The following is a 49,148-nucleotide window of genomic DNA, read 5'->3' on the forward strand; positions in this document are numbered from 1 at the left end:
CTATTTACTAAATAAGCATAGGTTTCCCACCATCCTTCTTGGAGTGAGAAGTAATAGTTAAAGATAAAGAGATGTAGTATTAATATTATGCTCAAGCACAGTATTAATACAAATTTATCTCTAACGGAGCTATTCACTACGATCTCCTTGCTTTTCATATACGTTAATTGTGTTGAAAAAGGTTGCTTCAGTCGGAGCTACTCCTAGAGTTGGAAATACCCTGCACAGATCAACGATACTACCATCCATTTGTAATACATCACCATTTTGCAAACGGTCGTCTTCTTGCTTTGTACCATTTTGGTCAGTAGCTATTTTTTTATCACGTCTAATAGTAACTAATGTTATACCGTTTTCCTTTAACCACTCCGTAAATTGTGACCTATCCATACCGAAAAATTTTTCATTTTGCAAAATAATCAACATATTTTTAAGAAGATGGTTTTTTTCTTCCTCGACCGGCACATTATCATATGGAACTACAAATGACTTTATAAATTTATATTTCCCTTCCTGCACCCATTGATTCATGGTTTCATGGAAATCAAGCTGTTTAAAAGAGCTTTTAACTTGAAAATTTCGATGCACAGTAAAGAAAAACGTCTGATATTGATACATAACAACATTTTGTGCAGGAGATTTGACAAATTCATCATATTCTCTAGATATAGCCTTGGATGATGACACATCTAGCCAATGAGTTACTAAATAATACGGTGGAATTTTATTATTCAATAAGTACATTATAGGAAAGTTAAAAAAATAGAAATCTTTTTGGTTTTTAGATTTAGTAGATACATACTTATCAAAATAATCAAAAATATCTGATATTCGTTCATCCATATAAATACCATCTAACTGAGCGTATGAACTTTTAGAATTGGCGCTAAAGATATCTACCTGAGTATTGAAATTCCAATAATACGGCATTCTTATAGTTGCTAAAAACATAAAAAATATTATTATTAAATGTATATATATAGTAATGTATTTTATTTGTCTTAATCTACTTATATTTATAATAAATGCGCTGGCAAAAGCTATACATATCATATTACCACTCGCCGTAAAAGCATCAGCTAAAGTACCCGAATAAGATATGGCGGCCATGGCTACAATCATAAAGGCATATATCTTTGATGAATTACCAACTATATTATTTCTATTGAAGCATATATACAGTAAGAATAAAATAATACCTATTGAAAGAGATATAAAATTCTTTATTTCTATTCCAATTCCACTCATCCTGACAAACATACAGTATATTATAATTATATGTAATATAATAAGCATTAATATACGAAATTCTCTTGTAGTTTTGACTATCATTTTTCTATATAGGTTAGTATAAATTTCTGCTATTTTTAATCTAATAATATACAAGATAAGTGCAACCATTGATACAATAAGCGAATTTTTTAATATAGTTTGGTTTAAAGGATATGTAGCAAATCTCGTGGCCATAGCGAAAAAACTGCCCTTGGAATCATTTTCTGTTATAGAAGATAAATTAAAAGGAATGATAAAATTCATGATAGTAAAAAATATAGCCGAAATAATGAGTAAAAAACAAATTCTTTTTATATAATCTTTAAAGTTTATAGCGATAAATGCATATGCAACAAACAAACCGGCAAAAAGGACCAGGCCCACATTTTGTTTAACAAAAAACAATAAAACACAAAATAAAATTCCAATTATATGATAAAATCTGCCTATGTTGGAATTATAATTTTTTATATATTTTATCAAAAATAGTAATGTTAAAAATTCGGTAATATATACATACGTATGATAATCTTTGGCAATATAAGTACCGCTATTTATATTTAAAAATGTCGCAAAAAGAGCTGCGATAGCACTAGCCGGTTTTGAAAAAAACTCCCTCAAAACAGCATAAAGCAAGATTACCTGTATCATTGCAGCTACTATACCGATGCAGGCAAAAGCAAAGAAATTTATCCCGAATATTTTTTGATAAAAGGCATTTATATAGACAAATAACGGAGTCCATGCTAGATAAAAATCTTTATTTATCACCTCTCCCCTATTTACTAAATAAGCATAGGTTTCCCACCATCCTTCTTGGAGTGAGAAGTAATGGTTAAATATCAGTAAATGTAACGCAAGCGTTATACAAAAGCAAAAAGCAACCATTAAATTTTCTAAAATTTTAGTATTAAACATATCTACCTCAAATCATTTAAAATTATTTTCGCACTCTCGTCGAAAATTTTACCTTTCAAATGTGCTTTGCAAAATTCCACGATGAGCCCATGAAATAATGCATACGCGCCGTTTTCGTTCTCCAGCTTCTCTGCTTTTGCCGCCGCAGCGCCATCAAAAGAGTTAGCGGAATTTACAAGCTCATAGATCCGCTCAAATTCCAGCTCGCCTAGCCACGCGCTAAGCTCGTCGTAGCTTTCAAACTCATAACCTAAAGCCCCAAGTAGCCGCGCCGAGTAGCTGTCCGCAACCATCACCGCGCGCTCGCACGCATAGCACAAGATCGCATCGCAGCTCTCCGCGCCGATCCCCTTGCGCGCTAGCAGCCACTCGCGGCTAACGCCCGCTTTAAAGCTCTCAAAATCCCCAAAATCCGCGATTATCGCTTTGCAAAGCAAGCTTAGGCGCTTAGCCTTTTGATTATAAAATCCACTCACTTTAATGATCTCCGCAAGCTCCGCTTCATCTAGCCCGGCGATCCCATCTAAGCCCAAAAGCCCCTTGCTACGCAGGTTTTGCAGTGCCACGTCAGCATTGCGCCACGCCGTATTTTGGATCAAAATCGCCCCCACGACCACCTCAAAGCTTCCAAACCCTGGCCACCAGCGAAAATCCTTAATTTCCACGGCGCGAAAAAGCGCGATAAAAAGCTCGGTCGCGCTCATCTGCCGTCTCCAAGGACGCTGGGGGCATCAAATTTCGGCTCTATAATCCATACCTCGCCGCATCTTGCGACAAGCGATGCATACGCCGAAATAATTTTTAAATTTCGCTTAAAGAGTGCCGTGCAACGCATAAAAATTTGAAATTTATGCGTTGCAAAAACAGACGCAAACGGGGTTTGTTCTTGCAAGACACCTGCGATGAGAAGGAATTTCGACGTATCGCTAGGCTTAAATTTAACGATCGTCGCGCACGTAACGGCAACTTTAAATTTTAGTGCAGCCGCTGCCCTGTTTCGCTCCAGAAGCCGCTTTACGCCGCAACTAAGCTCGCTTACGACATTTTGAAATTCGTGCGCCGTATTCATCTGCCGTCGCTTTTTAAATTTGCAAAAAATTCCTCGCCAAAGCTCAAGAAAAACTGCTTTGCCGCGCGGCCGCTGCGGCTTGCGCGAAGCATCGCAAACTCCCTCGCCTTTGCGTGCAGCGCGTCTAAATTTGCAGCAAAGTTCAAGCGAAATTCCGCCGCGCTCATGCCTTGCGCAGCCGCAAAATAGGCATCTACGATCCCCAAATACTCCCGCATGCTCCCGCCGTAAAAGCTTAGCTGTAGCCCAAAGCGCTCGCTAAGGCTGATTCGCTCGTTCGCCGCGTCGCTTAGGTGCAGCTCGCCGCGGCTTATCTGCGCGGCGTCGTTATCGCTTGCGCATTCGCCTACGATGTGGCGGCGGTTGGACGTCGCATACATCAGCACGTTGCGCGGCGCGCGCTCTAGTGAGCCTTCGAGTAGCGGTTTTAGGTGCTTGTAACCGCTCTCGCCGAGCTCGAAGCTCAAATCGTCGCAAAAGATGATAAATTTAAAATTTATTTCGCGGATCGCGTCGATTATATCCACGAGACAACTCAGATCGTCCCTACCGATCTCGATGATCTTAAGGCCTTGCGGGATAAATTTAGAAAAAATCGCCTTTGCAAGGCTTGATTTACCGCAGCCGCTCTCGCCCCACAAAAGCGCGTGATTGGCGCTGCAGCCGCGCAGGAAGGCGTCTGTATTTTTTATAAGAGCCGATTTTTGACTCTCTAGCCCCACAAGCGCGTCAATATCCGTGAAATCGATGTCTCGGACGATCTTTAGCGCCTTTTTATTCGCGCGAAAGACGGCGACCTGTACCGTGCGCCAATCAATCGCTCTAAAATCGCTAAAGTAAATTTGCTCGCTGGCGCTGCTCTGGGCGCTTTTTAGGACGGCTTGCGGCGCTAAATTTAAACCGCTCGCCGCATCTAAATTTAACTCTTCGCTTCTACTTTTGCTCGCGCTTTTTTTGATATTCTCATCGCAAGTTCGCATTTTTTAGCTCCCTTCGCAGATAGATCAGAATTTCGCTTATCACGTCGTCATCGTCGCGCGTCTGTGCCTTTAATCGCACCTTATCGCCGTTTGCAAGGGTGATCAAGATATTTTCGTCCATGCTCGAAATCACGCGCAAGCCAAGCTTCGTAGCCAAAACCTTAATCATCATCACGTCGATAAATTGCTTGGTATAGACGTCCGCGCGCCCGAAGCGATCCTCGATCTCGCCGAAAATTTCAAGCACTTCGCCCGCCTCTGCGCACTTGCTAAGCCGCCTGTAAAGATCTAGGCGCAGGCGATCCTCTCTGATAAATTCCGAGTTCAAAAAGGCGTTTACGGAAATTTTAAGCTCCACGCTCGCAGCGGCGCTCTTTCTGCTTAGCAGCTTGCCGATCTCCTCTTCGAGCATCTTTAGATAAAGCGAGTAGCCTATCGCCTCGATATGCCCGCTCTGCGCCTCTCCGAGTAGGTTTCCGCCGCCGCGAATTTCAAGATCGTGATACGCTAGCACCGAGCCGCTGCCCAAAAACGAGTTGCTCTCAAGCGCTACGAGCCTCTTTAGCGCGTCCTGCGTAAGAGCGGTTTTATCCTCGATCAAAAAGTAGCAAAAGCCCTGTTTGTTGCTGCGTCCGACGCGGCCGCGCAGCTGGTGCAGATCGGCGATGCCGAATTTATCGGCGTTTTCGACGATGATCGTATTTACGCGCGGCATGTGGATGCCGCTTTCTACGATGCTGGTGCAAAGTAGCAGATCGTATCCACCCGCCACAAATTTTAAAATTTCATCCTCCGTCGTTTTGGCGTCGATCTTAGAGTGCAAAATTAGAATTTTAAGGCTCGGCAAAATTTCAAGCAGCTTCTTTTTGGCGCTTTGCATCGTCGCGATGTGGTTATGAACGTAAAAAATCTGCCCGCCGCGTCGCAGCTCGCGCGAGATCGCCTCTTTTATGATCTTTTCGTCCCACTGCTTGACGAAGGTGCGCACGTCCAGGCGATCCTGCGGCGGACTAAGCAGCGTGGAGTAGCTTTTAATCGAGCTTAGCGCCATATTTAGACTGCGCGGTATCGGCGTAGCAGACATACTAAGCAGGTGCGAGGCAGCGCTTTTCTCTTTGAGCCGCTCCTTTTGCTTAACTCCGAATTTATGCTCCTCATCGATGATTATGAGCCCTAAATTTGCGGGGTTTAAATTTAAAAGCGAATGCGTGCCGACCACGACGATCGCCTCGCCGCTTTGCAGGCGCTTTAAAATTTCGTTCTTTTGCCTCGCGCTACTGAAGCGATCGAGCTTGAAAACAGGAATTTCAAATTCCCTAAAGCGCTCGCTAAGCGTGGCGTAATGCTGCGAGCTAAGTAGCGTAGTGGGTACGAAAAACAGCACCGAATGGCCGCTGCGAATGCAGGCAAAGATCGCATTCATCGCAACCTCGGTCTTTCCAAAGCCCACGTCGCCGCTAAGCAGGCGGTCCATCACCTTGCCGCTTTGCAGATCCGCTAAAATCGCGCCCACCGCCTTTTGCTGATCGCTCGTGTAGCTAAAGCCGCTTGCGCTTAGAAATTTCGCATAATCCGCGCTTTCGTTTTTAATGACGAGCCCCCGCACCAGCTCGCGCTTGGCCGCCAGCGCGATGATCTTTGAAGCGATCGCAAAGAGCTTTTCGCGCACGCGCTCTTTGATTTTTGAAAAGCTCGCCCTGCCCAGATGATCTAAGCTCACCGCGCCGCCGCTTGCGACGTAGCGATCGATCTTATTTAGATACTCTACCGGCAGCAGCAGTTTGTCGCCGCCCTCGTAGAGCAGGGATACAAACTCCTTGCTGCGCCCCATCACCTCGATAAGCTCAAGCCCGTTAAATTTAGCGATACCGTGATCCTCGTGCACGACAAAATCGCCCACGTTCAGCTCATCCAGAGCTAGGCTCGATCTTCGCACGCGCTTTTTAGGCGCCGCTTTGTTTAGCGAAAGGATGATCCGCTCGGCGCTTATTAAATTTACGACGAAATCCTCGCGTAAGATTTCGATATTGCTAAATCCGCCAAGATCAAACGGCGCGAGCAGCGCGTCGTTTCGCGCGATCAGCGTGATAGTCTCGCTACGGTGGAATTCAAAAAATTCCTGCGACGGCGTCACGGCGAGGTCTTTAAATTTACGCGCCGCTGGCAGTACCTCGATCGCGTCTAAAAAATCCAAATTGCGCTCGGAAAAAATTTCATCCTTTTTGATCTCGTGCAGCAAGACGCAATCAAACGCGCTCGCGTAATCTACGAAGCCGTCAATAAACCAAAACCCGAGCGAGCCCAGATCGCGAGCTAACGCGTCGCTGTCCGCGCGCGATATCTTTTCGCTCACGCTCTCAAACTCGTCTTCGCTTAAATTTGCCAAAAAAGGCGCTATCTCTGCTTGCGAAAGCTCATCTTTTTCGCTTTTTTGCGTCGCGACATCAAATCGCCTGATACTCTCGACCGTCTCGCCGTCGAGCAGAATTCTAACCGCGCTTTCGCTGCCTACCGAAAAAATATCGATGATCTCGCCACGAAAGCTAACCTCGCCCATGCTTTCGACGATGTCGCGCACGTCGTATCCCAGGCGCAAAATTTCATCTTTCAGCTCGCTTAAGTTTAACTCTTCGCCAAATTTTAAATTTAGCGGGCGCAGATGGCTTGCGGCGGGGAGTTTGTTTAGGATCGTGCGGACGGGCGAGATTAAAATTTTTTTGCCGCTTGCTTTGTAAAACGCGCTAAGAGCAGTGCTGATACCTGCTAGCTCACCCATGTAGCTACGCAGATCCTCGCCAAAGCTCGCTCTAAAATCTGGCAGGCAAAAGGCCGCGTAGCCCATAAATTTTAGCACCTGCTCGCACGCCGCGGCTTCCTTTTCATCCTCGCATATCAAAAGCTCTTTTTGGTTTTGCAAAAAGTATTCATAAACCTCGGCTTGCATTATTTAAACCTTTCGATCTGGTGCTGCACGACGTTTGCGATCTCCTGCCACGATACGTTAGGCTCTAAGGTCGAGATATTTTTGAAATTTTGCGCGTTCCAGCTCATAAAATTTGCAGGATCAACGCTTTGAGCCAAAAACCTAACTTCGTAATGCAGGTGCGGACCGGTGCTGTAGCCGGTGTTACCGCTATAGCCGATGAGATCGCCCTTTTTAACCCAAGAACCGGGCGTTACGATCGCGGAGCTAAGGTGGCCGTAGCGGGTTTCAAAGCCATAATTGTGCGATAGAATCACTAAAATTCCATATCCGCTGCCACTGCCGCCTGCAAACTGCACAAAGCCCTCTGCTGTCGCAAACACCGGAGTGCCCTCGCTTGCTCGCAAGTCGATGCCGTGGTGCATCCTCATAACGCCGCTGATTGGATGAGTGCGCATCCCAAAAGGGCTAGTTACGCCGCGATACTGCATCGGAAGTCCATTAGGCACAGCGCTAAGAATCGCGCTCGCCGTTTTTTCGCTAGCTGCGATATGCGCGCCGGAGCCCTTTTTGCGCTCCTTTTTCATCTCATTCATCGCAAGCATTACCTGGATATCACTATCCAGCCCGCCTCCATCGTCTTCGCGTCCGTCCAGCTTGGCAAGCACCTCCTCGTTTTTGCCCTCAAGTGCGATATTTTGCTCTTTAAGCGCGAGATTTTCGGCATATAGGGTTTTGTTTAGCTCCTTTAAATTTGATCGGTCGCTCGCGAGTTTAAATATCGCAAAAAACAAAACAAGCAGAAAAATTACAAAAAACGCGGATAAAATTTTAAGTTGAAATCTAAAATTTTCGCCAAAATACAGCGTCTTGGTGCCGAAGTGATCGCTTAGGGTGAGTTTAGTTTTAGCCACGGCGCGCCTCAAGCCATAAAATGAAATTTTCTACCAAATGAAACGAGCCGAAAACCAAATACTCCTCGTCCGCTCTAAGCTCGCCGCGAAACGGCGAATGTGGAATTTTAAGCGCGTCAAGCGCACGGGTTATCGCCTCTGCTGCCATTTCGCGATCCGCAACCTCGTAGCTAAAGATCTCCACGCGCTTCACCACGGGTGCTAAAGCTCGCAGCACCGCGACTACGTCCTTATCGGCAAAAGCGTTGTAAATCAGCACGATCTTTCTGCCCCCGTAGATTTCGGTAATTTCGCGGGCAACTTGCTGTGCCGCAAGCTCGTTGTGTCCGACATCCACGCGTAAATTTGGCGCCAAAACTTCCATCCTGCCGCGTAAATTTAGAGGCGGCAGCTGCGAAATTTCAAATTTCAAATTTAAAAATTTCATCGCAGCAAGCGCTAGAGCTAAATTTGAAATTTGAAATTTAGGCAGATTATTGCACGCGCAAAACCATGCAATCTGCGCTTGCTCACTCTCGCTTAAAAGCTCTGCTGCAAACCTCAAATGAGTTCCTTTTTGCTCTGCGATCTGCTGCGCGATACGAAGCGGAACCTCGCTCATCTCGTCGCTTAAAATCGCTTCCTTATCCATCGTAATGAGCTTAGTGTGGGCGATCTGCTCTAGATTTTGTCCTAGCATGCCCAAATGATCGGTGCCGATCGGTGTAAAAAGCGACAGCGTGCGCCCGAAGCTCGATGTAGCGTCAAACTCGCCGCCCATCCCAGCCTCGATCACGCAGTAATCGCAATCCCTAAAAAGCACTGCCGCCGCAAGCGTGAGATACTCGAAATACGAGAGGCTATCTTTAAACTCCGCGGGCAAGCTCTCTTGCAAAAACTCATGCGCGAAATCAAGCTCCTCATCCGTAGCATCGCGACCTAGCGAAATGGGAAGCGAGCTTTGAGCGGATTTAAAATTTGATCCTAACGGAGATTTAAAATTTTGCTCTGGCGAGATTTTTAAATTTTGCTCAGACGGAGATTTTAGATCTTGAGAATTCCATAAATTTTGTGTAGAAGCAGAATTTTGCGTATCTATGGAATTTTGCGCGATAGAATTCTGCTCGCTACAAAAATTTTGCGTGGTATAAACGGAGTTTTGCAAAGCATAATTCTGCTCACCGTGCGAATTCTGAGTGGCGATAAAATCCTGCGTGGCGGAATTTTGCAAATTAGAAATAGAAATTTGAGAGGCGGAATTTTCTCCGCTCGCAAAATTTTGCATTTTTTCGGAATTTTGTTTTTCCGTAAAATTTGACGCCAAAGCGGAATTTTGCTCGTTTTTAAAATTTGAAGCGCCTGAATTTAACGCAAAAACGGGGTTTTGCGCGATCCGTCCGCCTAGATAGATGCGCTCGTTGAGCCTAAAAACGTGCGGGCTGGTGTAGTGCCCTACGCTAAAGCCCGCTGCGGCGATCGCGTTAGCCAAAAACCGCCCGGTGCTACCCTTGCCGTTGGTGCCGATGATCTGAATGACATTTCTGAGCGGAATTTTATCTTTAATGGCGGCATATGCCCGCGGGAAGCGCTCGTAGTCGATTTTTTTGTAATAAATCGGGCGATTTTGCAAAAATTCTTTAATGCTGCGCCCGCTCAAGTCTGAATCCCCTAATCGCAAGCGCCGAAATAAACTCGTCAAACGCCTGCGCGGAGGCATTTTCGATCGCCTTGTAGCGGTCCTTATCGCTAATGATCGAGCTCGTATCGTAGCTATTTTTGACTAGGCGGCTAACTTTAAAATCGTAATCGCCCACGCAATCCTTGCTGAAAACCTCGCCGTTTTTAAGCTTGGTGCTAAAATTTACGATGAGATTTGCGCGGTAGCTAGTGACGTAGCCGAACTGATCGTATGAAAGCTCGCTAAAGCTTAGGCTTTTTATGCTTGCTACTACAATCGTCTGCGCCGAGTTTTTATCCGAAAGGCTCATCCCTAGGCGCTGAACTATACCCTGTCTGATCGCATCTTTAATAGCGACGGTGTTTTGCGGATCGGTCTTGCTCATCATCACATCCACAAATACGCTTCCGCTAATCGTCTCTTTTGCAATCCTTGAAACGGGCTTGTAGCCGCAGCCGATTAAAAAAATCAAACAAAAAACGGTTAAAACTTTTCTCATCTTCGCCTACTTTATTACCAAATTTACGAGCTTGTTTTTGACGTAAATTTCTTTTACGATGCTCTTGCCTTCTAGCCATTTGGCGCAGTTTTGTTTCGCAAGGCTTAAAATTTCGCCCTCGCTTAGGCTTGCGCCCGCTTCAAACTCCGCGCGCTTTTTGCCGTTAATCGTGACGGCGAGCTTGATCGTATCGCTCTCGAATACCTCTTCGCAAACTCTCAGCTCACAAAAATTCGCTCGCCCAAACAGCCTCTCGCTAAGCTCGGCGCAGATGTGCGGTACGATAGGCTCGAGCAGACTTAAGATCACAAAGTAGCCCTCGGTAAATACGTCTTTGTTGCTCTGCGCATTTAGCGCATTTAGCGCCTCCATACACGCGGCGATTAGGGTATTGAAAGCAAAACTGCTCTCATAAACCTGCTGTGATTTCTTAAGCGCCTCGTAAACTTTGAGGCGGGCATATTTTTCCTCTTTATTTAGGCTCGCGTGGTCGATCTGCGGAATTTTATCCGTAGCGTAGGCGTTTTCAGCACGATCGTATAGGCGATTTAAAAATTTATACGCGCCCTCTACCGCGCTGTCGTTCCACTCAAGCTCCTTTTGCGGAGGCGCGGCAAAAAGTATAAAAAGCCTCGCCGTATCAGCGCCGTAGGTCTCGATGATGTCGTCGGGATCGACGGTATTTCCCTTGCTTTTACTCATCTTCGCGCCGTCTTTTAGCACCATGCCCTGGGTTAGTAGCCGCTCAAACGGCTCGCTATCGCGCAGATAGCCTATGTCGCGAAGAGCCTTTTGGAAAAATCTCGCATACAAAAGGTGCAAAATCGCATGCTCGATGCCGCCGATATACTGATCGACATTCATCCAGTAGTTCACGCTTTGCTCGTCAAACGCTCGTTGCTGCCACGTCCGCTCGTCGCTTGCGTAGCGCGCGAAATACCACGAGCTTTCAAAAAATGTATCGAGCGTGTCGGTCTCGCGCACCGCGTTGCCGCCGCATTTAGGGCATTTGCAAAACTTCCAGCTAGGATGCGCGTCGAGTGGATTGCCCTTGCCGGTGATCTTAATATCCTGCGGAAGCTCTACGGGCAGATTTGAAATTTCCTCGCTTATCAGCCCGCATTTTGGACAGTGGATCATCGGGATCGGCGCGCCCCAGTAGCGCTGGCGGCTCACTCCCCAATCGCGCAGTTTAAAATTTACCACGCGGCGTCCGAGCCCTAGCTCCTCAAATTTTGAGATAACGGCGCTTTTTGCCTTCTCGCTATCCATGCCGCTAAATTCTTCGGAATTTACCAAAACTCCGCTCTCTACGTAAGCTTTGCTAGCGTCGTAATCGCCGCTTTTTGGAGCGATGCTTTGAATGATCGGCAGGTTAAATCTCTTCGCAAACTCGAAGTCTCTCTCATCGTGCGCAGGTACCGCCATAACCGCACCGCCGCCGTATTCTGCTAGGACGAAATTTGCGGTCCAAACGGGGATTTTTTTGCCGCTTAGCGGATGAAGCACGCTGATTCCGAGGCTCACGCCGTCTTTATCGCTTGCTTGGCGCTCGCGCGGGCTTTGATTTAAAATTTCTCTCACCTTCGCCGCAGCTTCGGCGTCAAGTAAATTATTATCCAAAAGTCTCTTTACGACCTCGTGCTCGGGCGCGACCGCCGCGTAGCTCATGCCATAGATCGTATCGGGGCGCGTCGTAAAGACCTTAAAGCCCTCGATGCCGCTAAGTTTGGCGCTGCTTTGCTCGTCAAATTTAAAGCCAAATTCCAAACCCTCGCTGCGTCCGATCCAGTTTTCCTGCATCGTAAGCACCTGAGCGGGCCACTTGCCCTCAAGCTCCTTTAAGCAATCCAAGAGCTCCTGCGCGTAGGCGGTGATTTTTAGATAATATCCCGGCATCTGCTTTTGCACGACCTCGTTGCCGCAGCGCCAACACCTGCCCTCCTCGACCTGCTCGTTGGCAAGCACCGTCTGATCGTGCTCGCACCAATTTACCACGGCGCTTTTTCTATAGATAAGCCCTTTTTCAAAAAGTTTGATGAAAAATTCCTGCTCCCAGCGCGTATAAAGCGGATCGGAGGTAGCGAGCATGCGACGAGCCGAAAAGCTAAAGCCAAGGCGGTGCAGCTCATTTTTCATATAATCAATATTTTCGTAAGTCCAAGTTTTAGGGTGAATGCCGTGTTTGATCGCCGCATTTTCCGCAGGCATACCGAAGCTGTCAAAGCCGATCGGCTGAAGCACGTTATATCCGCGCAGCCTATAATAGCGACTCAGCGCGTCGCCGATGCTGTAGTTTCGCACGTGCCCCATGTGGATGCGGCCGCTTGGGTAGGGAAACATCGAAAGGATATATTTTTTAGGCAGGCTGTAATCGTCCTTAGGCTCGAAAACTCCCTCTTCATCCCAAATTTTCTGCCATTTAAGCTCAATACTTTTACTATCGTAAGGCATTTTGCGCTCCTAGAATTCGTCTTTAGTTTTTGCCGACTCGATCGCTATTAAAATTAGCGAGAAAAAGTTTGCAAGTAGCGCGCCGATCGCAAGCGAGGTCACGATCGATAGATCTCCCGGCGCTACTACAATCAAAACGAACGCCGGTATGAGATGCAGATCCGCTACGAGCGAGCTTGCAAAAAGCTCGGCTGCTAGCATATTTCGCACGCCTACCTTCAAAAGCGTCGAGACTGCATTCACGCTGGTTGCTATGAAAAGTAAAATTTCATTCTTCTCATACAAAAACCCACCTATCGTAGTCATACTCATCAGCGCAAAAAATATGTAAATTACCCTTCCCCAGTTCATCTTTTATCCTTACACCGTGCCTTTTTCATACATGGCGCGATTCTTTTCTTTCTCTTTGATACGGCGCTGTTTTTCAGCTAAAAACGCGCGGTACTTTTCAACGTTAAATTTAAACAAAATCAGCATCGGAGCAGCTACGAATACGGAGCTGAAAGTTCCTGCTATGACGCCCACTAACATCACGAAGCTAAAGCCGTGGATCATCTCGCCGCCCCAAACGAATAAAATCACAATGACGATGAGAGTCGTAAGCGAAGTAAGCAGCGTGCGCGATAGCGTGTGAGAGATTGATTCGTTTATAACCTCGTCAAGCTTAATCGATTTACTATCTTTTACACCTTCTCGAATTCTATCGAAAACAACGATGGTATCGTTAAGTGAGTAGCCCATTATAGTTAGCAGTGCAGCTAGAATTTCAAGGTTGAAATCCACGCCGGCTAAAATCATCGCGCCTACGGCGACTACGACGTCGTGCAGATCCGATAGTACGGCTGCAATCGCAAATCTCCACTCAAACCGCAGGGTGATATAAACCAAAATGAGCGCAAACGACACACATACCGCTAAAATTCCGTTTGTGCGAAGCTCCTCGCCGACTTTAGGACCTACAATATCGACCTTGCGAATGTCGAAATTTCCGCTGCCTTGCAAAATTTTTTGCGCCGCTAAAGCGGGATTATCACCCAGTTCACTCGCAGCGCCTGAATATCTAATCGTGACCTCTTGATCGCTGCCGAATTCCGTAACGTTGATATTGCCTAAATTTGCCGCTTCGAAGCGCTTTCTGATCTCATCAAGTGGTGCTTTAGCGTCGTATTTAACCTGAATAAGCGTACCGCCGCTAAAATCGATGCCGTAATTAATGCCCTTAATGAAAAATAGCGCAATAGAGCCTATTATCAAAACAGCAGAAAGCGCAAAGGTAAAATATCTAAATTTCATAAAGTCATAAATTTTGCCCTTATCGAACACTTGCATTTGCGCCTCCTCTTACTTTATAACCGAGCCAAAGCGCGGTGTTTTTGCTTTTTTCCATCTTATCCATTACTAACTCAAACATTCCGTGAGTGCCTAAAATAGCCGTTATCATCGACGCTACGATACCGATACTCATCGTGACGGCAAAGCCCTTCACCGGACCCGTGCCGTAAGCATAAAGCGCAGCAGAAGTAATTAACGTAGTGATATTTGAATCCACAATCGCGCTCATCGCGTTTTCATAGCCTTTATTTATACTTTGGCGGATTGAAACTCCCGTCCTTAGCACCTCTCTAACGCGCTCATTAATGATGACATTCGCATCCACAGCCATTCCGATAGTTAGCACGATTCCCGCCATTCCAGGAAGCGTCAAAGTAGCGCCGAATAGCGCCATACAAGCGATCAAAAACAAGATATTTACCGCAAGCGCGATGTCGGCAAAAAGCCCCGCCACGCCGTAGTAGAAAATCATAAAGATCAAAATCGCAACCGCTGCAAGGCTTAGCGCTGCCATACTTTTATCGATGCTATCCTGTCCTAGGCTAGGACCGATACTGCGTGTCTCTGAGACTTTAACAGGAGCCAAAAGCGCGCCGCTTCTAAGCGCAATCGCTACGTCGTGCGCCTCCTCGACGCTAAATCCGCCGCTGATCTGACCGCTGCCGCCGCCGATACGCTCGTTAATGCGCGGCGCGGAGTAAACCTTGCCGTCAAGTACGATCGCAAGGCGCTTACCGACGTTTTTACCGGTAAAATCGCCAAAAATTTGAGCGCCTTGAGAGTTTAGCGTAAAATTTATGATCGGCTGGTTGGTGTGCTGATCGAAAGCTACCTTCGCATCAACTAGCATCGCGCCATCAAGAACAGGAATTTCGTTTATGAGATACTTGTAATTCGGATTTTTAACGTCGGGATAAATCACGTCCCCGTAAGCTCTGGCATCCGCTGCACTGATAGTCTGCGCGCGGTCTTGGCGCACATCGTCCACTGCCATAAGCTGCAAGTGAGCCGCTTTGGCGATCAGATCTTTGGCGCGTTGCTCATCTGCTGCACTTTTGACGCCCGGAAGCTCAACCAAAATATAGCTCTCGCCCTGCTTTGCTACCGTAGGCTCCGCAAGTCCGAATTGATCCAAGCGGTTTCGGATAGTCTCGACGGCCTGTTCGATCGCGTATTTTTTAGTCGCTTCGACCTCCTCAGGTGTTAGTGTGACGCGGTATTTTTCGCCAGATTTTTGAATGTCTAATCCGCTTGCGGCGCTATGCAAAATCGCATCAAATTTGGAAGCCTCGTCCGCGTCTAAAATTTCAAACTCAAACGAATCGCCTTCCAATTTTAGCCCGTCCATTAGTAGATCGTCGCGCTTGGCGGCGTAATTGACACTCGCGGCGATCGATTTGATCTTCGAAACGACCGCCTCGTCGCTTTGAACCTCCAAAAGCATATGCAGACCGCCTTGCAGATCCAAACCCAAGTTTATCTTGCTTCCCTTTTCGGTCTGAAAGATCGAAGGCGCGGCAAAAATCGCCGAAAAAATAACCGCAGCCAAAAAGATCAGCAGGCGGTATGAAATTTTACTGCTCATCTAATTTTCTTGCCACAAATTGTTTATCCAGCTCAACCATGACCTCATCGTTAAGCTTAACTGTGATAAAATCATTGTTTGTTTTCACGACCGTGCATTTTATGCCACCGCTAGTTATGATCTTATCGCCTTTGCCGAGCGCATCGACCATCGCTTTATGATCCTTGGCCTGCTTTTGCTGCGGTCTGATAATCAAAAAATACATAATCGCAAAGATTACGACGATAGGCAGGATTGATGCAAAGAAATTTCCTTGTTCCATGTGTTTCCTTCATTAGAAATTTAAAAAGTAGCTATTTTACATTAAGTTACATAAATAAAGGCTTTGTTCTTGCCCTTGCGCTTTCAAATTTTATTTTCGTAGAAATTTTAAGCTCTAAATTTGACGGCTTGGCTGCTTTGGCGGCGGAATTTTTCTCGCCTCTAATTGCGATAGCGGCACTTTTTTATCTACTAAAAGCGAGCAAGGCGGAGTGGTTTTGGTGCGGATTTTTTATCGGCGCGCTGTGGATGCACTGGATCAGCTTCAGTCTGATCTATTTCGATCTTGCGTTTTTGATCCCGATTGAAATTCTTGGAATTTGCCTTGTTTACGCTTTTATTTTTCGCATCTTTGCGATCTTTGACGCGCCGGTTTTGCGCGCTGCATGCCTTTTAGCGCTGAAATTTATCCATCCTTTCGGCTTTGATTGGCTAAATTTTGAACTGCTGCTAAGCCATGGAATTTTCAGAGCCGATCTTAGCGCGCTGGCTCTGATTTTAGCGGGGCTTTGCGCGATTTTGTATCTACGGGGGCGCGGCGCCCGGGCTAAACTTAATGCCGTGATCTTTGCGGTATTTTTGATCTGCGCGCTGCAATTTAGCCAAAAAGAAGCCGAGCCGCTACCGATTAAAATTTCACTCGCAAACACCGATGTTTCGCAGCATGACATCTGGGCAAAGGATAAAATTTTATCCGCCGCGTTGGCAAATTTAGCCCGCATCGATGATGCGATCGCAGCGGGGCAGGATGCGATAATTTTGCCCGAGAGCGCCTTTGCGATGCCGCTAAATTTAGAAAATGTGCTAGTTAAAGCTCTAAAGGAAAAATCGCGCGCAATTACGATCGTAGCGGGTGCGGAAGCGTATGAGAACGGGAAATTTTACAACAGCGCCTATCTTTTTGCGAACGGGGAAATGAGCCGCTTCGATAAGCACATTTTGGTGCCGTTTGGCGAAATGGTTCCGCTGCCTGAATTCGCGCGAAATTTCATAAACCGCGTGCTGTTAGGCGGCGCGACCGATTTTTCGACGGCTAGCGGTTTTAGCGACTACGAGCTTGGCGGGCGAAGCGTAAGAAGCGCTGTTTGCTACGAGGCTACGCGCGCGGAGCTTTACGAGGGCTCGCCCAAATATGTCGTAGCGATCAGCAATAACGGCTGGTTCGTGCCGAGCTACGAGCCCTATTTGCAGCGCCTCATAATCCGCTACTACGCGAGCTTGCACGGCACGATGATCTATCACGCTGTAAACGGTAGCGCTAGCGAGATAATCGCTCCGAAAAAGATCTGGATAAACCGCCTTAAAGATCATCTAAAATAGCCTAAAAAGTTATTTTTAAACGACTTTTGGATAATATTTTAAAATTTTATTAGGAGCTAAATTTATGGCTAAATACAATCGCATACTCGTAAAATTTTCGGGTGAAGCGCTAGCGGGAGAGAACGGCTTTGGGATCGACAGCGAAATTTTAAAATTTATCGCTAAAGAGATCAAGCAACTCGTAGAGGGTGGCATCGAAGTAGGCATCGTAATCGGCGGCGGCAATATCATAAGAGGCGTAAGCGCCGCAGCTAGCGGTATCATCAGACGCACCAGCGGCGATCATATGGGCATGCTAGCCACCGTCATCAACGCAATCGCGATGAGAGAAGCGCTAGAATACGCAGGCATGGACGTGCGCGTGCAAAGCGCGATAAAGATGGAAGCGATCTGCGAGACCTTCATCATCGGCCGCGCCAAAAGGCACCTCGAAAAAGGTCGCGTCGTGATCTTTGCCGCGGGCACGGGAAATCCTTTCTTTACTACCGATACTGCGGGCACTCTCCGCGCGATCGAGATCGGAGCCGACGCTATCATAAAAGCCACCAAGGTAATGGGGATATACGACAAGGATCCGCAAAAATTTAAAGACGCCAAATTGCTTTCCAAAGTCACTTACGATCAAGCCCTGCACGACAACATCAGGGTGATGGACGATACGGCTATCGCGCTTGCTAAAGACAATGCGCTTCCGATCATCGTATGCAATATGTTTAAGAGCGGAAATTTATACAAAATCGTAGATGGCGGAGATCTAAGCTCCTGCTCGATCGTAAAAAACTGAAATTTTAAATTTAAGGAGAATTGATGAGAACCGAACAAATTGTAGCCAAGGCTTTAAAAGTAACGGGCGGAGACCGATATAAGCTATCTTTGATGATAAGCAAACGCGCCGAGCAGCTAGCTGCAGGCGAACCGCCGTTAATAGATAACGTAGATACTCGCAAGATGAAATTTGCCGATATAGCAATCTTGGAACTAGCCGAAGGTAAGATCACATTAGATGGAATCGTTGACAAGGATTAATGATAACTTCTTAGAAAGTCTCATCGACGATGTCGTCGATACCAAAGACATTCAAAGCGCCAAGCAGCTGCTTTATAATCTAAAAGAGCCCACTCCGTTACTGGTGGATGCTATAAATTTATGCATCGCGCAGCACGACGGGCAGTTTCGCAAAAGCGGCGAGCCGTATGCGATCCATCCGATTTTGGTAGCTTGCTTCGTATCTTTTATGGGCGGAGACGACGCGATGGTAATATCTGCGCTACTACACGACGTAGTAGAGGATACAGATTACAGCATCGAGCAGGTTAGACAAAGATTCGGCGACGAAGTAGCCAAAATCGTAGAAGGGCTTACTAAAATCGTAAACATCAGGGAGGATAAGCTGGCTCCATCCGGCGATAGTAACGCCAAGCTTCGCACCACGGCGCTTACCTTCCGCAGGATGCTGATGATCTCCATTAACGATCAGCGCGTTTTGGTAGTCAAGCTCTGCGATAGGCTGCACAATATGCTAACCCTAGACGCACTTCGCCCCGATAAACAAAAACGTATCGGCGAGGAGACGCTTTTGGTTTACGCGCCGATCGCGCACAGGCTTGGAATTTCATCGATCAAAAACGTGCTTGAAGATCTTAGCTTCAAATACGTTATGCCTAAAGAGTATTCGGCGATCGCCGATTACGTCGAGGAGCATAAGCAGCAGCTCCAGATGAGCTTGAGCAAATTTAGCGAAAAGATCAAGGAGTATATGCTCTCAAACGGCTTTAGCGAGGGTAGCTTTGAGATCCAAAAGCGAATGAAACACTACTACTCGATATTTTTAAAAATGCAGCGCAAAGGAATTTCGATCGAGGAGGTGCTCGATCTTTTGGCTATCCGTATCATCGTGCAAAAGCCGATGGATTGCTACTTGGCTCTTGGCATCATCCATACTAAATTTAATCCGCTGATCTCGCGCTTTAAGGATTATATTGCGCTTCCGAAGCAAAACGGATATCAGACGATCCACACGACCGTTTTTAACGAAAGTATGATCGTAGAGGTGCAGATCCGTACCTTCGATATGCACAACACCGCGGAATTCGGCGTCGCCGCTCACTGGAAATATAAATATAGCGGCTCAATCAATCCGAAGCTTGATTGGCTAAACGACATCGGCATGCAGGAAGAGGACGACGCCAACGCCGAGGATCTTTACGAATACGCCAAAGACAGCCTCTACGTCGAAGATATCGCCGTGTATTCGCCCAAGGGCGGAATTTTTACATTGCCGCGCGGCGCTACGGCGCTTGATTACGCCTACGAGATACACTCTCAAGTGGGCTTAAAAGCGACCGAGGCCTTTATAAACCGCGTCAAGGTGCCGCTTCTTACGGAGCTTAAAAACGGAGATATCGTTCATATTATCACCGGAAGCGAGCCACACTACCGCTGCAGCTGGCTAAGCTCTGTAAAAACGGGCAAGGCACGCGCAACGATAAAGGCGTTTTGCAAGCAAAAGATCAGAGATATAAATTTTGAAGTAGCGATTAAAATTTTATGCGCGATCTTTACGACGAGCAAGGAGAGCATTCTAAGCTGGCTTGAAAAAGAAAATTTAAGCAAAAAGATCGGCAAAGCTGCCTATGACTCGGTATTTTTAAAAGACGTCGTAAATGCGCTGAAAAAATACCCGCTCAAAGAGAAATTTTTCAATATGAAATTTCGCAGCAAGTATGAGATCGAGAAGCAAAAATTTGACAACATCGTGGTGTATTCAAATTTTAAAATCGACGAGGTTGAGTTTGATTACTGCTGCAACCCAAAGCGCGGTGACGACATCATCGGCTTTCGCAACGGACATGGCGTGACGGTGCATCATAAGCTGTGCGAACGTGCAAGCGAGCTAATCAAAACCGATGAGATGATCTTCGTAAAATGGACGCGCAATGCGCCGCACCGCTATAAGATCATATTAAATTTAGAAAACAAGCGCGGCTCGCTGGCGACGTTTTTGAACTATTTAGTCAAGCTCGAGGTCGATCTAGTATCGATAAGCCTCAACGAAAATAGTGAAACGACGTCGGATTATTTTGAGATTATCATCGAGCTAAACGAAAATTTAGACTCCACGGAGATTAAAGACAAACTCAAAAACCGCTTTAAAATCGTGGATTTCGTATCGCTTACGGACGTATATAAAAACTAAATAAGGGAGAGCAAATGGCTGACATTCAAGGCATTATGGAAAATTTCAAGCGTGGTGTCGCGGAGATCATCGGCGAAGAGCAAATAGAGGCACTGATTAGGCGCTATTACGACAGCGGCGAGGTCTTTTACGTCAAAATCGGCATGGACCCCACTGCTGCGGATCTGCACCTAGGTCACGCCGTCGTGCTAAATAAGCTTGCGTTTTTACAAAACCACGGCGCGATCGTGCAGTTTCTAATCGGCGATTTTACTGCTCAAATCGGCGATCCTACGGGTAAGAGCGAGACGCGCAAAAAGCTAGCGCGCGAAGTTGTGCTGCAAAACGCCAAAACCTACGAGCAACAGGTCTTTAAAATTTTAAATCCCGCAAAAACTAAGGTAATGTTTAATTCCGAATGGACCAACCGCCTGGGTGCTAGCGGAATGATCGAGCTATCAAGCACTTTCAATGTTGCCCGGATGCTCGAGCGCGACGACTTCGAGAAGCGCTACAAGGCAGAGCAGCCGATCAGCATCAGCGAGTTTATGTATCCGCTACTGCAAGGATACGACAGCGTTTGCATGAAATGCGATATAGAATTCGGCGGCACCGATCAGAAATTTAATCTTTTAATGGGTCGCCAGCTGCAAAGAATTTATGATGTCGGCAAAGAACAAAGCGTCGTGATGATGCCGCTTTTAGTAGGCACCGACGGCACAAATAAGATGAGCAAAAGCCTTGGTAACTACATCGGCGTAACCGATACGCCGCACGATATGTACGGCAAGGTGATGAGTATCAGCGATGCGTTAATGTGGGATTGGTATAATCTGCTAAGCCAAAAGAGCAGCGAAGATATTGAGCTAATAAAAGGCTTTGTGGCGGATGGCTCGATCCATCCTAAGGCGGTTAAGGAGGAGCTTGCCTCCGAGATCGTCACGCAATTTTATGACGAAAATACCGCCTTTGAAGCTAAGCAGGAATTTGACCGCGTCCACGGTGCTGGCGAGCTTCCTAGCGAGATCAAGGAATATCACGTAAGCTCGCCTGCATGGATCGTAAAGGCGCTCATCAGCTGCAAGCTCGCAGTCTCTAGCTCGGATGCGCGTAGGTTGATAAAATCAAACGCCGTCAGTATCGATCAAAATAAAATTTTAGATGAGCAGCTTCAGCTTAGCTCGGGCGAATACACGCTTCAAGTAGGAAAGAAAAAATTCGCTAAATTAAAGGTGGATTAATGAGTATAAAAATAGGCAAACACGAGATTGCACACCCGATAATTCAAGGCGGCATGGGACTTGGTATCAGCTGGGACAAGCTAGCCGGCAATGTCAGCCTAAACGGCTGTCTAGGCGTCATTAGCTCGGTCGGCACCGGCTACTACGAAAATCTTAAATTTGCCAAAAAATCGCTCGAGGGCAGACCCTATACGAGCGAGAATTTTTATAGCAAAGAGGCGCTTTTTGCCATCGTACAAAACGCCCGTAAAATTTGTGGCAATGCGCCTTTGGGGATGAATGTAATGTGCGCGGCGAACGACTACGAGCGCATCGTGCGCGACACGTGTGAGGCAGGCGTCGACGTTATCATTAGCGGCGCGGGACTTCCTACCAATCTGCCGGAATTTACGGCAGATTTCCCGAACGTCGCGCTCGTACCCATCGTCTCCTCCGCCAAGGCTCTTAAGATCATCGCCAAACGCTGGAAGCAGCGCTATAACCGCATTCCGGATGCCGTAGTGCTCGAAGGCCCTCTTAGCGGCGGGCATCAGGGCTTTACCTACGAGCAGTGCGGCGATCCCGCGTTTGCGCTAGATAATCTAATCCCACAAATAAAAGCGGAAATCTCGCAATGGGGCAGCTTCCCGCTATTTGTCGCAGGCGGAATTTGGGATAAAACTGACATCGATCGCGTGAAATCTTTGGGTGCGGATGGCGTACAGATGGGTACGCGCTTCATCGGCACCTTTGAATGCGACGCCGCGGAGGAATTTAAGCAGGTGCTTCTTAATGCCAAAAAAGAGGACATCCGGCTTCTAAAATCGCCCGTAGGCTATCCCGCGCGCGGCATTCATACCAATCTGCAAGATATGATCGCCGCAGGCACGGCGCCCAAAATCCGCTGTATCAGCAACTGCGTAAGCCCATGCGAGCGCGGCAAAGGCGCTAACGCCGTAGGATACTGCATCGCCGACCGCCTAAGCGACGCATATCTGGGCAAAACGCAAAGCGGCCTGTTTTTCACCGGCGCGAACGGATGGCGATTAAACGAGATAATATCCGTGAAGGAATTGATAGAAAAACTTGTAAATGGCGAAGATAGTTAAAATTTTTCTAATCGCGGCTTTTAGCTGCGTATTGGCGTTTGGAGCTTCCAGCGAGGCGTTTTTTGCGAAATTCGACAAGGATTTCATCGTAGCGACGCCGAATTACAAGCGCTCGCTGCACAAAGAGCTAAAATCGCTCTACCAAGGCACGTCCGATAAAGAGGTCCGCATCAAAGCGCTAAAGAGGTTGATTTATAGCTCGAAAAATTTAGGGCTTGACTCCTCGCCTTATGAATCTGCGCTAGCCAAATTACAGGGCAAAGCAAGCGATAGCAGCACGCATTCTAAAAAGCTCAAAGATGAAAACGCAAAAAATTCCAAAAGCTCGGACGAGAAAAATACTTCAAATTTAGCGCATAGCTCCAAAGCCTCCGCCTCAAAAAACTCTAAGAATTCAAAAAATTCCACTTCCAAAAATCTCAAAAAGACGCGCGCGCCAGAAGAAGCCGATCTAAGCTCGCTATCTAAAGAAGATTTGGAATTTTTACGCTCAACTAGACCGATCGGCGCGAATGAGGCTGTAGACGCCCAAGAGGACGATGGCGGCGAGGACGCAATCGCGCAAAACGAGCATGACGAGGAGTCCGCAGATCAAAGCAGCGAGCTTAGAAAAAGCAGCGTCAAAAAAGCGGACAAAAACGCCCAGCTTGCGTTAAATTCTCTGCGCGGCGATAAAAACGAGATCGTGCTTGAGTTTAACCGCGATCTAAGCCAGAGCGATTACAAGGATTTCACCATTGCAAGCAACGATCATTTCCGCTTCGTGATTGATTTTAGCGCGCGGCAAAAGTCACAAAAAACGCGGCTTAAAGATAGCTTGGTTAGCGATGTACGCGTCTCGCAATACAACGATAAGACCGTACGCATTGTACTTAGCGACCCGAAAGAATTCAACGCAAACGTTGAAATTAGCGGCAATATGATGATTTTAAGTACGGCTGAAGGCTTAAAAGCCGCAAAATCTGCGCGCGCAGAAAAAAACAAGGATCAAAAATCAGGGCGCAAGCGCGAACGCGAGCAAGATAGCGAGCCGCAAATCAGCACAATAGATGATTCGCAAGGTGCCAAAACCGCGTCCGTAGCCGCCGGTAAAATTTACAAATCCACTAAGGGCAAGCTCATCGTAATAGATCCGGGTCACGGCGGCAGCGATTCTGGCGCGGTCGGAAACGGGCTGAAGGAAAAAAACGTCGTGCTAGCCACATCCAAAAAGCTCGGTGCGCTGCTTACCAAGCGCGGCTATAAGGTGCTTTATACGCGCAGCACCGACGTGTTTATAAATTTAAGGTCGCGCACCGCTTTCGCCGCTAAAAGAAATGCTGATATGTTTATTTCGATCCACGCAAATGCCGCTCCTAACGCTAGCTCAGCACTTAAAATGAGCGGCGTGGAGACATTTTTCTTAAGCCCGGCTAGAAGCGAGCGCAGTAAAAATGCCGCCGCGCTCGAAAACAGGGGCGATTTGGAGGATATGAATACCTTCTCGAAGCAGACCTTCCTAAATTTTTTAAACCGCGAGAAGATAATCTCTTCAAACAAGCTTGCCATCGATATTCAAAGCTATATGCTAAGCTCGGTCAAAAAGAGCTTTTCAAGCAGAGACGGAGGCGTGCGCGAGGCGCCATTTTGGGTGTTGGTGGGCGCTACGATGCCCGCGGTGCTCGTGGAGATGGGCTACATCACGCACCCGCAGGAGGGTAAAAATTTAGGCAAAAGCGCCTATCAAGATCGCATCGCCCAAGGCATCGCAAACGGCGTGGACGCGTACTTTCAGAAAAACAAGTGATGAAATTTTACGCGCTGCGCATTTTGCGAGCAAAATAAAATTTTATTTCGGCGCGAGATTTACTCCGCAGATATAGTTTAGCGGGCACAACGGACTTGCATATAAACAGAGCACGGAGGCGGTAAATTTAAAATTTAAAGCCCGCCGCGCTAAATTTAAAGCAAAACGTGCGGGCGCTTGCATGCAAAATTCGCTCGCGTGCAAAATATCTACTGCGGGTAGATAAATTTTTACGAAGCGTCTTGCGGCGCCACGAGCTAGGGATATATGCAGCTTAGGCGCGGAATTTTAACGCGGCTCGGCATAAAATTTTAAAGCACGGACTTGGCGCTGCTCTACGCAGCAGAGTGCGGCTGTCGGTAAATTTACCGACAGAATCGCATTTAAGCCGCGCAAAAATAGCGATTTTATCGCGCTAACGCAAGTCGTGTTTCAAACCGCGTCCGCGCAATTAGGATTGTACTTTAAGTCATGAGTATGTGTATCACTCAAGCCACGCTTAGCGGCGCAGTGGCGTCCTGAAATTTTGCGCGCAGAGCGCACGATATTTGCGTAATGCTGCGAACGCGGCAGTTACAGCGTGCCGATGCCTGCGCTCTATGTGCATTAAAGGTGCAGCTGAATCGCAAATTTAAAGATAAAATTTAAAAGGTCCAAAATGAAAAAAATCGTATTTTTGATCCTGCTTTTCGCAGCCGTTGCGCTCGCACTCTACGTCACTTCGCGCGTCAATCCAAATCTTTTCGCCGAAATCAAAATCCTAGGCGCGCTACTAAACGCCACGATATTCGGCGTCGCGCTCATCGCCTTAGCGATCGGCGAGAAGGAGCTCGTGCGCTTCCCGTTTCTTACCGCCTCGCTGCTGGCGCTGTTTTCGGGGCTAGTGGAGGGCGTGCTGCTCTTTGAAAACCGCTACTACATCGCGATCACGGCGGTAGCGTTCGTCGCCTTCGTCTTTTATCTGCAGATCAGACACAAAAGATTTTCAAATAAAGCTTATGAAAATTCTGCGGACGAGGGCTCTAAAAATTTAGACGAGGGCGCAAATTTAAAAAACGCGGATTCTGATGACGCAAAAGAGGCCCAGGAGCCGCAAAGCAAAGATGCTACGGCAGATGAAATTTTAAACTTTAAAAGCGGCGGCGAAATTTTAAATTCTCAAAGCGAGGATGAAATTTTAAACTCCAATGACGATCTCGGTGAAAATTTCGCAAGCGGCGCCGGTGAAAATTCTACGCATCGCGCCGGTGAAATTTCCGAAGAAAATTTTAAAATTTCAAACGGCGGCGCGGGCGAAGGCGGCGAGAGCAAAAATTCCGCGCAAAATTTCAATCAGGGCGGTGAAAATTCCAAGCTAGGCTCGAACGAAAATTCCGCGGACGACGCAAGGCGCGATAGATGATCAAATCCGCGCTGATCGCGCTTGCGGTGATATTTTTGCTGCTTTTAAATTTAGCCAATCTCTTCGGCATGACACGCATAAGCGGGCCGGTGCCTGCGATGATCTGGTTTGCGATCAGCTTCTGCGGGGTTTTTTACCTATACAAATTTTGCGGCGCAAAGCCCGTCGCAGCGCGGATCGGGATCTTTGCCGTGGCTTTCGTAGGCGGATTTTTCACAAGCGTTTTGTACTACGGATTTTTTAATTCGCAAACTTTGGAATTTGCCTTTACATACGCCCTTTTTGCGGTGGTTTTTACGCTCGGTATAGGCGTGATTTTGTAGCGAGCTTTAAAAATTTAGTGCCCCGCTTAAAATTTCGCCGCCGAAGCTCAAAATAAACTCGCGCGATTTTGTAGAATTTTAAAATTTATCCGTGCGAGCGCTAAATTTACATCCTGATCTTGTAGGTTTTGTAGTTATCCTTCATTCTAAACGTCAGCAAATTTTGTAAAATTCCAAAGAGGATCATAAAGGTGATAAAGCTGCTGCCGCCGTAGCTGAAAAACGGCAGCGGCACGCCCACGACGGGCGCGAAACCCACTACCATCGAGATATTAACGCCCGTGTATATGAAAATGAGCGAGGCAAGCGCGCTCGTAAAGACCCGTATCAGATAATCGCTTTTGAAATCGTAGTTCAGGCTCAGCAGATGCAGTATCAGCAGCGCATACAGCGCGATCAGCGCGGCAGCCCCCACGAAGCCGAAGCGCTCGATCGTATAAGCGAAGATAAAATCGCTCGTCGCAATCGGTAGAAATTTAAAGTGCGTCTGCGTCGCTTCATCCTTATCCTTGCCGTAGATGCCGCCGTTTCCAATAGCGATGATCGCCTGCTTGACCTGGTAATTGGGCTCCTCGCTGATGAAATCGGCGATGCGCTTTTTTTGATAATCGTGCATGTTTTCGTACAAAATCGGCGAGCTGGCCACAAAAACGATGATCAGCGTAAGCCAAATTTTTTTATCGACGCCGATAATAAAAAGGATTGCAAATCCCGTCAAAAAAAGTATCGCGGCGGTGCCTAGATCGGGCTCTTTCGCGATCAGAACAAAAGGCAGAAGTATGTAAAAGCTAAGGCGCAAAAAATCCTTCAGCCCGTAGCCGTTTTTCGGCGGCGGATTTTTGTGTATCAGATACATCAGCATCAGGATAAACGCGGGCTTCATCACCTCGCTCGGTTGCAGCGTAAAATGCACGAAAGGAATCTCCAGCCAGCGCCTAGCTCCTAGCTTGCTAACGCCGAAAAAATCGACGCTGAGCAGCAATATGATATTTGTCCAATAAAATATCGGTATGAGATATAAAAATTTGCGTATCGGAAAGAGAAAAAATAGAGTAAAAACGGCAAATCCTACGCCGAAATAAACGACTTGTTTCGAGGACAGCACGTCGTTTGCCTCGCTTATTAAAACGTATGAAAAAACCACTATCGGCACGATTAAAAAAGGTTGAATGAAATCAAAATATGCTAAAATCTTTTTGTCAATTTTAAACAACGCTTAATCCTAATTAAAATTTTGACGTAAGAATAGCCAAAAAAGGTATAAATTTGGATAATCTAATAGCACAATGCAGCGAAAGGCTCGACGTTTTTTTAAGCTCGCAGCTTGGAATTTCGCGCAATCAAATATCAAGCTTAATCAAATCCGCAGCGGTCAGAGTGAACGGAGCCGTGCAAACTAAGCCCGGCTACAAGCTATCCGCGGGCGAGCTAGTACGTATCGACTACCCCGCGCCCGCGCCGCAGCAAATGAGCGCGGAGAGGCTAAACTTCGATGTTGAAATTTTATACGAGGATGATGATCTGCTCGTGGTGAATAAGCCTGCGGGCCTTACCGTTCACCCCGCCGCAAGCGTCAAAGAGCCCACGCTCGTGGACTGGCTCAAGTCCCGCGGCTATCTGCTTTCCACGCTCGGCGGCGAGCTTCGCGCGGGCATCGTGCACCGCCTGGATAAACTCACCAGCGGCGCCCTACTCGTCGCCAAAAACAACGCCGCGCACGCCGCGCTCTCGGCGCAACTAAGCGACAAGAGCATGGGGCGGATATACCTCGCGCTCATCGACCTGCCGCTGAAAGAGCCCTGCGTGATCGAGCGCCCGATCTCTCGCAACCCTGCAAACCGTCTAAAAATGGGGATCGTGCCCGGCGGACGCAGCGCAAAGAGCGCGTTTTATGAAATTTTAAGCGGAGCGGAACTAACGGAGCTTCAAAACTCCGCCGAGAAATGCGATAAAATTTTAAGTACGAGCGCGGACGATGGTACAGCTGCGGGTAAGAGCACAAGCACGGATAAAATTTCAGCCACCGATAAAATTTTAGCTGCGAACGCAAGCGCAAGTAGAATTTCGGCTAAGGACAAAATTTCTGGTGACGCTACGGATAAAATTTTAGATGTCGATAAAATTTTAGACGCAACCACAGATATGGGCAAAATCTCGGCTATGTATGCGGACGAGGATAAAATTTTAAACGCTAACAGGGACGCAGATACGAGTAAAATTTTAGCGACCGACGTAAGCACGCGCGGGAATAAAATTTTAAATGTAGGCCTAACTGCGGGCGTAGATAAAATTTCGATTACCAACGTAAGCGCGAGCAAGAATGCGGGCATGGATGAAATTTTAAACGACTATGCAGGCGCGAATAACGCGGATGAAATTTCAAATAATTGCATGCGGAGTGCGGATAAAATTTCAATCCAAAGCGCAGATAAAATTCCAAGCAGCCGCGCGGATAGCGCAGATAAAATTTTAACCGCCAAAATGAGCGCGGATCAAACCCGCCCCGCCCGTCTCGCCGAGAATAAATTTTTAAATTTTAAAAATCCCGCTCAAAACCAAAACCTGCCGCCGATAAACCTAAAGAGCTTTAATCTTGTCGCGGCAAAGCTCTTCACGGGTCGCACGCATCAGATCCGCGTGCATTTAAGCTCGATAAATCGGCACATTTTGGGCGATCATTTATACGGATTTAAGAGCGAAAACGCTAAAATTAGCAGGATTTTGCTCCATGCCTATTTGCTCTATTTCATCCATCCGCGAAGCGGCAAAGAGGTGAAAATATGCGCGGGCTTGCCGAGCGAATTTCTAAATTTTACGACAAATCAAAAGGTAAAGGATGAAATTTATGAAAAAATTTTACCGACTAACGTTGAGTGCTACTTTAGCGATACTAGCGGGTGGCTGCGCTATGTCTAGCGCGCCTAGCGCAAGCGACGAAAGCCTGCCGCGCGTAGAGGGCATTAGGACGATCACGAGCGACAATGAGATTGGGCTTGAGTGGCCTAGATACGACAGCAATACCGCCGTACTGGGCTTTGTCGTTTACCGAGCGCCGGCAAGCGGCGGCGAAGCCAAAAAGATCGCCACCATCGCAGATCCATACTCCACTCACTACGTAGATACGAGGCTGCAGCCGGGCACTTCGTATAAATATACGGTGCGCACATACGGCGCCAAGGGCGTTTCGGCTCCTTCTCCGGTCGCTATCGCAAGCACGGCGAAGATGTTAGAGTCCGTGCCGTTTGCGCAGGCGATCTACGGGCTTCCGGGCCGCGTTAAGATCATCTGGCGCCCGCATCCGGATCTTCGAGTAAGCTCTTATCTAATCGAGCGCCGTCCTAAGGGAGGCGAGTCGTGGAGCACGATTAAAGAGGTTCGCGGCAGACTTAGTGCTGAATATATCGATAATATCGATTACGGCGAAGGATATGAATACCGCATCACCGTCAAAACCGAAAACGGAGAGCTGTCCAAGCCTAGTGCAGTCATTGCCGCAGCGCAGGCAGAATAAAGCTTGCCGAATTTCATAACCCAAAGCGTGAGCCTGCCGCCGCTGCCGGCTAGATTCGGCGAAGTCGAATTTTTAGAGACGGCGCGCGGCAGAAATTTAATGCTCGTGCGAACCAAAAGCTTTGATAGCGAGTTTTTTATCATCGTAAAGCCCAGCGGCGACAAGGTGATAGTAAAGGGCGAAAAGATTACCAAACCCGCTAAGATCGGTCATCTGCAACGAGCACTCGAAATTTTTAAAGAGCGCTTCTGCGGGCAGATCATCTCGCAGGCATTTGCTTACAAAGACAGCTCGCTTACCGAAAAAACGCCGCTGATTTTGGGCGAGAATAAAATTTTATCCCTCGTAAAAAGCTCTAAATTTAATAAAATTTTCATCGAGATCGGCTTCGGCTCGGGCAGACACCTGCTTCATCAAGCGCGCTCAAATCAAGACGCGCTGCTAATCGGCATTGAAATTTATAAGCCCGCGATCGAACAGGTCGCAAAGCTAGCGATCCGCGAGGGGCTGCAAAACATTGCCCTGATTGCCACCGACGCACGGGTTTTGCTGAGCCTGCTTCCTGCGGGCTGCCTGCAGCGCGTATTTTTGCACTTCCCCGTGCCGTGGGACGACGCGCCGCACCGCCGCGTCATAAGCGACGAGTTCGCCTCGCAGATCGCACGCACGCTCGGGCGCGGCGGCCGCTTCGAGCTTCGCACCGACAGCGAGGAGTACTTCCTCTACGCGATGCAAAAGCTCTCGCCCTACGTGCAGCGCAAAGCGGGCGAAATTTCACACTTCAAAAACCGCGACGCCGCCGTAGCGAGCAAATACGAGGATAGATGGCGCAAAATGGATAAGGATATCTACGATCTGATCTATGAGAACAAAACCGCGGGCCAGGCCGAGCCGCAGCGGTTTGAGATGGAATTTTTAAAATTTGACGCGGCGGCAATCGCGCGAAATTTTAAAAATTCCACCTTCAAAGGCGAGGATTTTTTCGTGCATTTTGAGGAAATTTTTTACTTCGACGCGCAAAAAAGCTTGGAGGCAGGCGGAACTTGCGCGGCGGACGGCGTGAATTTAAGCAGCGCGGACGAAGCGATGAACGACGAGGCTATAAATTTAGACGCGACGCGCGGCGGAAATTTAACCGAGCGCGCGAGCATGGATGAAATTTCGTTAGGCGGCAGCAAAATTTTAGCTACGACAGCGGGCGATAAAATTTTAGCTTGCGCGAACGCTGCGCAAATTCTAAAAAAAGCAAGCGTCGCGCCAAATACAAACCGCGCGGATAAAACGGGCGCAAAAGACGGCGTAAATTTAAACGATGATCGCTTGAGCGCAAAGGGCGTAAATTTAGCGAGTGACGCTCCCGTCACAGCAAGCGCTAAATTTAGTCGCCCCGCCCCGAGCGAAAAGCGCGCTTTAGCCTGCGAGCAGATCGCAACAAGCAGCGCGCCAAATGCTAGCGACACGGAGGGTGCGCTTGCAGCTATCGATACGACAGGCGCAAGCACTACACCCGCAGCGATCGGCACAATAGATGCAAGCAATATGCCGAATTTGGACGGCTCATTCGCGGCGACCCGTGCAGCAAAAGCAAGCTCCGCATCAAATGTAATCCGCGCAAACGAAGCAAACGTTACGAAAATTCCAAAAAAAGCAAGCGTCTTACTTTGCAAAAATGAGCCGCAAGCCGAACTGAAAAACGAGCTAAACCACGCTGCTGAACCGCAAGCAGAATTACAAAATAAGTCAAATTCTATCAAGTCGCAAGTCGGTCGCCAAAGCGAGCCAAACCATGACGAGTTGCAAGCCGAACACCAAGGCAAATTAAATCGTGCCGAGCCGCAAGACGAACGGCAAAACAAGCCGTGCACCGCCGAGCCGCAGGACGTGCTAATCCTGCTTTCACTCGGGGCATTCGACTTTCCGCAGCAGTGTTTCATCCGCGCAAACGCAAGCGGTACGCGCTACTTCATCCGCCGCCCGCTTCCTACGCGCGAAAACCACGCGGCACATCAAAAAATTTCGGAGATATTTTCACAATGGCAGAGATAACGGACGATTACAACATCATCACCGCAGCGGGCCTCACGCTAGGCTACGAAAAGGCGGGCGCGGTCATCCAAGACGCGAGTTTCGGCATCGGCGCGAAGGACTTCGTCATCATCACGGGCAAGAGCGGCAGCGGCAAATCCACGCTGCTTAAGTCCTTCTACGGCGGCATCGACATCATCGGCGGCGAGTTGAACGTCTGCTTGTGCGATTTAAAGGGCATCACAAACTCCGATCTGCGCACCCTGCGCCAGCGCATCGGCATTATCTTTCAAAACTACCGCCTGATCAACGAATGGACGATCGAGCGCAACATAATGCTTCCGTTAATGATAATGGGCTACAATCAGCAGGTCTGCCAAGACCAAGCTAAAAAGCTACTGCGCCACGTCGAGCTCGGGCACAAAATGGGCAAGTATCCGCTCGAGCTTAGCGGCGGCGAGCAGCAGCGCGTGGCTTTGGCGCGTGCGATGGCGCATAATCCGCGGCTACTGCTGTGCGACGAGCCTACGGGAAATTTGGACGACTACTCCAGCGCCATTATTTGGAATTTGCTACGTTCGGCGTGCGAGTCGTGGAACGCCTGCGTCGTTATCGTGACGCACAAAATGCCCGCCACGCTGCGTTTTAGGCACCGACATTTTGAGATTAAGGACGCTAAAGTAAATGAAATCGATTAAAACCCATTTCGGCGTGATCTTTTCGCTCGTCGCGCTGCTTTTTTCAGTGCAGTTTGGAATTTTTATGAGTAACCTAACCAAAAGCTACGAGCGCTCGATCCAAAACGAATACAACATCGTGCTAGTCTCCAAAACTCCGCTCAGTCTGCAAGACGCGCAAAAAGCGGTGCCTAAAATCAGCTCGATTAGCGAAATTTCCACAGCGGGCATCACCGAGCGTCTGAAGGGTAAAATTTCACAAAATGCCTTTGCCGAGCTTAGTAAAAATTTGCCTAAATTTTATAGCGTCAAGCTCGAAAGCTTCCCCGACGCAGCGCAGCTTGCCAAGATCGAGCAGGATCTAAAATCCATAGGCTCGCTCACGCGGGTTGAAATTTTTAAAAAGACCCACGATGAAATTTTTAAAATTTTACTGCTTATCAAAAGCCTCGTTTACGGCTTTGCGTTTCTCATCGTGCTTTTAGGCGTGATGCTAATCCACCGCCAGATGCGTATTTGGGTTTACGAGCACAAAGAGCGCATCGAGATCATGGAGCTTTTCGGCGCGTCGTTTCTGATAAAAAGCGGCAAGCTCTACCGAATGGCGATAATAGACTCCTTCATCGCCACGCTGATCGTGACCTGCTTTTATATAGCGCTTCCTTCTTGGGAGGTGTTTTCGACCACGCTTAAGGGTATCGGCGATCTACGCACCGCCATAGTGCTGCCTTACGACGCGTTGATCCTTTTAGGCGTGGCTTTAGCGCTATCTATAATCGCGGTAAGTTTTGTGATGCTGCAAATCGGAAATAAACGAGCATGAAAAGGGCTTTTTTAGCGCCGCTTCTTGCGCTGGGGCTTGCCGCGGCTCTTACTTATGCCGCGCCCACAAAGGGTCAAAGCACGAAAGATAAGATCGCCAAAGCGGGTCAAGAGCTCAAAAGCTCGCAAAAGGAGGGGATGCAACTCTCGCAAAAGATCGATGAGATTGCAGGCCAAATCGTAAAGGAGCAGGAGGGCTTTAAAAAGCGCGAGGGCGAGATCAAACAGCTAAGCGATGCGATCGAGGGCTTAAAAGATCAATACGCCGCCGAAGCGCAGGAGCTTGAAAAGCTTAATAGCCAAAACGTCACGCTTCTTAGCGTGCAAAACGATCTAGAAAGCAAGATCGCAAGCGTGATCTCGCAAGAGCTATCATTTGATCTCATCACCGACGTAAATTCCACCACCACGCCCGATTCTATCATGGCTAGCGAAATTTTAGAAGGGCTTGGCGTCGTTATGAACGACGAGCTGAAGGGGCTGATCAAAGACTACGAAAATAATCAAAATTTTATCAACGAGCAGAACAAAAAGATCAAATCGATCCAGGCGAGCATGGCGGGCTACGACAAGAAAAAAACCGAGCTTAACGCTAAACAAACTACCCAAAAAGAAAAGCTCGCGCAGATGAAAAAGGACAAAGAGGACTACATCGCGAAGCTGGAGAAGATAAACGACGAACAAGACGCCATATCTAAGACCTTGCAGGAGCTTAAGATCATCGACGATGCGGAGGAAAAAGCCAAAGCGCAGAAGGAGGAAGCGACGCGCCAAGCAAAGCTTGAAGCGCAGAAGCAAAAGGAGCGCCAGGCGCGCGAAAAAGAGTACGCCAAAGCAAAAGCGGCAGCAAAAAAGGCGGGCAAGCCTGAGCCTGCGCCTCCTAGCGAGCCCGAGCCAGAAGTGAGCGAGCCAGCGGATGAGCGCGTAAGTAAGATCAACCAAAAAGTCAAGCAGTACGGCTCTAGCTATCAGTCCTCGCGCGTCAAAAAATACAGCGGAGCCAAGACCGCAGCGCCTTTAAACGGCGCGTATTTGAAGCGAAAATTCGGCAACTACAACGATCCTGTGTATAACATCAAACTTTTCAACGAAAATATCGTGCTAGGCTCAAACAGCGGCGACACGCAGGTTAAGGCGGTGCTGCCGGGTAAAGTGGTCTTTGCTAAAGAAACCGCCGTGCTCGATAAGGTCGTGATCCTAGAGCACAGCGGCGGCATCCACACGATCTACGCGCATCTAAATCAGATCCCGCCTACCGTGCGCGTCGGCTCCAACGTCAAAAAGGGCTACATCATCGGGCGTATCGGCTCAGATCTGACCTTTGAAGTGACGCAGCAAAACTACCACATCAACCCGCTTGATCTCATCAGCTTGAGGTAAGCGTGAAAAATTCTAAATTTAGCGAATCTTGCGAGGATGCCGAAAGTTTAAATTTAAGCAAGCAAAGCTCGGCCTGCGAGTTAAATTTAGATGAGGAGAATTCTTTAAAAAAGCGGAATTGCGCCGCTTCAAATTTGAGCGATGAAAGCTCTGTGGCGGCGACAAAAAATCCTAGCGGCGAGAATTCAACCTCGGCGTTAAATTTGAATGACGTAAATTCCAAAGTGACGTTAAATTTGAACAATCAAAATTTAAGCAGTCAAAATTTTACTGCTACAAGCGATGTCGCCGCGTCAAATTTAGATAGCGAGAATTCCGCCACGGGCGCTACTGCGTTAAATTTTAAAAATAAAAATTCCGCGACGGCGGACATCATAGCGACATCAAAAACGATGGCGGGCGCCGCAAAAACAGGAAGCTACAACGAGCGCCGTAGAAGCAAAAATGACAAAAGCAGCGCAAAATGATATTGAGATTACAAGGGTAGCGGAGGAAATAATGATAGCAGAGATAGCACCGACAAAAGAAGCGGAAGCGGCGAGGCCGCAAATCCAAGAGCTCACCAATTTTCTTAGTGAATACACCGCCAAGATGCTTAGTATCGGCACTTACACCGTGCGCATCGAGCGCTGCGTGCGCAGGATAGCAGGCGCTTACGGCTATGAGGCGAGCCTGATGATCTTCGTGCGCCACTTCATCATCAGCGTGATGGAACCTGCGGACAACTCCATCCGCCGCACCTACGTCAAAACGGGCGCTGCAGCGCAGATCAGCTTCGATCTGATCTCTGAGCTAAGCGCACTTAGCTGGGAAATTTACGACGAGAAAATCCCCCTTGCGCGCGCCAGAGCCGCATTTGCAGAAATTTTAGCCTCGCAAAAGAAAAGCTTCGCCAAAACTCTCGTTTTGCTAAGCGTCGCAAATGCCGCATTCTGCGAGCTTTTCGGCGGCGATAGCGGCGCGATGGCGCTCGTTTTTGCGGCTACGGCTTTTGGAATTTGCGCCCGCTATCTGCTTAGCAGGCTCAAAATCAATCTAAAAATCCAATACATCGCCGTTTCGTTCGCAGTCTCATTTATCGTCTCGCTAGGCGCTCGCTACGGGCTTAGCGCCACACCCGACGTCGCTGTGGGATCGAGCATATTGTTTTTGATCCCGGGCGTCTGGCTGATCAACTCGGTATTTGACATCCTAAACGAAAATATGCTCGTAGGCATCAGCAGAGGGCTGAACACGGGGCTTTTGATCATCTGCATCGCGATCGGGCTCTTTCTGACGCTTAGCATCTCAAATTTGGGGCTTGTAAATGTTTGATATAGCACTTTCGGTATTTAAGGACGCCTGCTTTGCCGCTGCGGCGGGGCTTGGGTTTGCGTATGCGTGCATGCCGCCAAAAAAGACGCTCGCCTTCTCGGCGCTGCTTGCGGCGGTTGCGCATTCGTGCAGGTTTTTGCTGATTCAAAGCCAAATTTTTTCGATCGCCGCCGCGACGCTTTTTGCGTCGTTTCTGATCGGCGTTTTGGGGATGCTCTGCGCCAAGCGCCTTAAGGTACCCGCAGAGATCATCGCCTTTCCTGCGCTACTTCCGATGATCCCGGGCATCTACGCCTATAAGGCGGTCTTGGCGCTGTTTTCTTATATCAGAGCCGTGGGCGCAGAGCATAAACTCGCTCATCTTATCTCGTTTTTCGATAACGCCCTTGCCACGGTCTCGATCTCGCTGGCGCTCGGCACCGGCGTTTCAATAACGCTGCTAATTTTCTACGAGCAATCCTTGATGATCACTCGCGGCGCAAGGGGCAAATAGCGCTAAATAAGAATTTTAAGTAGGCACGGCGGGTAAATTTTATAAATTCTATTTTATTGCTCTCGTTTTATCTCTTTGGTTTTTTCATCGTAATAATATCCTTGCTCCACACCCAGCAAATTATCTTTTATATCGTATTTATATGTATAATTTTCATCAAAAATACCTAGATAAAAAGCATACCTACTATATTTTCTACCTTCTAACTCAAAAAACGCTTTATACGGTTTTATATCTTTCTTTTTAAAGTTATATAAATTACAAAAGTTATCGTATTTTTTATCTATTAGGCTTACATACATATCAAAAAATAGCATGTCGGTTGGAATAGAAAAAATTTTATCATTAGGATATTTGTGGTCGTATATTTTAGGATTAATTTCATTTAAAAATATTTTTTCCGTAAATAACATATCAAATACATGTTTATCATTTTCTAATCCGCTAAAATATAATTTGTATTTTAAATTTCCATCCGACAAGATTAAACTATTATTATTTTCCCAGGGGTAAACAACTTCGCCTTTGAGCATGGACATATTTACAAAATCTTTGAAATTTGCTACGGCTTGTTTACCATTGCAAGCCCTGTCTCCCAAACTCATAAAATATTCTAAATTTATATTGTCATCTACAATGAAAAATTCGCAAGCTTTATCTGGGCGATTATTTCCACCGCATCTTTCCGCCAACCCGCTATAAAAATTATAAAATTCATCCTCTACTTTACCGTATTGTTTCTTTATTTTTCTTTCCATATCACGGAATTCCTCCGCTGAAATATTTATAGATTTATAGGTCTTTTTAAGCATGCACTTTAGTGCCCTATCCTTAAGCTGTATATCCGTAAGATTGCCATCTAGATCGCATACCCATTCATATGGATCGGTTTCAATTTTTTCGGCTGAATTTGGGTATTTATACTCCGCAATAATCGAAAGTATCGCGCACAAAGCGCATATTATTATGATGAAGACCAAGCACAGATAATATCTCGTTTTCAAATTTCGCTCCTAAAATTTTCCGCAATATACCTCACATATACTTAATCTACGATAATTTTAGTATGCCTCAAATATCGTTAAATCAGGGCTTTTCTTGATCCGCTTCGGCAAATTTCATCTCAATGCTTCGTAGGTATTAGGCTCTCTTGCGCGCTCGTCGCACCTCTTGCCGCGAAGGTAAAATTTAGTTATATCCGCCATTTATCGCTCCTTATCCAATATTTGTTTTATTGTTTTCTCTTTTTCATCGTAGTAGTATTTATACAACAAGTTGTATTCTAGGCTTTTGTTAAATTTCATATTTTTATCTATTACTATAAATAGGAAGCTATAATTAACATGGAGCGGTAGATATTTTATAGGCGTCTCAAAATCATCTATTTTATAACTCGCTTCATCAATTTTTATTCTATTTTTATATTGTTCATACCTATGGCAAAAAATATCATAATTTGGACTACTCGGCTCAATATATGTATAAAGACTCAAAAATATCGAATTTATTGGCATAACAAATACAATATCCGTATGGTTAAAACCAAAATTATTATCAATTTCCAATGAATTGTTGAAAATTTTTTCTGTTAATATAATTTCCCTAGATTCCCTATCCCTATAACTATCCTCATCAATATCATTAAAAAATATTCCGTACTTTAAGGAGCCATCTTCCAAAACCAAATTTTCCTTATCTTCCCAAGGATATACGACTTCGGTTTTAAAAATTTCTTTATCTATATAGGTCTCGGCATCTTGTATCGCTTTGCCGTTTCTGCAAATTTTTGAGCCCAAATCCATAAGATAATCTAAATTTAGCCTTTTATCTATCTTGTAAAATTCGCATTTATCATCGGGGCGTTTATCGCTATGGCATTCTGAATAACGGATCTCTACGCCGCCGCCGATTTCGTTGGCCGTATCGCCATATTCCTTTTTAACTGCTTTAATTCGTCTATCATATTCTCTTTTATTAAAGTTATAAAAAAAGTGCCAATCTTTAAGCATACACTTTAACGCCCTATCTTTAAGCTGTATATCCGTAAGATTGCCATCCATATTACATATCCATTCATATGGATCGGTTTCTTCTTTTTCGACCAAATAAAATATTATGCCGGAAGAACATATTATTATGATGAAGGCTAAGCACAGATAATATCTCGTTTTCAAATTTCGCTCCTAAAATTTTCCGCAATATACCTCACATAGACTTAATCCGCGATAATTTTAGAATGTCTCAAATATCGTTAAATCAGAGCTTTTGCTTGATCTACTCTAGCAAATTTCATCTCAATGCTTTGTAGGTATTCGGCTCTCTTGCGCGCTCGTCGCACCTCTTGCCGAGAGGGTAAAATTTAGCCGGGCTTTCCCAGCTTAAACGCCCTTTTTACTGTCATATAAAAGCCGCTAAAGATAAAAAGCGCCATGCAAAGCGAAACGAGCGACCATAAAATTTTACCCGCTAGCCCGAAAAAATAGCCCGTGTGAAGCTGATAGTTCGCATCTTTAAACTCGCCCACGGTGATACCGTCCGTCTGCTTCTGCTGTGCGACTTTGCCCTCCTTTAGCTTCACGCTCGCGCCTTTTGGACGGGCGGTAGCGGGCGCGTCGGGCTCGTAGTATCTGACGCCGATCTTATCTCCGGCTGCGAGCATTAGGGTAAATTCTTTATACTCTATTCCGCTTGATCTGAATATCTCATAACCCCTCTGCACGTCGCTAAATTTATACGTATCGGGCTTTTTGCCCTCCTCTTTAGCAGGTGCGGCGGCGTGATCTTTAGAAGCGACGGCTTTAGGCGCGCTAGCTTGCGGTAAATTTTGCGAACTTACGAAAAGCTTCATCACGGCATCGTTATACCAGCCGTACGACCAATTAAGCCCAGTCAAACAGATAAGCAGGTAAATCACTGCACTTAGCGAGCCTAGGCTCGTGTGGAGATTATAAAAAAGAGCGTATTTTTTGAGTTTAAAATTTGGCTTTATAGCTTCGATAAATTTACGCTTTAGCCTTGGAAAATGCAGCCAGACGCCACTTATTACGAGCAGTATCATCGCTGTGGCGCTCGCGCCTACGATCTGTTTGCCGACCTCGGCCGCGGTTTTATTGCCGCTTAGCGCTAGGCCCAAATTTCGATGCAGCGCCATCACCGTTAGCACAAAGTCCGTGCCGCGATCCTTGCCGATGATCTGCGCGGTGTATGGATTGACCAGATACGCATCATTTCTGTTTGCGTAAATGACGAAGGCTTCGTCATCGCTTTTGGGCACGACGAGCCTTACGGGCTGCTTAGCGCCCGTTTGCTCGCTAAAGCTTTGCAGGATTTTCTCCACGCTTTGCATTTCGCCCGTTTTTTCGACCTTTTTAGAGCCCGCGTTTATTAGCGCCTCAAACTCGTGCTGATACGACAAAATCGCGCCCGTAACGCCTATGATAAGCAGCGGGATAGAAAAAACGATCGACAAAATCAGATGGACGTTAAACAAAATTTTATTGCGCTTCAAAAGCGAGCTCATTGTAGATCCTTGCGAGATAAATTTAATCTTTATTTGATTGAGGTTCGCAATTATATTGTGCGATTTTAAATATTTAGATAATTATCATTAAGATTTAGGCTGCGATTTAAGGCGCGTTATGGCATCACAAGAGCGCCTAGGCACCTCGCGCAACGTCATAAACCGCGTGCTGCAAGATCTCAAAGCTAAAAATTTAATCCGCCTTTCGCGCGGTAAGATCACGCTAACGAGGTAAAATTCTAATTGCGATTTATAAAAAGCGCACTTAGAATCTCGTAAATTTAGAAATTTTGCGCTAAAATTGCCAAAAACGCGAGCTTGCGTAATCCAAAAACAAGGTCATTATTATGTCGCAAAGTATAGTCGAGTTTGCTACGATAATCCTTTATGTTACGATAGGCTTTTGCCTTCTTGTTTCATTGCTTGATAAAAACAGATCATTCAAAACCGTAGATCACGGAACTCTGTTTATCTCCACCGATCCGCTCTTAAAAATGCAGATGTTTATAATGTGCTTAAGCCTCGGCGTAATCACCCTATCCAGCCCGAACGTAGCAAAACACAACGGCAAGCCGATACCTTGCTTTTACACCCATGATAAAGTTTGCTCGCAAGAGTATAAAGCGGCGGGCATAAATTTAAGATGCTTCGAAGAAGGCGATCCCAGATGCGTGGATGGGTATCTGCAAATAAGCAGGCCCAGACTAATACTTAGTAAAATCGGATCGGTCTGCGTCATAATTTTTTCCTTCATCGTGCTAATTCAAAAAGGAATCAGAATAGATAAAAGCGGCATCTGCAAAGAATGGGAGATTCTGCCGTTTAGGCATACGGAAAAGATATACTTTGACGAGATGAACTACGCCACATGGTTTATAAGAGGCGTAAAAATAATCAGCATACGAGGCAAAATTAGCGGTGTTAAATTCGGAGCGGGATATTTGTATGCACAAAAGGATATAGATTTTTTGCAAAATTTTATATTAGAAAAGCTCGCTGAAATTTCAAAAGTCGAAGCGGTCGAGCGAAACGCCTAAATTTAAATATATCGTCGTAAAATATCCGCAATGAAAGGAGCCGCATGAGGCTTTTATATTTTGTGCTTTTTGCAAATGTAGTGCTATTTGTACTTTGCGGTTTAAAAAACTTTCTGTTTAAAAGCAGCGCTTCTTATAAAACCGTGCAAAATGGCGCCTGGCTCATACCGCCTAGCCCTGTAGCCAAATTTACGCTCGTCATATTCCTTTTATCTTGGGGGTCGATAGTGGCGTTTGACGAGCCCTGGATAAAAAGGATAAAAGGTAAAGGTAAAGTTACATGCTTTGACGCAAACGACCCTTTATGTATAGACGGCTTCTTACACAGAAGTGGCGACGAGACCGCACTCGTGATCGCGATGGGCATTGTTTTGATACTTATATCCCTATGGCTATTAACCGAAAAAGGGGTCATCATAGACAGCCGCACCGTAAGGAAAGAGTGGAGATTTTTGTCGTTTAAATTTAGCACAAAGATCGATATAGAAAACGCCCTTACGGAGAAAGGAATGAGGGGCGAGATGCCGATTTTGATAGTAGAAGACGGGCAAAGCGGAAAAAATTTCACGCTCTCATTCCCATACGCACAGCAAGATATAAAATTTATCGAAGCAGAGATAAGAAAGAGGCGCTATAAGATGATGAAATCAAAAGAGGCAAAGACCCCCCCCCTTAAATCCGCGCTCAAAAAAACTATAAGCTTAAAAGGTGCGAATGAGCGCGCAAACATAGAAATTCTAAAAAATGACAAAGAGGGCGCGGGCGATTAAATTTTAAATTTATCCACGCGCGAGCAATAGCTATGAAAATTTATGACAAGCCGTAGCAAAGCAGCATAATGATCGCGCGAGTAGCAGCCGTAAAATGTACGCGTAGCGAAGCGGCGGCAACGAGTGTGCGAACAAGTGTGGGCAAACACAAAAAAATGAGCCCAACGTAAGCCCAAAAGACGAGCCGGACGCTTAAAATTTAACTCGCGATTTTAAAATCCGAAATTCCAAACCGCTCCGCCAAAATTTAGCCTATTTTTTACCTAAAATTTCGTAAAATTACGACTTTAAATTTTCAAAAAGGACGCAGATGAATAAAAATTTGGAATTTAGAGCCGATATCGGAATGCTCTTCGTAGCGACCGCTTTTGGGCTCGGGTATCTGCCCACCTCGCAGGCGCTTGCGAGCAACAACGTCTTCGTGCTGTTATTTTGGCGCTTTTTCGCCGCGAGCATCATCGCAGGCGCGATATTTTTCCCGAAGCTCAAAGCGCTCACTTCGCGCGAGATCAAGCACGGCGCGGTGCTTAGCCTGTTTTTATTCGCGGGCTTTACGTCGCAGACCTTCGCTTTTAAATTTGCGCAAAGCTCCTCCGTAGCCTTCATCATCGGCCTAAACGTCGCGCTCGTACCCTTCATCGCCGCGGCGCTGTTTAGGCATAGAATTTACTCCTACGCCTACGCGGGCATCGCGCTTGCGATCGCTGGGCTCTATCTCATCGGCGACACGCAGCTAGGCCTCGGCAAGGGCGAAGCGCTGGCGCTAGTTTGCGCGTGCGCGTATTCGTTTCACATCGTGCTGACCAACCGCTTCGTGCAAAGCTGCGACGTAGCGGGCATCGCCTACGTACAGATCCTCTGCTTAAGCGTGCTTTGCTGCTTTGCGGCGATCTTTTTTGAAAGAGTCAGCATCGTGCCGGTGATGGATAGAAGCTTTTTCGTCGCGATGGCGGTAATCTGCCTGCTGGGAACGGTTTTTGGCTTTTTCGCGCAGGCCTTGATGCAAAAATACACGACGCCCGTAAAAACCGCTCTGTTTTTCACACTAGAGCCCGTAACGGCGGGCATTATGGGCGTATTCGTGGGCGGCGAGAGGCTAAGCGCGATGCAAATTTTAGGCGCGGCGCTCATCCTATCTGGCGTCTTAATAAGCGAGATCGGAAGCTACCTCAGCGCAAAACGGAGCAGATCCGCAGACGTTTGATTTTGCGGCGCCGTAAATTCCATAAATTCCACGCCACGTGGAATTTTGCGTCGTAAAATCCCGTGCCGCATAAATTTGCACGCGAATTCCATATCGCATAAAATTCTGCGCCTTAAAATTTCGCGGTGAAATTCTGCGCCATGCAAAATTCTATGTCACGCCGAACTTTGCGGCGTCTCTCGCAAGGATACGTTAAAATTCCGCAATAAATTTCGTATTAAAATTTACCCAGCAAAGGCGTGCAGCGAAGCTTTAGCGATAAAATTTCATTGCTTAAGCGATACAATAGTAAAATAACGGAATTTTAACAAAGGAGCCCCTATGAAAAAAATCATCCTTCTTGTTGCCGCGCTTGCGGGCATATTGTTTGCCAAAAGTGTAGAGCTCGCCACACCGCCCGATCATAAAGACGGCGTAAATCACCTGGAATTGGTGCTGATCTTAGACAAATCAGGCTCGATGAGCGGGCTTGAGAGCGATACGATCGGCGGATTTAACTCGATGATAGAAAAGGAGCGTAAAGAGGGCATCGACGCCAGCGTCACGACCGTGCTTTTTGATACGAAATTTAATGTCATCCATGATCGCACGCCGCTTAAGAAGGTCGAAAACCTAACGTCTAAAGAGTACTACGCCGGCGGCAACACCGCGTTACTGGACGCCGTCGGCAGCACAATAGCGCGTATCGAGCGGGTGCCGGATATCTATGCCAAAAACAATCGCGTGCTTTTCGTCATCATCACCGACGGGATGGAGAACTCAAGCCGCGAATACTCCAAAGCGCAGATCAAAAAGATGATTAGCGACAAGCAGAAGAAATACGACTGGGAATTTATCTTTTTAGGCGCTAATATCGACGCCGCGAGCGAAGCGCAAAGCATCGGCATTAAAAGCGAAAACGCCCTAAAATACGAGAATTCCAAAGAGGGCGTAAGTAAAAATTTCGAAGCGGCAGCCGAGATATCCAAAGACGTAGCGACCGACAATAAAGCAAACTCGAAATGGCGCGACAAGGTGCTACAAGATAAAAAATAGCGAGGCGCGCTAAAATGAAGTGTCACTTCGGAAACGAGCGGCGGCACTAAAATAGACGGCGGTGTAAAAACACAGACGGTAGCGCGAAACGAGCTTTAGCAAAAAAATGCGGGCGGCGGCACGGAAACAGAGACAGCAGCGCAAAACGGCTAGTGCGTCGGATCGCTCGCCGAAAAATTTAACGCGAATATGCGCCGCAAGAAAAACGGAGCGCACGAGGAATAAAACGGCGTGAAGCGGAGCCGAGAACTCCGTGAGCCTAGCGGTACGGCGCGTGTATTGATTTTTTACTCGGCGCATTTTAGAATTTTATTTTGACTTTTTCATGCGGCGCGCGGTATTGCTTTTACCGGCGCTGCTTTGTGCGGCGCGGAAACGCAAATCTACTCGCCAAATTCAAACGTCTCGCGCATGGCGCCGATTTACGGCGAGCAAACCGCTATTTCGCAGACGAAGCTAAATTTGCGGCGCGCAAATTCCATATTTTGCGAGAAGCGCGTAAATTTCGCCCTTTGCAAGCGGCGCTAAATTTTAAAATTTCGCCGCCGCAAAACGGGCTCAGCCACTAAGCGCGGACGCATTAAAATTTCGTAAATTTAACTAGGAGGAAGCCTATGAAGGTATCGGAGATCGACACGCCGGCGCTGCTGATTGATCGCGAAATCGCGCTTCGCAACCTGCAAAAGATGCAAAGCTACGCGGATGCCGCGGGCGTGAGCCTGCGCCCGCACACCAAAACGCACAAAATGCCCTATTTCGCGAAGCTGCAAAAAAGCATCGGCGCTGCTGGCATCACGGTCGCCAAAACGGGCGAAGCCGAGATCATGGCGGCAAACGGGCTGAAAGATATATTTATCGCAAACGAGATCGTGGGCGAGCTGAAATTTCAGCGCATCATCGCGCTTTTGCGCGCGGGGATAAACTTAAGCTTCGGCGCAGATAGCATAGAGCAGGCGCGCCTGATAGAGTGCGCCTTTGAGCGCAGCGGCACGAAGGCCTGCGTGCTTGCCGAGATCGAAGTGGGCGAAAACCGCTCGGGCTTTGTAGAAAAGCAGGATTTCGCGGCGTTTATAAAATTTCTAAAAGGCTGCAAAAATATCGAATTCCGCGGCGTATTCTCTCACGACGGCCACTCCTACAAGGCCGCTGGTAAAAGCGAATGCGAGCGCATCCATCTAGCCGCGCAGCGCCGCACGCTGGAGTTTGCGGATATCGCGCGCGAGCTGGCTCTGCCCGCACGCGTCGTTAGTATCGGCTCGACGCCATCGCTCATAAATGATTTTGAAATTTTAAAGGGCGTCACCGAGATCCGCCCGGGCACCTACATCTTTATGGACGCCTCGCAAGCGCAGGCGTACGGCGATTATTCGATGAATGCGGCGAGTATCCTTACGACCGTCATCAGCAGGCCTACGACGGATCGCATCATCACCGACGTCGGCGCCAAGGGGCTCACGCAGCAAAGGCGCGCCGAGGGCTTCACCGCCACGCCCGGGCTCGGGCGCATAAAGGGCACGGATGTGTGGATAAATGGCGTTTACGACGAGCACGCGATCATCTACGACAGAGTGCTGCGAGACGCCGTGCGCGTGGGCGATCGGCTCGAAATTTATCCGAACCACATCTGCCCCGTCGTAAATTTACACGAGTTCGCCTATCTCGTTAGCGGCGACGAGGTCGTAGAAAAGATCCCCGTGCTATGCAGAGGCAAGCTACAATAAGCGAGAAATTTAAATGTGCGGCGAGGTAAAATTTAGCCTCTAATCTAGGGTGCGGCCAAATTTAAGACGCGAATTTATCGCCGCTCAGGCTGCGGCGCAAAGCGCGCCGAATTTGACGACGAAATTTAACGAAAGGCGAAAATGAGACTTTGGACGATAAGCTTTAAATATCTCGACGCAAAGGGGCTCGTGGCGCTGTGGCGCGAGGCGCTGCTAGCTAAAAACGTGCTGGCTGGGCTTACTAAAGGCTACAAAAATCACCCGCAGCTTGACCGCTTTTACACGCATGAAAACGCGCAGGCGGCAGTAAATGCGTATCTGGCGGAAGTTTATGAGGAGGGCTGCGCTCGCGGGTATAAATTTGACGCCGCGAAGGTGGGCGAATTTGACGCGCGAAATTTGGCTAAAATCAGCGTCTCTCGCGGGCAGATCGAGTATGAATTCGCCTTTTTGCAAGAGAAACTAAAATCGCGCGACATCAAGGCATACGAACGAAATTTGAGCGTAAAAAATATAGAAATCATAGGCGTTTTTGAGGAGGTTGCAGGCGGGATTGAGCCGTGGGAGAAGGTTAAAATTTAGCTCTGTTTCGCGCAGGATTTTTGGCTTGCCTAGGCAAATTTGATCAATAAAAACGCCAAAATACGTTACGTTGATTTTCCCATAAATTTGACGTAAAAATCTCAAATTTACGATTAGTGGGATTTGCCAAAAAGGCAAGCAATTTTATCCGCTTTGGCGAGAGATTATGGGCAATTCGTCAAATTTTAAAAGACAAACCTAACGTCAAATTCTCGTCAAATCAGCCTCTGTTTTTAAAAATCAAAGCCGATCCGCAAAATCCCACGCTTAAAATTTACCCGCAAGCGAGCGAATTCAGCCAAATTTTGCAAATCGGCAACTCCACTCCTCTCTCATCTGAGTACCTGCGAATGCTAAGCTTAAACCCCAAGGCGGGCGCGCAAAAAATAAAATTTCAGATCACGCCAATCCGCTTATAACGCCATCGTCCGTAATCCTCATATTTAGCGCGTTAGGAACCTTCGGCAGCCCCGGCATAAGCATTATCTTGCCGCAAACGGCTACGATGAAGCCCGCTCCCGTGCGGATCTGAAGATCTTTGACGCTGAGCTTAAAGCCGCGTGCACGCCCGAGCGCCTTGGCATCGTCGCTGAAGCTATATTGCGTCTTGGCGATGCAGACGTTTAGCCGCTCAAGCCCCAAGGCCTTGATGTGCTGTAGCGCCTTTTGCGCCTCAGGCTCAAAAATGACCTCGCTCGCGCCATATGGTTTAAATTTTACTTCACGGCGGCGGGCTATCCGCATTCAAAAAGCGGCGCCTATTACATTATAAAATTTCGCCACCTCGCGACAGCTGTCAAACGGCGCATTAAATTTACAAAACGCAAAATTTCAAAATTTCGCGCAGAGCTGTATCTTTACGTGGCGCGCTGCCAAATTTCTACGCAAAAGCAGCCTTCGCAAAAGCGGTATATCAGGCGGTAGCCTGCTTTCCGCGTACTTTGGCATAAGTAATGAGGGCATAGTGCATGAAGTCGGCGAAATAACTTATAGTCGCTCGGGTACGGGAAATACACTTTATATCCTTTAAAACGACTACGAAACCACATTTACCGATATCGATGGATTCTGCATGTACTGCATTATTTGGTAAATCTCAGCGACTTGGTCTTTGATATGACGGAGCGTGGATAATCATCAAAAGCTACGATTATATTGCCGATATGGGGGTAGAAGGGGAAAAGATAGCACGAAAAACCCATCGCAAAATACGGCTGGCATAAAGATATTTTCTAAAGTCATAAAAAGCTTATTAAACTGATAAATTTTTACTCAATGAGTTTAATAGTTAATTAAGCTAAAAGTATTTACAATTTCAAAGATGTGTGGCTAGATTTTGTGTTTGTGTTTCGCAAACGTTGACTAAAATGTTGGCAAACTTTGCTACATGCTTACAATAATGCAATTATTTTGTATAATGAGTTGCCACACATTCTGATTTTTCCTTTGGATAGTTATGCTTAGTTTAAAAGATGTAAAAACAAGAAAAGATTTTGCTGTTTTTTTGGGAATTGAACTTAAATTATTAACCTACATACTTTATCACATTAAAGTGGAGAATTTATATACTACATTTGAAATACCAAAGAAGAATGGTGGCACTAGAATCATTAATGCGCCTGATAAGAAGATTTTAAAAAAAATACAAAATAGACTAATGAATAAGCTGTATAACTATCAAAATAAGATCAAAAAAGATGAAAATATAAAAATTAATATCTCTCACGGTTTTGAAAAAGGCAAAAGCATAATAACTAATGCTAGAATCCACAGAAATAAGCGGTTTGTTTTAAATATAGATTTAAAGGACTTTTTCGCTAGCTTTCATTTCGGTAGAGTTGTTGGGTTTTTTGAAAAAAATATAAATTTCAGAATCCCAAAAGATATAGCAATTATTATAGCTCAATTATGTTGTTACAAGGGTTCTCTTCCGCAAGGAGCCCCGACTTCTCCAATTATATCAAACATAATATGTAATATATTTGATATGCGAATATTAAAACTTGCTAAAAAATATAAGCTTGATTATACAAGATACGCAGATGATTTAACATTTTCTACCAATAATAAAGATTTTTTGAATATATATAATGAGTTTTTATTGTGTATTTCGAAAGAAGTAGAAAAGGCGGGCTTTTGCATTAACCAGAAGAAGACTAGGCTTTTCTATAAAGATTCAAGACAAGAAGTTACTGGATTGGTTGTTAATAAAAAATTAAACGTCAGCCATGCATATTATAAAACAACTAGAGCAATGGCGCATTCATTTTATAAGAATAAATCCTTTAATATTGATGGCAAAGATGCCACCATGAATCAACTTGAAGGAAGATTTGCTTTTATTAATCAAATTGATCGGTATAACAATATAATCAATATTAATGATAATAAACATAACGATGGTAAGAAAAGTAATGATAAAAAGTTAAATTGCAGAGAAAAAGAATATCAAAAATTTATTTTTTATAAGTATTTCTTTGCTAATCAAAAACCACTCATTATTACAGAAGGAAAAACGGATATATTGTATTTGAAATCCGCAATAAAAAGTCTATATGCATATTTTCCAGATTTGATTAAAAAAAATAGTAATGACGAATTTGAATTTAAAGTATCATTTTTAAGAAAAACAAAGAGGCTTGAATATTTTTTAAATTTTGTAAAAGATGGAGCGGATTCAATTCAAAATATCTATAGGTTTTTTGTAGGACGAGAAGTTGTAAATTATTCTGAGTATTTTAAAAAAATAACAAAAGATATAGCTGCAAATCCAGTCATTCTTATTTTTGACAATGAAATACCTAATAATAAGAAGCCTGTAAGGAAATTTATAAATTTTACCAATAAGAAAGAATTTG

At 46.4% G+C, this 49,148-nt stretch carries 42 protein-coding genes and 3 pseudogenes; 27 read left to right on the forward strand and 18 right to left on the reverse strand.

The features are described from left to right. Positions 1–129: 129 nt before the first annotated feature. From Q0393_RS10215 to yajC, 13 genes are read right to left on the reverse strand one after another with little or no spacing between them, the layout of a single operon-like run. Positions 130–2,190 (reverse strand): glycosyltransferase family 39 protein, encoded by a 2,061-nt coding sequence (locus Q0393_RS10215; RefSeq protein ID WP_298979959.1) that lies wholly within the window; start codon positions 2,188–2,190, stop codon positions 130–132. A gap of 2 nt (positions 2,191–2,192) precedes the next feature. Beyond that, positions 2,193–2,894 carry a 3-methyladenine DNA glycosylase gene (locus tag Q0393_RS10220; RefSeq protein ID WP_298979961.1) on the reverse strand — a complete coding sequence of 234 codons (702 nt, stop codon included), beginning with the start codon at positions 2,892–2,894 and terminating at the stop codon, positions 2,193–2,195. Next, the gene (locus Q0393_RS10225; protein WP_298979964.1) at positions 2,891–3,259 is read right to left on the reverse strand and encodes a hypothetical protein; all 369 of its coding nucleotides are present in this window, start codon (positions 3,257–3,259) and stop codon (positions 2,891–2,893) included. Before Q0393_RS10225 ends, Q0393_RS10220 begins: the two co-directional genes overlap by 4 nt. Beyond that, complete coding sequence (locus Q0393_RS10230) at positions 3,256–4,239, reverse strand: ATP-binding protein (protein ID WP_298979966.1); 984 nt, start codon at positions 4,237–4,239, stop codon at positions 3,256–3,258. The genes Q0393_RS10225 and Q0393_RS10230 overlap by 4 nt, the downstream gene beginning before the upstream one ends. Beyond that, on the reverse strand, positions 4,223–7,183 hold the full coding sequence (locus Q0393_RS10235) for a DEAD/DEAH box helicase (RefSeq protein ID WP_298979968.1): 2,961 nt from the start codon (positions 7,181–7,183) through the stop codon (positions 4,223–4,225). Before Q0393_RS10235 ends, Q0393_RS10230 begins: the two co-directional genes overlap by 17 nt. Continuing rightward, positions 7,183–8,076, reverse strand: coding sequence for a M23 family metallopeptidase (locus Q0393_RS10240; protein WP_298783637.1), 894 nt, complete (start codon positions 8,074–8,076; stop codon positions 7,183–7,185). Before Q0393_RS10240 ends, Q0393_RS10235 begins: the two co-directional genes overlap by 1 nt. Next, the gene (locus Q0393_RS10245) at positions 8,069–9,685 is read right to left on the reverse strand and encodes a bifunctional folylpolyglutamate synthase/dihydrofolate synthase (protein WP_298979970.1); all 1,617 of its coding nucleotides are present in this window, start codon (positions 9,683–9,685) and stop codon (positions 8,069–8,071) included. The genes Q0393_RS10240 and Q0393_RS10245 overlap by 8 nt, the downstream gene beginning before the upstream one ends. 7 nt (positions 9,686–9,692) lie before the next feature. Beyond that, complete coding sequence (lptE, locus tag Q0393_RS10250; protein ID WP_298979972.1) at positions 9,693–10,232, reverse strand: LPS assembly lipoprotein LptE; 540 nt, start codon at positions 10,230–10,232, stop codon at positions 9,693–9,695. 6 nt (positions 10,233–10,238) lie between these two features. Beyond that, complete coding sequence (leuS, locus tag Q0393_RS10255; RefSeq protein WP_298979974.1) at positions 10,239–12,686, reverse strand: leucine--tRNA ligase; 2,448 nt, start codon at positions 12,684–12,686, stop codon at positions 10,239–10,241. 9 nt (positions 12,687–12,695) lie between these two features. Next, entirely contained in the window at positions 12,696–13,037 is a 342-nt protein-coding gene (locus tag Q0393_RS10260) for a DUF6394 family protein (protein WP_005872279.1), read from the reverse strand. 9 nt (positions 13,038–13,046) lie between these two features. Continuing rightward, the gene (gene secF / locus Q0393_RS10265; RefSeq protein ID WP_298979976.1) at positions 13,047–14,015 is read right to left on the reverse strand and encodes a protein translocase subunit SecF; all 969 of its coding nucleotides are present in this window, start codon (positions 14,013–14,015) and stop codon (positions 13,047–13,049) included. Further along, positions 13,999–15,603, reverse strand: coding sequence for a protein translocase subunit SecD (secD, locus tag Q0393_RS10270; protein WP_298979978.1), 1,605 nt, complete (start codon positions 15,601–15,603; stop codon positions 13,999–14,001). Before secD ends, secF begins: the two co-directional genes overlap by 17 nt. After that, entirely contained in the window at positions 15,593–15,865 is a 273-nt protein-coding gene (gene yajC / locus Q0393_RS10275) for a preprotein translocase subunit YajC (RefSeq protein ID WP_005872282.1), read from the reverse strand. Before yajC ends, secD begins: the two co-directional genes overlap by 11 nt. Here yajC and Q0393_RS10280 point away from each other — a divergent pair. From Q0393_RS10280 to Q0393_RS10320, 9 genes are all read left to right on the forward strand, one after another. Next, positions 15,841–17,184 (forward strand): apolipoprotein N-acyltransferase, encoded by a 1,344-nt coding sequence (locus tag Q0393_RS10280; protein WP_298979980.1) that lies wholly within the window; start codon positions 15,841–15,843, stop codon positions 17,182–17,184. The two genes, yajC and Q0393_RS10280, sit on opposite strands and share 25 nt — an antisense overlap. A 64-nt stretch (positions 17,185–17,248) precedes the next feature. Then, positions 17,249–17,968, forward strand: coding sequence for a UMP kinase (gene pyrH, locus Q0393_RS10285; protein ID WP_298979982.1), 720 nt, complete (start codon positions 17,249–17,251; stop codon positions 17,966–17,968). A gap of 23 nt (positions 17,969–17,991) precedes the next feature. Further along, positions 17,992–18,210, forward strand: a complete 219-nt coding sequence (locus Q0393_RS10290; RefSeq protein WP_298979984.1) for a DNA-directed RNA polymerase subunit omega — start codon at positions 17,992–17,994, stop codon at positions 18,208–18,210. Then, positions 18,188–20,380: a RelA/SpoT family protein gene (locus Q0393_RS10295; protein WP_297961523.1), complete on the forward strand. Its 2,193-nt coding sequence runs from the start codon at positions 18,188–18,190 to the stop codon at positions 20,378–20,380. Before Q0393_RS10290 ends, Q0393_RS10295 begins: the two co-directional genes overlap by 23 nt. Before the next feature lie 14 nt (positions 20,381–20,394). After that, positions 20,395–21,600, forward strand: a complete 1,206-nt coding sequence (tyrS, locus tag Q0393_RS10300) for a tyrosine--tRNA ligase (RefSeq protein WP_177389336.1) — start codon at positions 20,395–20,397, stop codon at positions 21,598–21,600. Further along, positions 21,600–22,688, forward strand: a complete 1,089-nt coding sequence (locus Q0393_RS10305) for a nitronate monooxygenase (protein WP_298979985.1) — start codon at positions 21,600–21,602, stop codon at positions 22,686–22,688. The genes tyrS and Q0393_RS10305 overlap by 1 nt, the downstream gene beginning before the upstream one ends. Further along, a complete protein-coding gene (locus Q0393_RS10310) occupies positions 22,672–24,474 on the forward strand; it encodes an N-acetylmuramoyl-L-alanine amidase (RefSeq protein ID WP_298979986.1) in 1,803 nt (600 codons plus the stop codon). Before Q0393_RS10305 ends, Q0393_RS10310 begins: the two co-directional genes overlap by 17 nt. Before the next feature lie 658 nt (positions 24,475–25,132). Beyond that, complete coding sequence (locus Q0393_RS10315; RefSeq protein WP_298979987.1) at positions 25,133–25,876, forward strand: hypothetical protein; 744 nt, start codon at positions 25,133–25,135, stop codon at positions 25,874–25,876. Next, positions 25,873–26,199: a hypothetical protein gene (locus Q0393_RS10320; protein WP_297961077.1), complete on the forward strand. Its 327-nt coding sequence runs from the start codon at positions 25,873–25,875 to the stop codon at positions 26,197–26,199. The genes Q0393_RS10315 and Q0393_RS10320 overlap by 4 nt, the downstream gene beginning before the upstream one ends. A gap of 106 nt (positions 26,200–26,305) precedes the next feature. On the opposite strand, the gene Q0393_RS10325 is transcribed toward Q0393_RS10320, so the two are convergent. Continuing rightward, the gene (locus Q0393_RS10325; protein ID WP_005872296.1) at positions 26,306–27,412 is read right to left on the reverse strand and encodes an FtsW/RodA/SpoVE family cell cycle protein; all 1,107 of its coding nucleotides are present in this window, start codon (positions 27,410–27,412) and stop codon (positions 26,306–26,308) included. Between the two features lie 53 nt (positions 27,413–27,465). Between Q0393_RS10325 and Q0393_RS10330 the strand changes: the two are divergent. From Q0393_RS10330 to Q0393_RS10375, 10 genes and pseudogenes are all read left to right on the forward strand, one after another. Beyond that, a pseudogene (locus Q0393_RS10330) lies at positions 27,466–28,095 on the forward strand (pseudouridine synthase); the annotation flags it as partial. A gap of 693 nt (positions 28,096–28,788) precedes the next feature. After that, a pseudogene (locus tag Q0393_RS10335) lies at positions 28,789–29,115 on the forward strand (RluA family pseudouridine synthase); the annotation flags it as partial. After that, positions 29,045–29,710, forward strand: coding sequence for a fibronectin type III domain-containing protein (locus Q0393_RS10340; protein WP_297903939.1), 666 nt, complete (start codon positions 29,045–29,047; stop codon positions 29,708–29,710). The pseudogene Q0393_RS10335 and the gene Q0393_RS10340, both read left to right, overlap by 71 nt. Positions 29,711–29,713: 3 nt before the next feature. Continuing rightward, a complete protein-coding gene (trmB, locus tag Q0393_RS10345) occupies positions 29,714–31,756 on the forward strand; it encodes a tRNA (guanosine(46)-N7)-methyltransferase TrmB (protein WP_298979990.1) in 2,043 nt (680 codons plus the stop codon). Next, positions 31,744–32,433, forward strand: a complete 690-nt coding sequence (locus Q0393_RS10350; protein ID WP_295152369.1) for a cell division ATP-binding protein FtsE — start codon at positions 31,744–31,746, stop codon at positions 32,431–32,433. The genes trmB and Q0393_RS10350 overlap by 13 nt, the downstream gene beginning before the upstream one ends. Then, on the forward strand, positions 32,420–33,235 hold the full coding sequence (locus Q0393_RS10355; RefSeq protein WP_297903943.1) for a hypothetical protein: 816 nt from the start codon (positions 32,420–32,422) through the stop codon (positions 33,233–33,235). The genes Q0393_RS10350 and Q0393_RS10355 overlap by 14 nt, the downstream gene beginning before the upstream one ends. Beyond that, positions 33,232–34,614 (forward strand): peptidoglycan DD-metalloendopeptidase family protein, encoded by a 1,383-nt coding sequence (locus Q0393_RS10360; protein ID WP_298979992.1) that lies wholly within the window; start codon positions 33,232–33,234, stop codon positions 34,612–34,614. Before Q0393_RS10355 ends, Q0393_RS10360 begins: the two co-directional genes overlap by 4 nt. A gap of 2 nt (positions 34,615–34,616) precedes the next feature. Next, a complete protein-coding gene (locus Q0393_RS10365; RefSeq protein WP_298979993.1) occupies positions 34,617–35,081 on the forward strand; it encodes a hypothetical protein in 465 nt (154 codons plus the stop codon). Between the two features lie 31 nt (positions 35,082–35,112). Then, on the forward strand, positions 35,113–35,928 hold the full coding sequence (locus Q0393_RS10370; protein ID WP_298979994.1) for a threonine/serine exporter family protein: 816 nt from the start codon (positions 35,113–35,115) through the stop codon (positions 35,926–35,928). A gap of 1 nt (position 35,929) precedes the next feature. Further along, entirely contained in the window at positions 35,930–36,421 is a 492-nt protein-coding gene (locus Q0393_RS10375; RefSeq protein ID WP_298980005.1) for a threonine/serine exporter family protein, read from the forward strand. A 53-nt stretch (positions 36,422–36,474) separates the two neighbouring features. On the opposite strand, the gene Q0393_RS10380 is transcribed toward Q0393_RS10375, so the two are convergent. The 3 genes from Q0393_RS10380 to Q0393_RS10390 form a co-directional block, all read right to left on the reverse strand. Next, positions 36,475–37,425, reverse strand: a complete 951-nt coding sequence (locus tag Q0393_RS10380; RefSeq protein ID WP_297902755.1) for a hypothetical protein — start codon at positions 37,423–37,425, stop codon at positions 36,475–36,477. Positions 37,426–37,626: 201 nt separating this feature from the next. Next, positions 37,627–38,595 (reverse strand): hypothetical protein, encoded by a 969-nt coding sequence (locus tag Q0393_RS10385; RefSeq protein ID WP_298979995.1) that lies wholly within the window; start codon positions 38,593–38,595, stop codon positions 37,627–37,629. Positions 38,596–38,780: 185 nt separating this feature from the next. Next, the gene (locus Q0393_RS10390; protein WP_298979996.1) at positions 38,781–39,941 is read right to left on the reverse strand and encodes a PepSY domain-containing protein; all 1,161 of its coding nucleotides are present in this window, start codon (positions 39,939–39,941) and stop codon (positions 38,781–38,783) included. A 118-nt stretch (positions 39,942–40,059) separates the two neighbouring features. Between Q0393_RS10390 and Q0393_RS10805 the strand changes: the two genes are divergently transcribed. The 7 genes from Q0393_RS10805 (at position 40,060) to Q0393_RS10420 (ending at position 46,290) form a co-directional block, all read left to right on the forward strand. Next, on the forward strand, positions 40,060–40,176 hold the full coding sequence (locus Q0393_RS10805) for a helix-turn-helix domain-containing protein (protein WP_367179185.1): 117 nt from the start codon (positions 40,060–40,062) through the stop codon (positions 40,174–40,176). A 112-nt stretch (positions 40,177–40,288) separates the two neighbouring features. Continuing rightward, positions 40,289–40,978, forward strand: coding sequence for a hypothetical protein (locus tag Q0393_RS10395; RefSeq protein ID WP_298979997.1), 690 nt, complete (start codon positions 40,289–40,291; stop codon positions 40,976–40,978). 44 nt (positions 40,979–41,022) lie between these two features. Beyond that, positions 41,023–41,748, forward strand: coding sequence for a hypothetical protein (locus Q0393_RS10400; protein WP_298979998.1), 726 nt, complete (start codon positions 41,023–41,025; stop codon positions 41,746–41,748). A 310-nt stretch (positions 41,749–42,058) separates the two neighbouring features. Continuing rightward, positions 42,059–42,952 (forward strand): DMT family transporter, encoded by an 894-nt coding sequence (locus tag Q0393_RS10405; protein WP_298979999.1) that lies wholly within the window; start codon positions 42,059–42,061, stop codon positions 42,950–42,952. 321 nt (positions 42,953–43,273) lie between these two features. Beyond that, the gene (locus Q0393_RS10410; protein WP_298980000.1) at positions 43,274–43,987 is read left to right on the forward strand and encodes a vWA domain-containing protein; all 714 of its coding nucleotides are present in this window, start codon (positions 43,274–43,276) and stop codon (positions 43,985–43,987) included. 614 nt (positions 43,988–44,601) lie between these two features. Beyond that, positions 44,602–45,708: an alanine racemase gene (locus Q0393_RS10415; RefSeq protein WP_298980001.1), complete on the forward strand. Its 1,107-nt coding sequence runs from the start codon at positions 44,602–44,604 to the stop codon at positions 45,706–45,708. Positions 45,709–45,849: 141 nt separating this feature from the next. Then, complete coding sequence (locus tag Q0393_RS10420) at positions 45,850–46,290, forward strand: pyrimidine dimer DNA glycosylase/endonuclease V (protein ID WP_298980003.1); 441 nt, start codon at positions 45,850–45,852, stop codon at positions 46,288–46,290. Positions 46,291–46,689: 399 nt separating this feature from the next. Here the strand turns inward: Q0393_RS10420 and Q0393_RS10425 are convergent. After that, positions 46,690–47,001: pseudogene (locus Q0393_RS10425) on the reverse strand (formate--tetrahydrofolate ligase); the annotation flags it as partial. Between the two features lie 745 nt (positions 47,002–47,746). On the opposite strand from Q0393_RS10425, the gene Q0393_RS10430 reads away from it, so the two are divergent. Further along, positions 47,747–49,148, forward strand: a 1,402-nt coding sequence (locus Q0393_RS10430; RefSeq protein WP_298980004.1) for a retron Ec67 family RNA-directed DNA polymerase/endonuclease, incomplete at its 3' end; no start/stop codon positions are given.

Origin of the sequence: uncultured Campylobacter sp. (genome assembly GCF_938015785.1) — a bacterium.
Classification (GTDB): Bacteria; Campylobacterota; Campylobacteria; order Campylobacterales; family Campylobacteraceae; genus Campylobacter_B.

Bases quoted from the DNA above. Each gene is read 5' to 3' on its own strand.
- Q0393_RS10215 (WP_298979959.1), bottom strand. From the start codon at position 2,190: ATGTTTAATACTAAAATTTTAGAAAATTTAATGGTTGCTTTTTGCTTT.
- Q0393_RS10220 (WP_298979961.1), bottom strand. From the start codon at position 2,894: ATGAGCGCGACCGAGCTTTTTATCGCGCTTTTTCGCGCCGTGGAAATT.
- Q0393_RS10225 (WP_298979964.1), bottom strand. From the start codon at position 3,259: ATGAATACGGCGCACGAATTTCAAAATGTCGTAAGCGAGCTTAGTTGC.
- Q0393_RS10230 (WP_298979966.1), bottom strand. From the start codon at position 4,239: ATGCGAACTTGCGATGAGAATATCAAAAAAAGCGCGAGCAAAAGTAGA.
- Q0393_RS10235 (WP_298979968.1), bottom strand. From the start codon at position 7,183: ATGCAAGCCGAGGTTTATGAATACTTTTTGCAAAACCAAAAAGAGCTT.
- lptE (WP_298979972.1), bottom strand. From the start codon at position 10,232: ATGAGAAAAGTTTTAACCGTTTTTTGTTTGATTTTTTTAATCGGCTGC.
- leuS (WP_298979974.1), bottom strand. From the start codon at position 12,686: ATGCCTTACGATAGTAAAAGTATTGAGCTTAAATGGCAGAAAATTTGG.
- Q0393_RS10260 (WP_005872279.1), bottom strand. From the start codon at position 13,037: ATGAACTGGGGAAGGGTAATTTACATATTTTTTGCGCTGATGAGTATG.
- secF (WP_298979976.1), bottom strand. From the start codon at position 14,015: ATGCAAGTGTTCGATAAGGGCAAAATTTATGACTTTATGAAATTTAGA.
- secD (WP_298979978.1), bottom strand. From the start codon at position 15,603: ATGAGCAGTAAAATTTCATACCGCCTGCTGATCTTTTTGGCTGCGGTT.
- Q0393_RS10280 (WP_298979980.1), top strand. From the start codon at position 15,841: ATGCAAAGAAATTTCCTTGTTCCATGTGTTTCCTTCATTAGAAATTTA.
- yajC (WP_005872282.1), bottom strand. From the start codon at position 15,865: ATGGAACAAGGAAATTTCTTTGCATCAATCCTGCCTATCGTCGTAATC.
- pyrH (WP_298979982.1), top strand. From the start codon at position 17,249: ATGGCTAAATACAATCGCATACTCGTAAAATTTTCGGGTGAAGCGCTA.
- Q0393_RS10290 (WP_298979984.1), top strand. From the start codon at position 17,992: ATGAGAACCGAACAAATTGTAGCCAAGGCTTTAAAAGTAACGGGCGGA.
- Q0393_RS10295 (WP_297961523.1), top strand. From the start codon at position 18,188: ATGGAATCGTTGACAAGGATTAATGATAACTTCTTAGAAAGTCTCATC.
- tyrS (WP_177389336.1), top strand. From the start codon at position 20,395: ATGGCTGACATTCAAGGCATTATGGAAAATTTCAAGCGTGGTGTCGCG.
- Q0393_RS10305 (WP_298979985.1), top strand. From the start codon at position 21,600: ATGAGTATAAAAATAGGCAAACACGAGATTGCACACCCGATAATTCAA.
- Q0393_RS10310 (WP_298979986.1), top strand. From the start codon at position 22,672: ATGGCGAAGATAGTTAAAATTTTTCTAATCGCGGCTTTTAGCTGCGTA.
- Q0393_RS10315 (WP_298979987.1), top strand. From the start codon at position 25,133: ATGAAAAAAATCGTATTTTTGATCCTGCTTTTCGCAGCCGTTGCGCTC.
- Q0393_RS10320 (WP_297961077.1), top strand. From the start codon at position 25,873: ATGATCAAATCCGCGCTGATCGCGCTTGCGGTGATATTTTTGCTGCTT.
- Q0393_RS10340 (WP_297903939.1), top strand. From the start codon at position 29,045: ATGAAAAAATTTTACCGACTAACGTTGAGTGCTACTTTAGCGATACTA.
- Q0393_RS10350 (WP_295152369.1), top strand. From the start codon at position 31,744: ATGGCAGAGATAACGGACGATTACAACATCATCACCGCAGCGGGCCTC.
- Q0393_RS10355 (WP_297903943.1), top strand. From the start codon at position 32,420: ATGAAATCGATTAAAACCCATTTCGGCGTGATCTTTTCGCTCGTCGCG.
- Q0393_RS10360 (WP_298979992.1), top strand. From the start codon at position 33,232: ATGAAAAGGGCTTTTTTAGCGCCGCTTCTTGCGCTGGGGCTTGCCGCG.
- Q0393_RS10370 (WP_298979994.1), top strand. From the start codon at position 35,113: ATGATAGCAGAGATAGCACCGACAAAAGAAGCGGAAGCGGCGAGGCCG.
- Q0393_RS10390 (WP_298979996.1), bottom strand. From the start codon at position 39,941: ATGAGCTCGCTTTTGAAGCGCAATAAAATTTTGTTTAACGTCCATCTG.
- Q0393_RS10805 (WP_367179185.1), top strand. From the start codon at position 40,060: ATGGCATCACAAGAGCGCCTAGGCACCTCGCGCAACGTCATAAACCGC.
- Q0393_RS10395 (WP_298979997.1), top strand. From the start codon at position 40,289: ATGTCGCAAAGTATAGTCGAGTTTGCTACGATAATCCTTTATGTTACG.
- Q0393_RS10400 (WP_298979998.1), top strand. From the start codon at position 41,023: ATGAGGCTTTTATATTTTGTGCTTTTTGCAAATGTAGTGCTATTTGTA.
- Q0393_RS10405 (WP_298979999.1), top strand. From the start codon at position 42,059: ATGAATAAAAATTTGGAATTTAGAGCCGATATCGGAATGCTCTTCGTA.
- Q0393_RS10410 (WP_298980000.1), top strand. From the start codon at position 43,274: ATGAAAAAAATCATCCTTCTTGTTGCCGCGCTTGCGGGCATATTGTTT.
- Q0393_RS10415 (WP_298980001.1), top strand. From the start codon at position 44,602: ATGAAGGTATCGGAGATCGACACGCCGGCGCTGCTGATTGATCGCGAA.
- Q0393_RS10420 (WP_298980003.1), top strand. From the start codon at position 45,850: ATGAGACTTTGGACGATAAGCTTTAAATATCTCGACGCAAAGGGGCTC.